The organism is Paenarthrobacter sp. Y-19, from assembly GCF_029223985.1.
Classification (GTDB): domain Bacteria; phylum Actinomycetota; class Actinomycetes; order Actinomycetales; family Micrococcaceae; genus Arthrobacter; species Arthrobacter nicotinovorans.
In genome coordinates, this window is sequence record NZ_CP119414.1 from 740,958 (window position 1) to 798,628 (window position 57,671).

Consider the following 57,671-nt stretch of genomic DNA (forward strand, 5'->3'; position numbering starts at 1 on the left):
CATCCGGCATCCTGATCAGCCGCTTCGGCAAGTGGAAGAGGTTCCTGATTGCAGGCTCCGTTCTCCTTATCGGCGGGCTTGCCTTTGCAGGAACCATGGACCACACCACCGAACTCTGGATCGTGGCCATCTACACAGGCGTGTTCGGCCTGGGCCTGGGCATGCTGATGCAGAACCTGGTGCTGGCCGTACAGAACACCGTTCAGGCAAAGGACATCGGCACCGCAAGTGCATCGGTGGCGTTCTTCCGCTCGGTGGGTGGCGCGATCGGCGTCTCCGTTCTTGGCGCCATCATGTCCAACCATGTGAAGGACCTGGCGGTTGAAGGCATGGCCGCCGCCGGCATCCCCGTCCAGGGCGGCGCTTCAGGCGCCAGCATGGACCTGGCGGATATGCCCGCTCCCATCGCAGACATCATGCGTGCCGCCTACGGTGACGCGACAGCACAGATCTTCCTGATCTCCGCGATCATCAGCGTGGTGGCCCTCCTGGCAGTCCTCTTCATCAAGGAGCGCCCGTTGCGCCGCACCGTTGATGCCGCACCGGAAAAGGAACTCGTGGCCACGGCCTCGGGAGAGGCCGGCATGTCGCTGGACACTGCGTCCATGGACGCGGTGAAGACCGGCGACAGGGTGAAGACCGACGACGCCGCGAGCCCCGTGGGTGCCCGTCGTCCCCTTCCGGGGGCCGGGCGTGAGGTACGGCCGGAGGATTCCGGTTCCGACCTCGACCTCGAGTTCGCCCGCATCCTGACCCAGGAGCGGCCCTCAGCGACGGCCGACGTCAAGGAAGTACAGGAGCAACTGACACGCACGCAGTACGTCCTGGCCGAACAGCAGTTGCAGCTTAGCCGTGCCAACGTGGAACTGCAGGCCCGCTTGCGGGATCAGCAGACCATCGCGGAACAGCAGACCCGCACCGCTGAGGAACTTGCCGCGATCCGTAAGGAACTCAAGCGCGAACGCAGGCAGCAGGAACGTATGGCGTTGCTTCTGCTCCAGGGTGTTGAAGCGCGCCAGGAACACGGCAAGCACGCAGGCTGAAAGGCACTGACCCCACCCGGTTCGGGATTCCGGGCCCGCAAGGGCGGCTGCAGCGAAACATGAGCAGCTGACAGGTCCAGGGAACGGGGCCCGGGACAGGTCCAGCGAACAGGGCCGAACAGGGCAGGACTGAAAGCGCCGGCTGGGATTCCAGCCGGCGCTTTGCTACGTTCCGGCAACCTTCTGCCGCTGGGGGAGCATGCACGACACGGCAGATACTCCGCTGGGATGATCTTTTCCCGAAGTTGTTTCGTCGGGGCAACGGATTTCGTAGAGTGGGGAGGCTAATACTGTCGGCCTCTGCTGCCAAACTTCTTTTCATCACATTCACGCACTCTTTCTAAGGACCCGTGGGCATGCTTGTCACCCTTATACGGCGCTACTCAAAGCCGTATTTGCCGCAGATTGTGGCCGTGCTGTTTTTTCAGCTGGCGTCCACCATCGCCACGCTCTACCTCCCCAGCCTGAACGCCAAAATCATCGATGAGGGAGTTTCCCGCGGCGACACTGATTTCATCTGGCAGACCGGTGCGCTCATGCTCGCTGTCGCCCTGGGACAGGTGCTTTCCGCCATCATCGCCGTGTACTTCGGCGCCCGCGTGGCCATGGCCATCGGCCGCGACCTGCGCCGCAGCGTGTTCCGCCAGGTCAGCAGCTTTTCCGCCCAGGACGTCAACCGCTTTGGCGCCCCTACCTTGATCACCCGCGGCACCAACGATGTCCAGCAGGTCCAGATGCTCGTGCTGATGGGCCTGAACTTCATGGTCTCCACGCCCATCATGTGCGTTGGCGGCATCATCATGGCCCTCCGCGAGGACCTCAGCCTTTCCTGGCTCGTCTGGGTTTCGGTCCCTGTCCTGGTGGCAGTGGTTGGCTATCTCGTTGTCCGGCTCATGCCGCTTTTCCGTTCCATGCAGACCAAGATCGATGCCATCAACGGCGTTCTGCGCGAGCAGATCATCGGCATCCGGGTTGTCCGCGCCTTCGTTCGCGAACCCCACGAGGCCAAGCGTTTCGGCGATGCCAACCAGGACCTAACGGCCGTGTCCGTGAAGATCGGCAACCTCTTTGTCCTGATGTTCCCGGCGATCGGCATGATCCTGCACCTGTCCACTGCCGCCGTGCTTTGGTTCGGCGGGCAGCGGGTCGATTCCGGTGACATGCAGGTGGGTGCCCTCACGGCCTTCCTGCAGTACCTGCTCCAGATCCTCATGGCCGTCATGATGGGAACCTTCATGGCCATGATGATTCCGCGCGCCTCCGTCTGTGCAGACCGCATTGGCGAGGTCCTGGACGTTGAGCCGTCCATCCACAACCCCTCCTCGCCGGTAGTGCCGGCCGAAAAGAAGGGACGCGTCGAATTCCGGGACGTCACCTTCAAGTACCCGGGTGCTGAAGCACCTGTCTTGAGCAACATCTCCTTCACGGCGGAGCCGGGCAAGACCCTCGCCATCATCGGATCCACCGGTGCGGGCAAGACCACCCTGGTCTCCCTGCTGCCGCGCCTTTATGACGTCGCCTCCGGTGAGGTTCTGCTCGACGGCGTTCCTGTCACCGAGATGGATGCCTCTGAAATCACCAGTCGTGTATCGGCGGTACCCCAGAAGCCGTACCTGTTTTCCGGAACCATCGAGCACAACCTGCGCTTTGGCAAGCCCGATGCCACGGATGAGGAACTGTGGGACGCGCTGGAAACCGCGCAGGCCAAGGGTTTCGTGGAGGAGAAGTCCTCCGGCCTCAACCGGCGCATCGCCCAGGGCGGTACCAACGTCTCCGGTGGACAGCGCCAGCGGCTTTCCATCGCCCGGGCTTTGGTGACCAAGCCGAACGTGTACTTGTTTGACGATTCCTTCTCGGCACTGGACGTGGCTACCGACGCCCGGCTCCGGAAGGCCCTGAAGGGGAAGACCAAGGATGCCACGGTCATCATCGTGGCCCAGCGTGTCTCCACCATTGCCGATGCTGACGAAATCCTTGTCCTGGACAACGGCCGCATCGTTGACCGGGGAACGCATGACGAACTGCTGGAGACGTCACCGACGTACCAGGAAATCGTCGAATCCCAGCTGAGTGTGGAGGAAGTGGCATGAGCGAGCAGAACCAGCAGAAGAAGCGTGGCTGGGCTGCCAAGGCCGAAGCCGCGAAGGATGCCAAGGCAACCACTGCGGCAGAGGTTGCAACGGAAGCACTGGACGACGACGACTTCGTTGAGGAGGAGTACGTCCCCTCGGAGGCCGATGGCGGCATGTTCGGTGATGTGCCCGCAAAGAAGGCCAAGGAATTTTGGCCTTCCGCCAAGCGGCTCATGGGCTTGCTGAAGCCCGAACGCATCGGTGTGTTCATCGTGATCGGCCTCGTGATCGTTTCCGTGGTCCTCAACGTGATCGCACCCAAGGTTCTGGGCAGTGCCATGGATGTCATCTTCGGCGGTGTGATGGGCAAGCAGATTCCGCCCGGAGTATCGCAGGAACAGTTCGTTGAGCTCATGCGGCAGCAGGGCCAGGGGAACTTTGCCGACATGGTCTCCAAGATGGAACTCACCAACGGGATCGACTTCTCCAAGCTGACGTTCCTGATCTCGATAGTGCTGCTCATGTACTTCGTGGCCAACATCTTCCTGTGGGCGCAGGGCTGGTTGCTCAACAGGATCGTCATGCGGGTCATCAAGAAACTGCGCAACGATGTCCAGGCCAAGCTCAACCGCCTGCCGCTGAACTACTTCGACACCCGCCAGCGCGGCGACATCCTGTCCCGCGTGACCAACGACGTCGACAACGTCCAGCAAGGCCTCCAGCAGGCGTTCTCCCAATTGGTCAGCTCCGTCCTCACGGTCCTGGGCATTACGGTCATGATGTTCATCGTGTCCTGGGAGCTGGCGCTTATCGCGTTGATCGCACTGCCGCTTTCCGGTGTTGTTGCCGGGGTCATCGGTGCCCGCAGCCAGAAGCTCTTCGCTGCGCAGTGGAAGAACACCGGCGCGTTGAACGGGCAGATCGAAGAGTCGTTCTCCGGCCATGACCTGGTCAAGGTATTCGGCCGTGACGCTGACATGCTGACGCGCTTCGACGAGAAGAACGAGGAACTCTACAAGGCATCTTTCGGTGCACAGTTCGTCTCAGGCGTGATCTTCCCGGCCATGAACTTCGTCTCTTACCTGTCCTATGTCGGGATCGCCGTGGTGGGTGGCCTGCGGGTTGCTTCGGGTTCCATGAGCCTGGGCGATGCCACTGCCTTCATCCAGTACTCACGCGAGTTCACGCAGCCGCTGGGCCAGATTGCCGGCATGGCCAACATGCTGCAGTCCGGCGTCGCCTCCGCGGAGCGTGTCTTCGAATTCCTGGACGCTGATGAAGAGGTCGAAGAGAACGGTACGCGCCACCTTCCGGCAAAGACTGACGGCCATGTTGAGTTCGAGCATGTCTCGTTCAGCTACGTGGAGGACAAGCCACTCATTGAGGATCTTTCCTTCAGTGCCGAGCCGGGCCACACTGTGGCCATCGTTGGGCCCACAGGAGCCGGCAAGACCACCCTGGTGAACTTGGTGATGCGTTTCTACGAGCTCAATTCCGGCCGCATCACCCTGGACGGAGTGGACATCAAGGACCTCACTCGTTCCGAGCTCAGGTCAAAGGTGGGCATGGTGCTGCAGGACGCCTGGCTCTTTGGCGGGACCATCTACGACAACATCAAGTACGGCAAGCTGGATGCCACGGAAGAGCAGATCATGGAAGCGGCGAAGGCCACGTACGTGGACCGCTTTGTCCGTGCCCTGCCGGATGGCTACCAGACGATCATCGATGAAGAAGGCAACAATGTCAGCGCCGGTGAGAAGCAGCTCATCACCATCGCCCGCGCATTCGTGTCCGATCCTTCCTTGCTGATCCTGGACGAAGCCACCAGCTCGGTGGACACCCGTACGGAACTGCTGCTGCAGAAGGCCATGGCAGCGCTCCGGACGGACCGGACCAGCTTCGTCATCGCCCACCGCCTGTCCACCATCCGCGACGCCGATACCATCCTGGTGATGGAAAACGGCCAGATCGTGGAGCAGGGTAACCACACCCAGCTCCTCGCCCTCGAAGGCGCCTATTACCGCTTGTACATGTCCCAGTTCGCTGGCGGGGAAGAGACTGCGGTGGATGATTCGACGGCGGTGCACAGCTGAGTACGCAGCAACCGGAGGAGTCCGTGGAACCCCGGCGCATCGAGGTCCTGGTGCCCATGCGCTGGGGTGACATGGACGCTTACGGACATATCAACAATGTCCAGATTGTGCGCATCCTCGAGGAAGCCCGCATCGCAGCCTTCGGGCCGCCCAGCGGTGCGGGGCTTCCCGGCGTCGAACCACCGGCAGCCCTCTTCAACGACGTCGAGGAGGGCGTCATGACCCTGGTGGTGGAGCACAGGGTCCGCTACGTCCGGACCCTGGACTATCGCAACATCCCGGCGGTCGTGGAGATCTGGGTGGGCGCCATCAAAGGGGCCAGCTTCGATCTTCACTATGTCGTCAAGGATCCCGTGACCCGGGAAGACTGCGTGAAGGCTACCACCCACCTGGCCTTTGTCGCCGAGGCGACGGGGAGGGTCCTGAGGCTCACGCCAGACCAAAAGGAAAAGCTCGAACGCTATAAGGCGTAGCCAGGACTTTGCCCGATTGCCCGTAGAGTTTCACCATGAAACTTGAAATCGCTGTGGTCAGCGCCGCCGGTGCAGGTGTGGCTGCCGCTGAGGGTGCCCATCGCATTGAGCTGTGCAGCAGCCTGGAACTGGGCGGCGTCACACCCAGCCAGGGGTTGCTGGAAGCCAGCATGGAACACGTCGACGGCCGTTTGGAAATCCATCCACTGATCCGCTCCCGGCCCGGTGATTTCCTGTACTCGGCCTCCGACGTGGACACCATGGTGCATGAAATCAGGCATCTGCTGCGCCAAGGAGCAAACGGGGTTGTCATCGGGGCACTCGAACCCAACGGGACAGTCGACGTGCACACCATCCGGCGCTTGCTGGAATCTGCAAGGGACACCAAGCCGGAGGCACAGCTGACCTTCCACCGGGCCATCGACCAATCGAAGGATCCGTTGGCTGCCCTGGACCAGCTCATGGAGCTGGGGTTCACCAGGGTCCTCACCTCGGGGCATGCAGCGACGGCGGGAGAAGGCCTCGGCACGCTCGCCACCATGGTGGAACGCGCCGGAGGTGCCATCGAGATCATGGCCGGCGGGGGGCTGGCCCTGGCAGACATCCCGGCGATGCACGCTGCAGGTTTGAGCGCGGTCCACCTGTCCGCCAAGAAAACCGTCTCCACGCTCGGCCGAGGAACGATTTCCCTGGGTACCCAGGACGGCAGCGATCCCACGGCCTACACGGTCACGGACCGCGAAACCGTCCGTGCCGCCAAAGCGAAAATCAACGCCTTGAATCTGGCTAGGCTGAATTAGTCCTGCCGTCCAGCCTCTGGCAGGGCAAATCCCAGTGAGTACGCATCGCAATGACCCTTTACGATTCCGCGGAACGACCGGATGATGTAAGGATTCACCAACTCGGTGAAGAAGCCCCGAAGCTACTTCCAGGAGTCCCAGCGATGCCGCTGCCCTCGCCGGTTTCACCGGCCGTCAATTCCCGTCCCCCCAGCAGTCGAAGCAACAGCGCAACCTCCGGCCATCCTGAGGTGGCATGCGGCATCGGAACGTGGGACAAACTGCTGTACGGCAACCACCGCTTCGTGGTGGAAGTTGCCCCAACGGCCCAGGTTGTCCCAACGGCCCCGGCTTACAAGCCTGTCCTGCCGTGGCGGCGCCAAGATGAGGACCCCGCGACAGTGGATGTCATCGTCGTCTCCGGGAAGACGGGCGCCAGGGTCCGCAATGTGGTCATAGAGGAGTGCACCAGGGAATCAGGAACCCTCCTTTTGGAAGCCATCGAGGGCCCGGGCACCTACTACGTTTACTACCTGCCCTACGCGATGCTGGGCAAACCCCACTATCCCCAGGCCCAGTACCTCCCGCGTCGTCCGACGGCAGAGCCGGGGTGGGCTGCCGCCGTCGGGTATTCGGCCTGGCGGGAACCGGCGCAGGCTGGGCTGCCCAACGCGACGGTCGTCCGTTACGAGGCCGCAAGTGAGCGGGACTCGTTCGCGCCGATGAACTTCACGGCCCGGGCGGACGAACTGGAAGAGTTCCATTCGTGCCACAAGGGCGAGGCCTTCCTGGTGTTTCCCGAGGACCGCCTGAATCCCGTCTCCATGAGCACTGACCTGCCTGCGCACTGGGTAGCCAACGGGCCGTCAGACACCTTTCGGGCGGGCGCCGTTGCGGGCGAGGACTATGTGGTGCAGCTGGGGTTGTACGCGCTGAAGGACCTTGCTGGCGTCTCCGTGGACGTCGTGTCATCAGCCGGGGGCCACTGCATCAACTCCGACGGCGTAGACCGGCTGGGCAGGCCATGGCACAAGGAGCTGGCCGTCCCGGCGGGCACGGTGCGGGCCCTGTTCGTGGTCCTTCCCGTGCCCCGTGGCGCCGCCGGAAGCACGCATTCCGCCATGGTCACCATCCATGCGGAAGGTGAGGCTGGGCAGGAAATCGAGGTCACGCTGGACGTGGCGACGGAAACGGACCCGAGCATCCTGGAAGGTGGTTTCGGTGATCCACGTTTCCTTCGGCGCTTGGCCTGGCTGGATTCTGCCGTGGCCCAGGACGTCGAGCTTGTGGCTCCTTTCACTGCCATCACCGTGGACGAGCGGGAACGAACCTTGGGGATCCTTGGCCGGAGCCTGCGGTTGTCGGCATCGGGGTTGCCTGCTCAGGTGACGTCCAGCTTCACGGGCGACGTGACGTCGACGGATGGTCCCGCCGTCGGGCTTTTCGACGTTCCGATGGCTGTGCACATCGAGGGGACCAGCTGGGAGTTTTCGCCACTGACGTTCAACGTGGAAGGGCCTGCACGGGTCTCGTGGGGCTGCAACTGGACGGGCAGCCAGGAAGGCGTTGCGGTGTTGTCGCTGGAGCTGAACGCCACCCTCGACGCCGATGGAACAGTTGAGTACTCGCTGCGGCTCGCGCCGCGGAAGACTCTGGACGTGAACGACGTCGGGCTGCAGCTTTCGTTCGACGAGGACGCCGTGCCGCTTGCCATGGGTTTGGGCGTCCCGGGCGGGCGGCGCCCGGAGACCCTGGATTGGACGTGGGACGTGGCCGCCAGGAACCAGGATGCACTGTGGCTGGGAGGGGTGAACGCCGGGCTTCAGTTGTCGTTGCGGGATGAGAAGTACCAGCGTCCCCTGAACACCAATTTCTACAGGGAAAAGCCGTTGCTTGAACCGGCGTCGTGGGCCAACCGCCAGGAGGGCGGGGTGAGGGGTGGCGTCCGGCTTCGGACTGCCAACGGCAAAGTGTCGGTCCGCGCGTTCAGCGGTGCCCGCACGCTGACGCCGAACGAGCCGCTCCACTTCGATTTCCGGCTTCTGCTCACACCCTTCAAGCCGATCCAACCCGGCAGGCATCTGGGCAAGCGCTACTTCCACGCCCCTGAAGACCCATCGGAGATCAGGGCGGCCGGAGCCACTGTGGTCAATATCCACCATGCGACAGCGCCTGCACCGTATATCAATGATCCGTTGCTCACGAAGGAAACGCTTCGGCAATACGTGGCGCAGTGCCATCGGGAGGGCCTGACAGCCAAGATCTACAACACTGTCCGTGAGCTCACGTTCCACAGCCCGGAGCTGTTGCCGCTGCTGCATTTGGACCACGAGATCTTCAGCGACGGTCCGGGCGCCGGCCATAGCTGGTTGCAGGAGCATGCCGGCAGTGGCTACGTCTCGGCCTGGTTTGCCCCGAACGTGGAGGACATCGCGGTGGTGACCACGGGCGGGTCGCGGTGGGAGAACTTCTACGTGCGCAGCCTGCAGGAACTGGCTGCCGGTGACGACGGAATCGACGGCATTTACCTCGATGACCTGGCCTTTGACCGGCACGCCATGGTGCGCGTCCGCAAGGTCTTGGAAAGGGCCTGCAGGGACAGGGGAGTGGAGGGCCCGGAGATTGACCTCCACTCTGCCAACCAGTTCACCGCCAACGACGGCTACGCCTCATCAGCCAATTTGTACATGGAGCAATTGCCGTATGTGGACAGGCTGTGGCTGGGGGAGTATTTCGACTACAACGGCACAGACCCCGACTATTGGCTGGTGGAATTGTCCGGCATTCCTTTTGGCCTCATGGGCGAGATGCTCGAAGGCGGCGGCAATCCGTGGCGCGGAATGGTGTTCGGCATGACGGGCCGGGCACCCGCGGTGGACAACCGTCCGCTGTGGGAGTTCTGGACGGCGAACAACCTGGAACGTGCCCGGATGCACGGGTTCTGGGACCCCCACACGCCAGTGCGGACCAGCCACCCGGATGTCCTGGCAACCACGTGGTTGACGGACAACGGGATGGTGGTGGCGCTGGCCTCGTGGGCCGGGGAAACTGAGGACGTGACGTTGATCTTCGGCGACGCGGCCCTCACCGACGAAACCTCCACAGCCCCCGCCGCCAGTATCAAGGCGCCCGCGATCCGCGGCTTCCAGCCCGCCATGGACTACGCGCCCGGCGAGGCCATCACCCTTGAGCCGCAGCGCGGCCTCCTTCTCACGATCGGATACTGACGTGCCAGACACCGCAACTTCCAGCATCACCGTCACCACCATCTCCCTGACCATGGCTGAGCTCGGCCCGCTCAACCCGCTACCGGTGGTTGCCGCCGAACTGGACCAGCCCTACACGGTAGGCGAAGGCGTGCCGGAGGAACTGCAGGCATCGGCCCGCTACGGCGTGGTGCCCAACATCTACCCGTATCTCATGCAGGACGGCTACAGCCGGGAGGCGGCACCCAGGGAGTTTCCCGCCGTCGTGCTTGAAAACAGCAAGCTCAAGGTGACAGTCCTCCCGTCCCTGGGCGGCCGCATCTGGGAACTGTTCGACAAAGCAACAGGCAAGCAGCTCCTCCACACCCATGACGCCCCCCAGCTGGCCAACATCGCGTTGCGCAAGGCCTGGTTCGCGGGCGGGCTTGAGTGGAACATCGGGACCCGCGGTCATTCGCCCACCAGCTGCGATCCGTTGCACACGGCGATCGTCCACACCCCGGACGGCAAACACATCCTGCGGATGTGGGAGTACGAACGGCTCCGGGAAGTGGTGTTCCAGGTAGACATCTGGTTGCCCGCAGAATCGCCCGTGGTGCTGGCAGCGGTTCGGATCCGGAACCCGAACGACCACGACGTCCCCATGTACTGGTGGAGCAATGCCGCGATCCCGGAGACTGACCGCACCCGTGTCATCGCGCCCGCCCACGAGGCCTACGGCAGCGACTACACCACGGACATCACCCGCGTCAGGCCCACCACCCACGAAGGCTATGACGGCACGTGGCCGGTCAACAGCCCGCACGCGGCGGACTTCTTCTTCGACATCGACCCTTCCGAGCGGCGCTGGGTTGTGGCAGCGGACGACGACGGCGACGGGCTGGCGATGCTGTCAACGGGCCTCCTGCGGGGAAAGAAGCTCTTCGTATGGGGCCAGGGACAGGGCGGCAAACGCTGGCAGGAATGGCTGAGCCCGGGAGCCGGCCCGTACGCGGAGATCCAGGCCGGCCTGGCACAGACGCAGTTCGAACATCTGGTCATGCCCGCCGGTGCAGAGTGGGCGTGGGTGGAGGCGTACGGCAACGGACACCTGAACACGGATACGGCCCACAGCACTGACTGGGATGCCGCGGTAGCCCACGCCGGTGAGCGTTTGGAAGAGCTCCTGCCACACGAATCCCTTGAAGCCATGCTGCCCGAGGCCATCACCAATGCCGACGTCCCGCCGTCGAAAATGCTCCTGCACGGCAGCGGCTGGGGCGTGGTGGAGAGGGCCCGGCGGCTGAAGGCCGGTCTGTCGTGGATTGACGAAAGCGGTACGCCGTTCGTGGACGAGGGCGTTTCCGCGGAACAGGAGCCATGGCTTGGGCTGCTCAAGGGAAAGGCGTTCGACGGCGCGACCAGTTTCGTCGCGGGGGTGGACTGGGAACAGCTGCTGGCCGATCAGGACGGTCCTGCGGCTACGTTCCACCTGGCCACCATGCGCCATGCCCGGCAGGACCTGGACGGCGCCAAGGATCTTTACCGCGAGGTAATCTCCGACGACGGGGTAGCACCGGGTATCAAGGCGCTCACGCACCGTGGACTGGGGCTGGCCTTGCTCGCAAACGGCCAGGACGCCGAAGGGCTGGCTGAACTCCGCAAGGGCGTCGGGGCAGACTCTTCCAACAGAGCCCTGCTCACGGAGGCCGTGACGCTCAGCATCCGCCACGGGGACCCCGCCATGGCCCTGGAACTGGCGGAGTCGGTACCCCACGATGGTGCCGCCGTCGGGCGTTTGCGTTTCCTTAAGGCGCTGGCGCTGGCACGAACGGGAAACGCCAATGAAGCGGCCTCGATTCTGCGCGAAGGCGTGGAGGTTCCGGACCTCCGCGAGGGCGAGGACGCGATTGCCGCGCTGTGGCAAGAGGTGTGTCCTGACGAACCGGTGCCGTCCGCTTACCAGTTCGGAATGCATTGAGGGGTGCCCCGGTGTGGCCTCCCGCACATCCGGGGCAACCTCTGAAAGCGTGTTCTGGACGACTCAAGCGACGATGAACGGAGCACGGACGTGATACCCGAAATTGCAGGACTCCCGCCCTTGGAGTGGACCTCGACGGTCGGCCAAGCCAGCTACGACGACGCAGAGGGAGCGCTGGTGCTCACCGCCGCACCCGGCGTCGACTGGACCAACGACTCCCTTGGCGGAGAGCCGCAACACGGAGCCACAGCGCTGGGCTTCAGGGCCCCAGCGGCTTTCTCGCTCTCCGCCAGGGTTTTGGTCGCGTCGCCCAGGACAACGTTCGACGCCGGGGTGCTGAGTCTGTGGGCGGACAGCGAACACTGGGCCAAGCTCTGCTTCGAGTTCTCTCCGCAAGGCGAGGCCATGGTGGTCAGCGTGGTGACCAACAGCTATTCGGACGACTCCAACGGGCCGGTGGTCACCGCGCCCTGGGTATATCTGCGGGTCAGCCGGGTAGGGCCGGCATGGGCGTTCCATTCCTCTGCGGACGGGCGGGAATGGTCATTCGTCAGGCTTTTCCGGTTGGACACGGAAAAACCGGTCCACGTGGGTTTCATGTCCCAGGCGCCACTCGGACCCAGCTGCGAGGCGCGCTTTGACGCCATCGAGTTGACGGAGGAACCACCCGCCGACCTCCGGGACGGCAGCTAGCAGCAGGTGGGGCCAATAGCACGTGAAGCTTGTGGATATCCAGATGCTTGGTTAAACCAAACAAGGTAAGTTGGCAGGGTGATTCCCTCCCTGAAACCTGCCATTGACCGCGCCCCCGGAGTCTCCAAGGAGATCGAGGACGCAGCCTGGTATGTGCTCGGTCCGGCGCTTCACGGGAAACCCTCGGCGCTGGATGGCCGGACGCTCACCTGGACTGCGGATGCTGCCGCCGAGCTCCTCGAGAGGCTCGAGCGCGGGGTGGAAGACTCCAAGGCGCCCATGATGACCAACCTTCGGAACAATCTGGAGGGCGCTTCCCGGGAAGCCAAGCTGCTGGCCGTCGAATTGCTCTTCCTGCAGTCGCTGCCGCTGGCGCACGAGGTCAAGTCCCTGAGGGTCAAGCGCGCCCGGGTAGCCGAGGCTGCGTCGTGGGTTGAGCCGCCCATCGAACTTCCGGAAGAACTGTACGAGGGCATGACGGACCACGGGGTGATCCGCGACCGTACCGCCGAATTCAACTGGACCATCTGGGACCACCTGAAGTGGCTGTGCCGTTTCGTTGCCCACGTGGACAGCCAAAGCACGGCAACCATTAACAGGGCCCTCGCGGACCCTTTGATGTTCCACGAACTGGCAGCAGCAACGCCCGATGACCAGCCTGCCCTGCGCCGGAGCATCGAGTACTTGGTGTGGCCAAGTTATTTCGAGCCCGTGGTGGCTGACGTTGAACGCCAGGAAATCCGGGACGCCTTCGCCTCGCTGGTGGGCGGTGCCAAGGGTGACACGGATGAGGACATCACAGCGGACATCCACCGCATCCGGCTGCACCTGGACGAGCAGGCCGGGCAGCGCATCGATTGGTACGCACGGCAACTGGTGAGCCAATGGCGCAAAGTGGGAGACCCGGGACGCCGGTCCTGGCTCCTGCGGACCCACCATGACAACGCGGAGTTGCTCGCCTCCTGGGTCGCCGAAGAGAAGGCAACCCTGGACGTGCAGCACCTCCGCACCCTGACCGCGGGCGTCACAGCCGGTGTCGTCCAGCACGCCGTGGACGAGGATTACAAACACTTGGGCTACGTGGAACGCGAAGACACCAAGACGGCTGTTTTCGCTTTCCTCACCGTCATGAAGCCCGGCGATCTCACGCTGTACCAGCATGCCGGCCGTGTGCGCGTCGGCGTGGTCCTTGGCGAGCCGGAGCACGACGAGGACAACCGCCGCATCCGCCGCAAAGTCCGGTGGTTCGACGACAGCTATGCCATCCCCGAACTTCCCCGCCACGCCCAGCGGCAGCTGTCCACCCCCGGCATCCTCGTCGATGTCACCAGGGTCATCCAGGCGCTGCAGGAACTGCTCCCCGTGGAAGCCGAAACCGACGGCGAGGACGAAGCGCCGCCCACTGTCGCCGTCGAGGTTGTGCAGCAGGGCTTCCGGCCTTTGACCGAAGAGTTCGCAGCGTCCCTGCACATGGACCTTGAGCCGCTGCAGGAGATCGCGGAACTGCTCGAAGAGAACCGCCAGCTGGTCCTCTACGGCCCTCCGGGGACCGGCAAGACCTACCTCGCCAAGCACCTGGCCGCTGAGCTCGCCGGTGACCACACCGATGAACGGGTGAAACTGGTCCAGTTCCACCCGTCGTACGCCTACGAGGACTTTTTTGAAGGGTACCGGCCGGACAAGACCGACGACGGGCAGGTGTCCTTCAAGCTGGTCGCCGGACCGTTGCGGCGACTCGCCGAGGAAGCGGCAAAGCCGGAAAACGCCCACAAGCCGTACTTCCTGATCATCGACGAGATGAACCGCGCCAACCTGGCCAAGGTCTTCGGTGAGCTGTACTTCCTGCTGGAGTACCGGGACGACCGCATCTACTTGCAGTACAGCCCCAACGAGCCCTTCAGCCTGCCGGACAACCTCTACATCATTGGCACCATGAACACCGCGGACCGCTCCATCGCCATGATGGATGCGGCCATCCGCCGCCGCTTCGCGTTCATCGAACTGCACCCCAAGGTGGAACCGGTCCGTGGTTCGCTGCGCCGCTTCCTGGAGGCCCGCGGGCTGGACACCCTCAACGCGGACCTGCTGGATGCCCTTAATGATTCGATCGACGATTGGGACCGGGACCTCATGATCGGACCCTCGTATTTCATGAAGAACGCCGCCCAGAACCCCACAGGGTTGCGCCGGATCTGGAAGTACGAGCTCATGCCGTTGCTGGAGGAGCACTACCACGGGCAGCTGAACCGGGCCCAGTTGGAAGAGCGCTTCGGCCTGGACCAGTTGCTGGGACGTCTTGGGGACCGCTAACGCCATCCCCCCAAGGCCGGCGAGGGCACCGTCCAGTGCCCGGGGCGCCAACAAGGGGCCCCGGCACATCGTCATGGACGAGCTCTCGGGTGGGGTGGTGGAAAAACTCGATCCCGAATCCGCGGCTTTCATCAACACCAGCGGGCTGGCCAAGGCATCCCCCATGGGCATGGGCCTTTACCGCATTGAGCCCGCGGGCAAGGTGGGCTCCGTTCGGGCGGCCACAGTGCAACTGGAAGTCCGGCCCAAGGACCGTTTGGGCCTCAGCCGCTTGCTGTTTCTGCTCAGCTACGCCGGGGACCAAGGTTTTCGCGACCATTCCGTGGAAGCCGTTGAGCACCCGGACCTGTGGAGTGCGCTGGCGGAGTCCCTGGCGCAGCTGGCCGATAAAGCGCTCAGCCGTGGGGTTCTGCAGGGCTACCTCACCGTCGAAGAGTCGTTGCGCACCGTCAAGGGCCGTATCCGGATCTCGGACCAGATCTCACGGCGTCCGGGAATGATGGTGCCGCTGGAGGTCTCCTATGACGAGTTCACCGAGGACATCGCCGAGAACAGGATCCTCCGGGCCGCACTGGAACGCATGGGCCAGGTTCCCGGGGTCCGTCCCGACGTCCTGAGCCGCTTGCGGCAGCTTAAGGGAAAGCTCGACGCCGTGACCCGCCTTCAGCCCGGCGCGCCGCTGCCGCCGTGGCGGGCCAGCCGGATGAACCTGAGATTCCACGCGGTGCTGCGGCTGGCCGAGGTCATCCTGCGCAATGCCTCAGCGGAGGCAGGCCACGGTAAACAGCGGACGGCGTCCTTCGTGGTGGACATGGGGCAGGTGTTCGAGGAATTCGTGGGGACCGCCCTCAGAAGCGCCATGGCAGCCCACCCGGGAGAGATGCGCCTGCAATACGGCGCGCTCCTGAACGAGGCCGTCCGGGATTCAGACCGTCTGACCGTCCGTCCGGATGCCGTGCACTTCCTGGGTGGCCGGCCCGTGGTGGTGTACGACTCCAAGTACAAGGCAGCTTCCGACGCCGGGGCTTCACTCAGCGCGGACCACTACCAGTTGCTGGCCTACTGCACCGCCCTGCGGGTCCCCACGGCCTGGCTGGTTTATGCCGGGGCGGGGGAAGTGAAGCTGCGGCGGATCCTGAACACGGACATCGACATCGTGGAGTACCCGCTGGACCTGTCCCGGCCGCCGTCGGAAATCCTTGCTGCAGTGGCAGACCTCGCTGAACAGTCGTGGGGCGAAGTAGTACGCCAGGCTGTGGCGGGACGATCGGCGTCGGACTAGCCTGTGAAGTAGACCTTTCGCCCTGAGGAGGCACCATGGCCGGCAAGAAAACGTGGCGTGATATGAGCAAAGGGCAGCGCATCTCTGTGCTGGTCAGTGGTGCCGTGAACCTGGCGTTGCTGGTGGCAGCGCAGCGAAGCATCGCCAAAACCCCGGACTCGAACATCAGGGGGAAGAAAGTGATGTGGCGTGCGCTTTCGTTCATCAATTTCTTCGGGCCGGTCAGTTATTTCCTGTTCGGCAGGCGACGCGAATCCGGCTTGGTGGGCGGCACCCCGGCAAAGCGCTGAGAGCTAGGCGGGCATCTTCACTGTGAAGGTGGTTCCGCGCCCGGGCTCGCTCTCCAAGGTGATGGTTCCGCCATGCGCTTCAACAATGGCCTTGCTGATGGGCAATCCCAGCCCAACCCCGGGGATGGCGCTCTTGCGGACCCCGCCGGCGCGGAAGAATTTGGTGAAGGCCTCGGCCTGTTCTTCCTCGTTCATGCCCATGCCCGTATCGGTGACACGGCAGAAGACAAAGTCCTCATCTTCCCAGGCCGCAACTTCCACATCGCCGCCGTCGGGGGAGTACTTGATGGCATTCGACACCAGGTTGTCCAGGACCTGGGCCAGGCGTGACGAGTCCACGCGTGCTTCCAGGGCATCGGGCAGGTCCATCGAGAGCCGGATGCCGGCCTTGGCTGCGCGGGGCTCGGCGGAGGTGACGCTTCCCCGCACCAATTCCGCAACGTCTGCCGTGTGTCGTTGAATGACGATCTGTCCGGATCGCACCGCCAACAGGTCCGAAACCAAGGTCAGCAGCCGCTCCGCGTTCCGTCTGACGACGTCGAGTTGTTTGCGGGAATGAGCATCCAAAGCAGGGTCGTCCAGGATCAGCTCAACGTAGCCCAGGATCGACGTCAACGGGGTGCGGAATTCGTGGGAGACGTTGGCCACGAAGTCATCCCTGGCTGCCAGCGCATTCACCAGATCCGTGACGTCGCTGAAGACCACCACAGAGCCCGCGAACTTCCCGGCGTCGTCCAGCATGGGACGGGCGCTGGTGGTGAAGGCCCGCTGTTCCTCCCCTGTACCCAGCCAGACCAGCTGGTCCGTGAAGCGTTCGCCCAGGACGGCGCGCCGCACCGGCCGGCGGTCGGGCGGCAGGGGAGTGCTCCTGTCAATGTCGAACACCAGCAGCTGGGATTCGTTGGGGTCGTCGTTGTCCGGCGGTGTGGCCAATGCGTGGGTCTGGCGCTGGCGCCTGTTCATGAGGATGTCGTGCCCGTCGCCGTCAACAGCCACCACGCCCAGCGGCAGGGCTTCCATGACGGTGTTCAGCAGCCGTTCCTGTTTGGTGCTGATACCCAGCGCTTCTTTCAGGGCCTCGTCCTTTTGCTCCAGGACGCGCTGCTGGCGCACCATGCTCAGGGTGAGCACACTCACCGAGACGCCAATGCCGAGGATAAGGATGGGGAACAGCAGGGGTTTGGTGAGGGCCTGTTCGCTGACCTGGTTATGAAGGAAGACCGGTACCCAGACAATTCCGAGCGGGCCCAGGAAGGACATGACGATGGCCAGCCGGGGGTAGAGGCCGGAAGCGCACAACCAGATGACAGGCAACACCACCAGGACACTGAGGCCGGTGAGCGCCTCCTGTCCGCCTTCCCTGCCGAAGGCTATGGAAACCATGTCCAGGATGGGGATGATGAGGAAACTGGCGAATGGCAGGCGGTGCCAAGGAACCACAATGCACAGTGCCAACAGGAATGCCTGGCTCAGCAGGAAGATGAGGAACAACGGGTTTTCGAGTGTGGCGGGGAAAAACAGCCACACCAGAATTGCCGAAAGACAGACACACACCGATAACGGCAATTGACTGAGGACAACCCGCATCCGCAGGGTATGTTCATGGAACGAGCGCTGAAAAATCAACAATTTCTTCTTATCGCCAATATCCCAAGCTGAGGGTTGGGTCATGGCACAACCACCACGGGTGCGGAAGAAATTCGGTTCATGAGATCAGCCTAACCATAACGGATATACTTCTGAGGTTATCGAAGGGGCTGAGGGGCAGCGATGAGTGAAGTACGTGTGGGGCTGGTCATTGAAGACGACCAGGATATTCGCGAGTTGGTGCGGGTAGTTCTTTCCCAAGCAGGATTTGATGTTCACACGGCGTCGACGGGTTCTGCCGGTGTGACGTCGGCACGCGAACTCAACCCGGACGTCATCACCCTGGATCTCGGCCTTCCTGACATCGACGGTTTCGAGGTCGCACGGCAGATCCGTAAGTCCTCCGACGCCTACATCATCATGCTCACGGCCCGCGCCGAGGAACTCGATACTCTCATGGGCCTGGAGGCCGGTGGCGACGACTACCTCACCAAGCCTTTCCGGCCGCGCGAATTGCGTGCCCGGGTGGAGGCCATGATGCGCAGGCCGCGTGCGTCGTCGGACACCAAGAGCGCGCCGGAAGAAGCGGATCCGGAGATGATCCACAACGGGCTGGCCGTTTCGGCCGGTTCCCGCACGGCAATCCTCAACGGCACCGAGTTGAAGCTCACCCGCACAGAGTTCGATCTGTTGCTGGCGCTCCTGGAAACCGGCCGGATTGTGCGGACCAAAGCCGACCTCGCCCGTCGCCTTCGCAACGAACCCTACGACGTCGGCAGTTACGTCAGCGACGCGGACGAACGTGCCGTTGAGGTGCACATGGGCAACCTGCGCAAGAAGCTGGGCGACAGCATCCAGGGCCCGCGGTGGCTCGAGACGGTCCGCGGCGTCGGGTACCGGCTAGCCCCGGCCGTCAACAACAACTAAGCAACCCGCAAGGGCTCGGCCGCGACCACAGGATGGTCGCGGGCCGGATCCTCGAAGAACTCGGCGTTCGCCCGGACGTAGTCTGCCCACTCATCCGGGACGTCGTCCGCGTAGTAGATCGCTTCCACCGGGCATACCGGATCACAGGCCCCGCAGTCCACGCACTCCGAGGGGTGGATATACAGTGAACGGTCGCCTTCGTAAATGCAGTCGACCGGACACTCGTCGATGCAGGCTTTGTCCTTCACATCCACGCACGGCTGGGCGATCACGTAGCTCATGGCGGGCTACACCCCTGTGTAAACGGTCTTGCCCCAAGTGAAGAAGTCCAGCGCGGATCGGCCTTGTTCGCGGAACGTGTTGGTGGAGGAATCTTTGACTCCGCCGAAGGGAACGTTCAGGTCCAGACCCGCTGTTGGACGGTTCACTTTCACTACTCCGGCCTGTGCCCGTGCAGCAAAGTCGCTGGCCAACGCCAGCGAGTCCGTGCAGATTCCTGCCGTGAGGCCGTACCGGGAATCGTTGATGGCGGCCAGTCCCGCTTCGTAGTCGGCAACCTCGAGCACGGCCACTACCGGACCGAAAATCTCCTCCGTGACTGCGGCGTCGTCGAACGGCAGGTCCGTGAGGATGGCCGGTGCGAGGAACAGCGGACCGGTGGGGTCACCGTCGTACTCTCCGTGCAGGAGCGTCGCACCGCGTTCGACGGCGGTCCGCACCGCGTCCTGGTCCTGCTCGAACTGCTGCCTGCTCACCACGGCGCCCATCCGGGCTTCGCCCGAATCACCACTGCCAAGGCCGTCTCCGGGGTTATAGGTGGCCGCTTCCGCTACGAGGGCTTCCAGGAAGGCAGGGCGGATGGCGGGTGTCACGTAGACGCGCGACGTTGCCGTGCACGCCTGGCCCGTCAGCCCGAATGCCCCGGCGGCCACCACCTGCGCGGCTTTGCGGGCATCGGCGTCGTCGAGGACCAGCACCCCGTTCTTGCCGCCCATTTCCAACTGGACGCGGGCCCGGCGTGCGTTGAGGATTTCCTGCAACCCGAGGCCTACCTTGGTTGAGCCGGTGAAGGACAGTCCGGCGATCCGTGGATCCCGGGCCAGGGCGTCGCCCACGATGCGGCCCTTGCCGTGGACCACATTGAAGACTCCTGCCGGGAGTCCCGCATCCTGGAGGGCGCGGGCAAGGTGCGTGGCCGAGAGTGGAGTGAGCTCGGCGGGTTTGATCACCACGGTGTTGCCGCTGATGAGGGCCGGTGCGGTCTTCCAGGCGGGGATGGCGATAGGGAAGTTCCAAGGCGTAATGAGCCCGACAACGCCCAATGCTTCGCGGCGGGTGGTAATGGTGGTGTCAGGAAGCCCACTGGGCAGGACTTCACCCGTGGCGGCCCAGCCCAGGGAACCGAAGAAGCGGAGCACGTCGGAAGCCCGTTTCACTTCGCCCTTGGCTTCGGCCAGGGTCTTGCCCTCTTCACGGACCAAATCCTCGGCAATGGCGGCCTGGCGGTCGAGGAGGAGGTTTCCGGCTGCGATCAGTATGGCACCACGAGCCGGTGCGGGCAGGGCGGCCCACGCAGGCTGCGCGGCAGCAGCGGCCGTGATGGCGGCGTCCACGTCCTGGGCGGAGCCGCTGGGGGAGAGCGCGGCGAGCTCATCCGGACGGGCCGGGTTCATCCGCCTGGTTCCGGCCTCGCCGAGCCATTGGCCGTTGATGAGGTGCTGGGCGGTGAGGTGTGGTCCGGGGGTGCCGCCGGTTGTGAGGCTGGTATCAAAAGTCGTGGAGGTCATGTCGGTCCTTAGGTAGATGGGTTACAGGCTGCGGATCAGGCCGCCGTCGCACCTGAGCGCGACTCCGGTGATGTACGACGCCGGTGCGCTGCACAGGAAGGCCGCGGCGGCACCGAACTCGGCAGGTTCTCCATACCGTCGGGCGGGTATGGTCTTGCGGGATTCGAGCTGGATGTCCTCCAACGTGGTACCCCGGCGTTTAGCGGCGGCCTGGTCCAATTGGGCAACGCGGTCCGTGGCGATCCTGCCGGGAAGGAGCAGGTTCACCGTGACATCGTCCAAGGCGACTTCGGCCGCGAGGGTCTTGAGGTAGCCGGCAAGCGCGGCACGACCGGTGTTGGAGACCGCCAGGTTGGGGAGCGGGGCAGTGACCCCGCTGGAACCGATGGCCAGGATGCGTCCCCAGCGGCGTTCACGCATTCCCGGCAAGACCCTGGAGACCAGGGCGTGATGGGGTTTGACCAGGAGGTCGAAAGCCGCTGCCATGTCCGCCGAACTCAGGGTCGCGGCGGCGCCGGGCTTGGGCCCGGGACCGTTGAGGACCAGGATGTCGATCGGGCCGAGGTCTGCCACGGTCTGGTCCACGGCGGATTCGATGCCTTCCTCAGTGCCTAGGTCAGCTTCGATCGCGACCGCGTCGAAGCCGGTGCTGCCAAGCGTTCCCGTGCCGTAGGCGGCCTGCAGTTCGGCAACGATTTCCTTGGCCCGCTCACGCCGCCTGCCCACCACTGCCACCCGGACGCCTTCGGCGGCCAGTGCCCGTGCAGCGGCCAACCCAAGCCCGCCTGTCGAGGCCGCTACGAGCGCTGTCTTTCCTGCGATGCCCAGATCCATCAGATGCTCCCTGCTGTGGTGTGTGCTGCCAGTGCGGCAGCGGCTTCTGCCAGGTGCACGTTCATGGCCTCGCGCAGCACGTCCGGGAATCCGGCCGCCGGTGCACGGACGCCGGAGTCCTTGATAAGGCCGCGCTCGCGAAGGCATTCCTTGCGGATGGCGAGGGCAACCTTCGCTTGTTGCTCAAAGTTGATAAGCGGCAGATACGGCTGCAGTTCGCGTTCGGCGGCTGCATATCCTGCGTCCTGCCAGGCCCGCACGCAGGAAATGAGGGCTTCCGGATAGGAGAAACCGGTCATGGCACCGGCTGCGCCTGCCAGGAGTTCATCCAGGAGGCCCTGGCCGCCCAGGCCGCCGAAGATGGAAACCCCGACGGCGGTCCGCAGCTCCGCGATGGCCACGCTGGTGGGCGGGGCTTCGGCTTTGACTGCGATGACCGAGGCGCAGGCGTTGACCGCAGTGATCAATGCCGGTGTCGGGATGCTGACACCGCTGGCCAGGGGATAGTCCTGCAGGACAACCTTCGCCCCTGTTGCCCGGTGGATGGAATCAAGGTGGGCGATGACTGCTTCGGCGCGGGGCGAGTTCGCTTGCACCATGACCGCGGCAAGGCGCGGGCCGGCGATCTGCTGTGCGGCCAGGACCTCTTCGATGGCCGGCCGGGTGGCCAGAGCGGTGATGCCCACCACCAGCGGAAGGGTGGTGCTGTCGATAACCGTTTCCAGGACATCGCGGCGTTCCTGCGGTGTCAGGGAGGCCGCTTCGCCGAAGACGCCCAGGACGGTGAGGCCGGTTGTCCCTATGGCCTCGTAGTGCTCCACGAGTCCGGCGAGGCTGTCCAGGTCCACGTCCAGGGTGCTGCCTTGGAACGGCGTGGCGACAACGCCCCATACGCCGGGCGGGAGGGATTCACGGTTTTTGGGCGCAGAAGAGAGAGGCATGTGGTTCCTTTCAGTGCAAATGCGGTGCTGTGGTGCCGGAAGTGGCTGGTGGTGGGCGCTTACTCAGCGGCCGGGCCACACAGGCGGACGCTTCTCCTGGAAGGCCCGTACGCCTTCTGCGGAGTCCTCGCTGTCCAGCGCGGCCATTAGGGCGGGAAGACGCATGCCCCGGGCTTCCTTGGCCGTGAGGTGGCCGGTCCGGCTGACCATTTGTTTGACGGCTTTGACCGAAGTGGGCGCGCAGGCAAGGATCTGGTCCACCCAGCGCTGGACTGCGGCGTCGAGTTCCTCGGCGGGTACCACCTCGTTGACGAGCCCCATGGAACGCATTTCGGCAGCATCGGCCTTGCGTCCGGTCAGCAGCATTCCCATGGCCTGCGTGTAGGGGACACGTCGCACCAATTGATGGATACCGCCGTCGAGCGCCAAGCGCCCGACCCGGGGTTCGGTCAAACCGAACTTCGCGGTATCGGCCGCCACCACGATGTCTGCGCCGAGCACGATTTCCATGCCGCCGCCCAAGGCATACCCGTTGACCCGGGCGATGACGGGGATATCCAGGCTGGTGCGGAGGCTGAGGCCGCCGAAGCCGTTGGGGTCCAGTCCTGCCCAGTATTCCAGCCCGGTCTTGTCCACTGCCTCTGCCGACATGTCGGCGCCGACGCAGAACGCGCGAGGCCCGGCGCCGGTGACCACCACGGCCCGCACGGATGGATCTGCCTCCAGCCGGGCCCAGATTTCGTTGAGCCGTGCGTGCGTGGCGCCGTCCACGGCGTTGAGCACGCCCTGCCGGTCGATGACCACGGTGGCGACTCCACCGGTGATCGTCAGCGTGACCTCGTCCACGGTTTCTTCAACCACGACGCTCATCGCAGGACTCCCAACTGCTGCAGGCGTTCGATGGTTTCCTCATCGAAGCCGTTTTCCAGCAGGACCTCGACGTTGTGCTCGCCCAGCCGGGGTGCTGTCCTGCGGATGGTGGGAGGGGTGGCGGAGAGCCGGATGGGAGCATTCAGCATTTTCACGGTGCCCACCGTCGGGTGTTCAGCTTCGACGATCATCCCGTTGGCTTCGGTCTGTGCGTCGGCGAGCGCTTGCTCCAAGGTGTGCACGGGGGCGTTCAGCAGGCCCTGTTCCTCAAGCTTCGCGGTCCAGTATTCAGTGGTGTTCGTGGCGAAGTGCTCCCGGAAGATTGCCTGGAGGGCGGGTTTGTTCTTGAACTGTTGTTCCAAGGTGGCGAACCCGGGCCGTTCGGTGAGGTCCTCGTCGAGGTCCAGCGCATCGGAGATCCGGGCCAACGGGTCCGGGGTGAAGCCACCCACCATGCACACGGCGCCGTTGGTGGTTTCGAAGACTCCGCTCAAAGGCATGGCACCCCAGTTGACCTCGTAGCCGCGGTTGAGCTGCATGCACGCTTCCTGCATTTGGAGGTGCAGCATGGAGTCGTACATGGTCACTTCCACCTTTTGGCCGGTGCCCGAGGTCTCCCGGGTACGCAGCGCCAGCAGGATGCCCTGCATGAGGTGCATGCCGGTGATGTAGTCGCACAGGGTGGTGGGGTAGATGGCCGGCTTGGCGTCTTCGGACTCGCGGCGCCACATCACGCCGGAATAGGCCTGGGCGATCGCATCCTGGCCGCCCTTGTGCGAGTAGGGTCCAACGGGGCCGAAGCCGGTACCGGAGGCCCAGATGATGCCCGGATTCTTATCCTTGAGTTCCTCGTAGCCGAAGCCCATGCGTTCCATGACGCCTGAGCGGAAGTTGCTGACCACGACGTCTGCGTCGACCATGAGCCGGTGCAGTACCTCGCGTCCCTCATCAGTGCGTGTGTCTACGGAGACGCTGCGCTTGTTCCGGTTGATGGACAGGAAGATCGGGTTGTCCTGCCCGTCCTGGTCCGGGAAGGAGTTACGGGAAATGTCGCCGGCGCCGGGCCGTTCCACTTTGATGATGTCGGCACCGTAGTCGCCCAGCAGCTGGGTGCAGGACGGGCCCATGAACACTTGGGTGAAGTCCACGATCTTGATGCCGTCCAGGGGGAGCCGCATGGGTGCCCGTGACTCTGCGGCGTGTGCCGCCGTCGTGTGTTCTGCTTGTTCCAGGGTCACGGTGCTCATGCCGGCACCGCTGCTTCGGAGTCGACGGTGGCGTTCGACGACGGGACGTCGCCCGGGTCTGCACCGTGGCGGCGCATGCCCTGCTGGATGTCCGCTGCCGCGACATCGCGGACCAGGACGTTGTTCTCGACGGCGAGAGCCGCCGCGACGCCAACGGCTTGGCCCATGGCCATGCAGGGCGGGATCTCGCGGGACATCTTCTGGGCCTCGGGCGTTGCGGAGTAGTGCCGTCCGGCCACCAGGAGCTGGTCCACTTCCTTGGGCAGCAGAGAACGGTAGGGGTAGTAGTAGTCCCGGCCGCGTGCCACGGTGTCTGCGAAGTGGCGGCGCTGGGTGACGTCGTCCTTGGTCATGACGTATTCGCCTTGCAGGAGCCGGGTCTGGCGGACGCCCATCTGGGAGGCGACGTCCAGCATGTAGCAGTTTTCGAAGCCCGGGAGGTTGGCGCGGACGTAATCCACGGCCTCGGAGATCCGGTCACGGGCAGCGAACTCTGCTGCGGTCATGTCGGCGGGGTCGACACCGTCGAAACCGGTCATGTGCGGGGCGTTGCACCAGACGACGCCGTCGATGGGGGTCTTGAGCCACCACAGTTCCCAGGCGCCGCCGAGGAGGCGCTTGATCTTGCGGTTGATGGCGCGGGCTTCCTTCGGATTGGCCTGCTCGAAGGCTTCGGCCGCGTTGGTGTCGACGTTCCCGAGGCGGAAGACCAAGGTGGTGAGGTAGTTGTCCTTGGCGAAGCTGGCACCGGCACGGGATGCGACGTCGATGTCACCGGTGGTGTCAATGACGACGTCGGCCATGAAGGCCTGCGGGCCAAGTTTCGTTTCGCAGATGACGCCCTTGATCACGCCGTTGTCCACGATGGGACGGGAGAACCAGGAGTGCAGGCGGAGGTCCACTCCGGCTTCGCGGACGAGGTCGTTGGATACCCGCTTCCAGCCGTCGGGGTCGAAGGCGGCGGCGTAGCAAATGGGCTTGGGGTTGGTGTGGGAGTGGAAGTCGAAGGTGCCGAAGCGCCCCCACTTGTTCCAGAGTTCCTCGGAGGTCTTGCGGTCATCGGCCGGCGGGACGATGGCCAGGCCCAGCTTCTGCAGGCGTTCGACGTACTCGGAGACGATACCGGTGACGGTGATTTCCTGGCCGTTGATCATGTCGTCGAGGACAAGGACCATGCCGCCGGAGGCGAGGCCACCCAGGGATGAGTAGCGTTCGAGCAGGGTGACCTTCGCGCCGGAGCGCGCTGCGGTGACGGCGGCGGCCACACCGGCGGGCCCGCCACCTACGACGAGGACATCGGAGCGGGAGATGACCGGGGCGGTGAGGTCCGCCGTCGAAGTGCTGAGTTCGAGGGACGTGTGGTGTTCGAGCGGGTTCATGGTGAAGTCCTTACTTGCCGACGAAGATGCCGTTGCTGCGGCGGGCGGCGATGTAGAAAACGATGCTGAGGATGGACAAGACGGCCACGTAGACCGGGAAGATCCAGCTGAGGTTCAGTGATTGGAACCAGACCAGGAGGTAGGAGGCGGTTCCGCCGAAGAGGGCCACACCGATGCCGTAGCCGAGGGCTACGCCGGTGCCGCGGATGTTCTTGGGCATCAGGGAGGAGCTGACCACGTTGTAGAGGGTCATGTTGAGCACCAGAACGATCGAGCCGCCCAGGAGGACTGCCGCGAAGCCTCCGATGCCCGGCTGTACGTAGAGCAGCATCAGGAAGACCGCGGGGATGGCAAGGATGCGGGTGACCAGGAACCAGGTGGACATCGCTTTGCCGTCGGCGAGTTTTCCGATGACCCAGCTGCCAATGACCAGGATGACGCCCAGGATGGTGGTCAGGGCGAATACAGCGGTGGGATCTTCCTTGAATCCGCTGCGGGCGGCGCTGGGGAGGCCTACGTTCCAGGCGTAGTTGTAGGCCTGTGCCGCGCCCACCACGAAGATGATGGCCAGGACGGACAACCAGTGCTTGCCGACGCCCTTCCAGACTGCGCGGGGGGTGTTGGTTGCCATTTCCTCCTGCTTGAGGGTTTCCGGGAGGGAACGGCGAAGGTAGAGGACCACGAAGCCGAAGAGGGCGCCGATGATGAACGGGACCCGCCAACCCCACTCGCCCATGGCGGTCCCGCCGATGACCAGGCTGCAGAGGAAGCTGACCAGGGAGGCCATGAGGATGCCGATGTTCACATAGAAGGACATGATGCCTGCGACGTACCCTTCGCGGCCTTCCGGTGCCAGTTCCACGGCGTGGGACGTGGAGAGCGGAGCTTCGATGCCGGTCGAGATTCCCTGCAGGACGCGGCACACCAGGAGGATGATGCCGGCGGCAGGGCCGATGGTTGCGTAGCTCGGGGTGATAGCGATGATTAGGGTGGTGCCTGCCATCAGCATGATGGACAGGAGCATGACGCGTCGTCGGCCGATCCGGTCCGCCAGCGTGCCCAGGAGGATGCCGCCCAAGGGGCGGAAAGCGAACCCGACGGCGAACACGGCCAAGGCGTTCAGCGTTGCCGAGAGGGGATCGGTGTTGGGGAAGAAGTTGGGGCCGATGAAGGCTGACAGGAGGCCGAAGACCATCCAGTCGTACCATTCAAGGGCGTTGCCCAGGCCAAGTCCGAGGAGGCCCTTACGGACTTCCGGGGTGAACCTGGCGTTCTTCACGGCAGTGGATTCATGGGTTTTGGGTGAGGGGACTACGTTGTCCGTTTGGATGTCGAGCATGGAAGTGTCCTTACGCTGACGCCCGGGAGGGCGTGGGAGGGTATGACGCAGGAACGCCCGTTGGAGGCGTTTGATGCGAAAGTGGCAAGGAGTGTCAGCGGCCACGTGTTCGTGCCCGGACGGTTAAGGGAAAACGCCGGCGCCGTTGTACGGCGGCAGGGTTACCACGCGTGTGGTGCGTTGACCCAGATGGCTACGCATACCTCTTCGTAGCTGTTCTTGTACCAGTGGGGGATCTCTGAGGAGTAGGTGATGGAGTCGCCCTCTTCGAGGCTGTAGCAGACGCCGTTCAAATAGACGTCTTTACGGCCGGAGATGATGTAGCAGAACTCTTCACCGCTGTGGGTAAAAGGGGTGTCGCTGGTGTCGTGCCCTGGGGGCGTGCTGATCCACTGTGCTTCGATGCTTCCATCGCGGTTCGGGGTGAGCAGTTCATGTACTGCTTCACCGACGGATTCGCGCGTGACGTTCTTCAGGTTGCGTCGATCGGACCTGCGGACCACGGGGGACTTTGATTCGTCCTGGCCTATGAAGAATCTCCCTACGGGGATGTCCAGGCCGTGGGCCAGCTGGGCCAACGTGGTGAAGGAAGGGTTGGCCATGCCGCGTTCGATCTGGCTGACGATTGCCTGGCTGAGGCCTGTAATGTCCGAGAGTTGGGCGAGGGTCATGCCCTTTGCCTTGCGCATGGTGCGCACCTTGTTTCCTACAGTCGCCAGCAGTTCGCTGGTGGCTGGTGGGGCAGGAGTCTCGGTGGTCATTGCCGCATCCTTCGTTGGTGAGCTAACTCACACAACTATAGTGAAGATTTTTAGCGAGTCAATGGTTTTCTTCATTAAGGTGAAGAATTTTACGGAATCGGGGTTTCCAGCTCCCGGATGGTCCCGAAGACGAAGTTCTCGATCGCACGGACTTGATCCGTCAGTTCGTGCAGGTGATCGGCAGTGGGCAGCAACCGGATGCTCATCTCCAGTTCCGTCGCCAGGCGCTCCATGCAGATCGCCCCCACCATATGGCTGGACGTCTTCAAGCTCAGGACCGCGTCCATGGCGTCTTCGATGTCGAGATTGTCCAGGGCGCGGTGCAGCCGGGAAACCCGCCAGGGCAGCAGGGCCACGTAATTGCGAACGAATGCGTGGATGATGGTGGGGTCGCCGCCGAGCTCGGCTTGGAGTCCAGTGAGAACGGTGTGATCCACCAAGGCGTCTGTGCACTCGTCATACTCAGACACCAAACCCCTCCCGCCTCCGAACAATCGATTCACGCTTCAACAGTAGAACCCGTGGAACAGCGGAAGTGCCATAAAAGCAAAGCTTGATCCAATCTTGAGCGGACTCAGAGGGAGTCTTGATTCCCGGGCCGCAGAGTAGGGCGAACAGAAGAAATCCCTGATCCGGGGGACCTTCCAGCGTCTACCAAGGAGAGGGGAAAAGCGTGGACAGCAGTGCTCGCCCATCGCCTGGGCTGATGGTCACTATTGCCTTTTGCCTGGCGATCCTCCTCGGCATCGGCGGGACCGCGGCCTATGCTCTCTGGGAGCAGGGATCACACAGTGTTGGCTCCGATCACCCCGTCGAATCTGCCCCCTCAACGTCCTCCAGGCCGTAGCCGGCGCGCCTGCCCAGGAAATCCGTCAAGCGGTTTTCGAGAACCGGAAGATCCTTCAGCTCGCATTCCCAGACCGTCAGCACCTGCCAGCCGGACGCACCGAGTTGCTCCCGCTGCCGGGCATCCCGCTCCCGGGTCCGGGAACGCTTGGCCGCCCAGAAGTCCGCATTCGCGGCAGGAGCATGCAGGCCGGCCTTGCAGTCGTGGAAATGCCAGAAGCAGCCGTTGACGAAGATGACCTTGCGGCGGCCGGCGAACACCAGATCGGGCCGGCCGGGGAGCTTTGATCCGCCGGATTGGCCGTGCAGGCGATACCTGTAGCCCTTGGCATGCAGGAGCCTGCGGACCAGCAACTCCGGTTTGGTGTCCTTTCCCCGGATTTTGGACATGTTGCGGCTGCGCTGCTCCGGTGTCAACAGGTCCCGGCTTACGCCCATAAGACCACTCTACCCAGGGAGTTTTTGTACAGATAATGGCCTTATGGAGCGCTTTTAGGAGCATTATCTGTACAAAAACTCGTGAGGGGGTGGCGTGAACACTCGGCCGTCCACCCCAACGGCGTGACCTGGACCTTCATGCGCCTCCGACACGCCGGGCAATAGCGCGGCGGCTCCATCACCAACTGCTGTCGGCAGCTTTGATGAGCGTCCGACGTCGGGCCCTCACCTCCGCAGTGCCCGCAGTAGGCGGGCGGCACCGCGGCCCTCACAGCGACTTCTGGAGCTCCTTGATGGGCATGTTCAGCTCCACCAGGAGATTGAGGTCGGCGTTGGCAGGACGGCCCAAGGTGGTGAGGTAGTTGCCGACAATGACGGCGTTGATCCCGCCGAGGAGACCCTCCCGGGTGCCGAGGTCGCCGAGTGTCAGTTCGCGTCCTCCCGCGTAGCGGAGCACGGTGCGTGGCATGGCGAGGCGGAAGGCGGCGATGGCGCGGAGGGCGTCCTTGCCGTCCATGATCCCTTGGTTCTCCAAAGGCGTTCCGGGGCGGGGATTGAGGAAGTTCAGGGGGACTTCGTGCGGTTCAAGGGCGGCGAGCTGGGTGGCCAGTTCGGCGCGTTGCTCCACGGATTCGCCCATGCCGATCAGGGCGCCGCAGCAGAGTTCCATGCCGGCAGCCTTGACCATGGCGCAGGTTTCGAGGCGTTCTTCGTAGCTGTGCGTGGTGACGACCTCGGGAAAGTAGCTGCGGGCCGTTTCGAGGTTGTGGTTGTACCGGTGCACGCCCCACCCGGCCAGCTGGTCCACCTGGCGCTGGGTGAGCATGCCCAGGGAGCACGCGATGTTGATGTCCACTTCTTCGTTGATGCGGTCGATCGCGAACTTGATCTGGTTCATGAGCTTGATGTCGGGGCCACGTACGGCGGCGACGATGCAGAACTCCGTGGCACCTGTCGCGGCGGTTTCCTTGGCTGCCTTGACGAGTTCCGGGATGTCCAGCCAGACCCCGCGGACGGGGGAGTCGAACAGTCCTGACTGGCTGCAGAAATGGCAGTCTTCAGGGCAGCCTCCGGTCTTGATGGAGATGATGCCTTCCACCTCCACGTCCTCGCCGCAGTGTTTCAGCCGAACTTCGTGCGCGAGTTGAAGTGCCGCCGGGATGGCCTCATCAGGCAGCCGCAGAATCTCGACAAGCTGGTCTTCGTTCAGGCCCTCGCCGCGTTCCAGGACCTGCCGACGGGCGGTGTCAAGAATGGCGTGGACGGTCTTTTCCTGGGGTGCGTGGGTCATGTCCTCGACGGTATCCGTGCAGGTGGAAGGGCATTTTGTGGGGTGCGCACAAAGGGTGATCCGGGATTTTGGTGATGGAAGCTTTGGTAGCCCTGATGCAGAAGTTACAACTGCGAAACACGCCCGTGACTGAATTGACGCGCTGCGTGACTAGCGTCGTGGACGAGCCCAGGACCCACGAAGAAAGCGAGCCCGCATGAGCGACGACACGACGAGTACCGCAACGCTGGAGCCGACGACGGCGGCAGGCCCCGCCGTCGTCAACGGCACCTCAACCGTTCCAGCGTCAGGCAACGCCGACGCAATGAGCGCAGCGAAAGAAAGCCTGGAGGACTACACGCTCCGGTTCGCACCGCGTTCCTACCGGAAGTGGAGCGCCGGCGTGGTGGCAACCAGCGCCCTGGGTGGAATTGCGTACCTGGCCGACTTCTCCATTGGAGCGAACATCGGGATTGCCTATGGAACGGTGAATGCCATCTTCGGCATCATCGTGGCCGCCGTGATCATCTTCGCCACAGGTTTTCCGCTTGCCTACTACGCGGCCCGTTACAACATCGATCTTGACCTCATCACCCGTGGCTCTGGTTTTGGTTACTACGGCTCGGTGGTCACCAACATCATCTTTGCCACCTTCACGTTTATTTTCTTCGCCTTGGAAGGCTCCATCATGGCCCAGGGCCTCCAGCTGGGCCTGGGCATTCCGCAGTGGATCGGCTATGCCGTGTCCACCATCATCATCATTCCGCTGGTGATCTACGGGATGAAGACCCTGGCCACGCTGCAGGTATGGACCACGCCCCTATGGCTCCTTCTGATGGTGGTTCCGGTGGGCTACCTTCTTCTTTCGCACCCTGAGAGCATCGACGCCTTCTTCGCGTTCACCGGTGCTTCGGGCGACGGCGGACCCAACCTGGCGTCGGTGATGCTGGCCGCAGGCGTCTGTCTGTCCCTGATGGCCCAGATCGCCGAGCAGATCGACTACCTGCGCTTCATGCCGCCCAAGACCGCCGAAAACAAGGGCGCCTGGTGGCGTGCAGTGATCCTCGCCGGGCCGGGCTGGGTGATCTTCGGCGCCATCAAGCAGATCATCGGCCTGTTCATCGCCATCTACCTCATCGCCAAGCTCGACCCCGCAGCCGCAGTCCACGCCAATGAGCCGGTCCACCAGTTCCTGGGCGTCTACGAAGAGATGATGCCGGCCTGGCTCGCCATGACCCTGGCCGTGGTGCTGGTGGTCATTTCGCAGATCAAGATCAACGTGACCAACGCCTACTCCGGATCACTTGCCTGGACCAACTCCTTTACCCGCATCACCAAGACCTACCCGGGTCGCATGGTGTTCGTGGTGGTGAATCTGGTGATCGCATTGATCCTCATGGAGTCGAACATGTTCGAGTTCCTCAACACCATTCTGGGCTTCTACGCCAACTGCGCCATGGCGTGGGTGGTCACGGTAGCCTCGGACATCGCCATCAACAAGTACCTGCTGAAGATCTCGCCCAAGGTTCCGGAATTCCGGCGCGGCATGCTGTACGCCGTGAACCCGGTGGGCTTCGTGTCCATGCTGGTTTCCGCCGGAGTTTCCATCGCGGTGTTCTTCAGTGCTTTCGGCTCCGCCGTCCAGCCGTTCTCGCCGATCTTCGCTGTGGGCCTGGCGTTGGTGCTGCCGCCGGTGCTGGCTCTGGCGACCAAGGGCCGCTACTACTTGCGCCGCACCGACGACGGCATCGAGCTGCCGATGTTCGACGCCGACGGCAACCCAAGCGACGCCAAGCTCCTCTGCCACGTCACAGGCCTGGAGTTCGAACGCCCCGACATGCTCCGCTCCGGCCAGGACGGTCCCGACGGCGAACCGCAGTACATCTCGTCCCTCGCCTTGTCCACGGACAAGTCGGGCGGCCTGGTCCTTCCCGCTCAAAAGTAGCCGGACCCACCCAACGGGGAGCGGCCGACGCGGTTATCAGAACCCGGACGGCATTGATTGCTACTTGCTTGGCCGACGCAGAACGCCCCGGCTTCCTTTGGGGGAGCCGGGGCGTTCTGCTGTGTGTTCTGCGTTTGTTGGTCGAGCTGTGGGGCTTACTTGTCGAAGGCGTCCTTCGCGGCGTCCTTGACGTTCTCGCCTGCCTGCTTGGTCTTGGCTGCTGCCTGGTCGGCAACACCTTCGGCCTGCAGTTTCTCGTTGTTCGTGGCGTCACCCAAGGCTTCCTTGGCCTTGCCGGTGACTTCCTGTGCCTTGTTGCTGATCTTGTCTCCGAGTCCCATGGGATCTCCTTCGATGTAGTCCAACGCTGACAATTGCTAGGCTAACGAGCAATTCTGGGTACTTCCTGAACGTACTCCGCCAGCGGCCAGGATGCTTACACTGAAGCCATGGTTCAGGACACCCCGAATGGGGAATCGGGACAAGCGGACTTGGATGAGGACATCGCGATGGCCTTTGTGAACCAGGTAATCCGGCCTTCCGAGGATCCTCCCGAAGACGACGCCCAGGAATCCGAAGCTCCTGTTGGCGCAAACCCGGCCGCAGCCAGCGGGCCTCAGCTCCAGGACCCGGGGTGGGCTGAGGCCGGGATTGCCCGCCCGGACTACGGCGAGCGCAACTATGTTGGCCACCACCGGATGATGGGCATGCGCACGTTGATCACCGGCGGTGAACGCGGTATCGGCAGGGCCGTGGCGCTCGCCTACGCCCGTGAAGGCGCCGACGTCGCTTTTACGTATCTTCCGGAGGATGAGCAGGAGGCCGAGCAAACCGTCAAACTCATCGAAGACGCCGGAAGTCGGGCGCTCGCCCTTCCCGGTGACCTGCAGGACGAGGAGTTCTGCCAGGAAGCCGTAGCGCAGACCGTTGCCGAATTCGGCGGACTCAATGTCCTGGTGAACAATGCCGGCTATCAGCTCTTTACCAGCCATGGTCTTGAAGACCTGGGCAACGAACAGTTCGACCGGACCTTCAAAACCAACGTCTACGCCCTGTTCTGGCTCTGCAAGGCTGCACTGCCGCATCTGCAGCCCGGGGCTGCCATCATCAACACTTCCTCATACCAGGCCTACCAACCCGGCCGGTGGCTGCTCGACTTTGCCGCCAGCAAAGCAGCCGTCAACAGCATGACTTTTTCCTTGGCCGAAGCCTTGGGACCCCGGGGGATCCGCGTCAACGCCGTTGCTCCCGGGGACATAGGAACAACGGCGCAACCGTCCGCCCCGCCCGCGCAGAACCCAGCCCACGAAGAACGGGGGGAGTCCCCTTTGGGCATTCCGCTGGGCCGGGCCGGACAGCCCGCCGAACTCGCGGCTGCCTATGTGTTGCTGGCCACCGAGGATTCCAGCTACATTTCGGGCTCGGTCATCGGTGTCACGGGCGGAAAGCATCTGGCGTAGGCGTCCGGGATACCCGTCCCACCGTCAGGGCTTCGCACCACCTTGATGCAGCCGTCCTGCTTCTTCTGGAACTTCTCGTAGAGCGCAGGCGCCTCATCCAGGCCACCGGTGTGCGTGACCAGGTTCATCACTCCCAGGGGATCGGCGTCGTCCTCTACCAACGGGAGCAGGTCGTCCATCCAGCTGCGTACATTGCATTGACCCATGCGGAGCTGGATCTGCTTATCGAACATGGTCATGAGGGGCATGGGGTCGGCTTGGCCGCCGTAGACGCCGCTCAAGGAAATGGTGCCACCGCGGCGGACCATATCCACGGCCGTGTGGAGCGCGGCAAGCCGGTCCACACTCATGGTCTCCATGGCGACCTGTGCGGGCTTGTCCGGAAGGAGGGATACCGCCCGGTGAAGGAAGGAAGCCACCGGGGAGCCATGCGCTTCCATGCCCACGGCGTCAACCACGGCGTCGGGCCCCCGGCCAAGCGTTTCCTCGCGGACTTTTCCGGAAACGTCCGAACTGTAGTCCAGCGTTTCCACACCACGCGACTCTGCCATGGCACGCCGTTCCGGAACGGGATCGACGCCAATGACCCGGAAGCCCTTGTGCAGGCCGATTCTGGTGACAAACTGGCCTACCGGTCCCAGGCCCAGGACCGCCAGGGTTCCACCTTCGGGAACATTGGCGTACTCCACTGCCTGCCACGCGGTGGGCAGAATATCGGAGAGGAAAAGATAGCGCTCGTCCGGCGCGTCCGAGTCCACTTTCACGGGGCCGTAGTCCGCGAAGGGCACCCGCAGGTACTGGGCCTGTCCGCCCGGAACGGAGCCGTACAGCTCGGAATAGCCAAACAGAGCCGCTCCAGAACCCTTTGCTTTGACCTGAGTGGTTTCGCACTGGGACTGCAGGCCCAGGTTGCACATGTAGCAGTGCCCGCACGAAATGTTGAAGGGGACAACCACGCGGTCGCCCTTCTTGAGGCGATGGACCCCGGATCCCACTTCTTCCACGATGCCCATGGGCTCGTGGCCAATGACGTCGCCTTTATGCATGTACGGTCCCAGGACTTCATACAGGTGAAGGTCCGAGCCGCAGATGGCTGTGGAGGTGATGCGGACAATCGCGTCCGTGGGCTCCTGGATGGAGGGGTCCGGAACGTCTTCGACGCTGAGTGAGCGCCGGCCTTGCCATGTCACTGCTTTCACTTTTGGATCTCCCTGCTGTGCTGCTGGGGGTGGGTCCCGCTCTTCTGGAGACCTTCCCAGCGAAACAGAGATCATGCCGAGGCACAAGGTCGCCCGCTCTCGACACGCTTCCCCGGCGAAGCCTACATTGAGGCCATGAGCGAGGAAGCAAACAAGGCTGGAGAGACGCCAGCGGAACAGTCCGGGCAAGCGGCGCCTGCCGCCGTCGAACATGACAAAGGCACCGCCGGATCGGGCGACTTCACAACTGAACTGGACCCTACTTTTGTCCCGGATGACTCCGGGGAGACGCCGGACGCGAAGCGCGCCAGGGAAGATCCGGAGGAGACCGGCAGCTGAAACTAGTAAGTAACCTGATAACTAGCTACCATAAAGGAGAGGCGGACCCGGAAACGTTTAGGAATAACCCGATCTGGGTACGACTCGGATATTAAGCACAGCGAGGGCCGCGAGCGGCGCCCACAGAAGCCCGCTCACCAGGGAGGTAATCCTTATGGATACAGGACAACTGGTACTGATCATCGTGCTGGCCGTGGTGGTCATCGCCGCTGTGATCTTCGCGGTCGTCGTCGGACGCCGCAAGAAGGCCGAAGCCAACCATCGCAGGGCCGAGGAATTGCGCGAAAAGGCGCAGGAAGAAGCCATTGGCGCCCATCAAGCCAAAGCGGATGCTGCCCAAGCCGAGGCCAATGCTTTGCAAGCTGAAGCCGAAGCGAACCGGCTCCGTATGGACGCCGAAAAGCACGCGGAAAAGGCCGACGAAGCGCACGGACGCGTCGAGGAACACCTTCGGCATGCCGAAAAGCTTGATCCGAATGCCGCATCGGCCCGGCCCGCCGATGCCAGCCGCGCAAACGACCGCGGCACCGCCGGCGCGGACCGTGCCGAGGACGTGAACGGTTCCCACGACGGGAACCGTGCCGACGCATCTGACCGCTCCAATCTGGCTGAGGGTGAGCGGCTCACACGCGACCGGAGCAGGCGCGACGGCTCGACGCGTGAGGATGAAAGGAACCTGTAGTTTCAACGACGAAGCGGAGGTAGGAAAGTGAGCATTGTGGTGAGACGGACAGGTCAGGCGATCCGCGGTACGGAGTCGAAGGCGAACCGACATGCGGTCGACGTCGTCCTTGGCCACCTTGGTGAGATCGGCCCGGCCGTGGCGGCATTGCGCCGGGAGTCGTCCAGGCTCGCCGAGTGGGGCGAAGAGCTGGCCCGTGTCCGCCTGCGGGGAGGCAGTGTGTTCGCTGCCGGAAGCGACGGCTCAGCCCACGAAGCCGACCGGTTTACCTCCGAGCTGACCGCCCATGGCGCTGCGCATCCTCACGACGGCAGCCCCGGCTCGTTCACGGCCATCGTCGCCAGCAAGGAAACCGGGGAAACCATCAGTGACCAAATTCCCTCAGTGGTCAGGCAGGGAGACATCGTGGTGCTCCTGGCTGCCAAGGGGATTACGGACGATCTCCGCAACGCCGCGACCGCTGCCAAAGCCGCCGGCGCCAAGGTGTGGGCTCTGACAGGCAGGGACTCCAAGGACCTGGCCCAATCCGTCAGCGAAGCGATCAACATCAACACGGACCCCCCACATGCCGAGGAAGCGCACCTGGTGGCCGTCCTTGCCCTCTGTGAGTGCTTCGACGAGTCCATGCGGGAGCTGACCAAGTAACAGCGGCGGCGTGTGTCACCCCGGGCTGGGCGCGTGGCCGTGACACTCTATCCCTGTGAAAAGTACTGTTATTGGCTATTTTGCGGTGCTGGCGCTCTCAGGGCTGGTGTCCCTTAGTGTCCTTGGTGCATCCATGCTGCAGCGCAACGACAACCGGGGCATCCCTGTTCTTGCCTTGGTGGTCGGTGGCCTGTTGCTGACCTTCGTTCAGGGGGTGATGCTTGGGCGGAAAAGCAAGGCCGGGAGCGCTGTTGGGTCTCCCGGGGCCATCGCGCGGGAGTCGACGACGACCACCGTCGTTGCCTCCGAGGATTTTGCACACTCACCGTCCGCCGTGTGGGCCGTCATTCGCCCTGCTGAGTCGTCCCTCTCCTTGGAGGACGGCGTGTACCACGCCCTGTCCGTGCCGGCTATTCCGGATGGGCCGGGCGAACTTCAGTGTTTCTTCCACCGCAACGGCTACATCGGCGTACTGGAAGTCGTCGAAGAGGTTCCGGAGCAGCTGGCCGTCACCCGCCCGCGGGTGCCGGTCGGCCCTGACATGCTGACGAGGTACAGGCTGGAGGGCACTGGAGGCGGATCCCGGCTGACCATTGAGAGCGACCTTGAAGTCTCTGGTGACTTCTCCTTGGAAGGAGAAGAATACCGCCGCTACTGGGGCTCCTACCTCCGCAGAGTGAATGCGTTGCTGGATCAGCAAGCGGGGGGACCTGGCGAAGCAGGAGCGGCCACGAGGATGTGATCTGCCACTCAGTCGGAATAGTTGCAGACGCCATGCAGTTGTGCGCAGTGAACCTGTTTCATTCTGAAAGGAACTGCGCATGCTGTTTTCCCCCTTGGCCCTCGGCGAGCTTGAACTTTCCAACCGACTGGTAATGGCCCCGCTGACGCGACTCCGCGCCGGCGAACAGGGTGTGCCCGGTTCCTTGATCGCCGAGCACTACCGTCAACGCGCCTCCTTGGGCTTGATCGTGAGCGAAGGAACCTACCCGACGCCGGCAGGCCAGTCTTACCCGGGGCAGCCTGGCCTCGTGACCGAGGACCAGATTGCCGGATGGAAAAAGGTGACTGATGCCGTTCACGCAGAGGGTGGCCGGATGTTCGCCCAGATCATGCACGGCGGCCGGGTTTCGCATGCCGACATCACTGGTGGCCACGAGATCGTGGCTCCCAGCGCGGTAGCCATTGACGGTGAGGTACGGACCCCGCAGGGCAAGCAGGCCTACCCCGTGCCGCGTGAACTCCGCACTGACGAGCTCCCGGGAGTGATCCAGGAGATCGTCACCGCGTCCAAGAATGCCATTGCGGCCGGCTTCGACGGCGTTGAGCTCCACTCCGCCAACGGTTACCTCCTGCACGAGTTCCTTGCCCCGAATTCCAACGTCCGTACCGACAGCTACGGTGGTTCTCCCGAGAACCGCGCACGCTTCGTGATCGAGACCGTCAACGCTGTGGTGGAAGCCTTGGGTGCCAACCGCGTTGGCATCCGGATCTCCCCGGAGCACAACGTGCAGGGGATCGCCGAGACGGATGCCACCGATGTCCGGGCCACCTACGAAGTGCTGGTGGACACCATCGCCCCGCTCAACCTTGCGTACCTGAGCATCCTGCACCACGAGCCCAAGGGTGCGCTGGTCCAGGATCTTCGCGAGCGTTTCAACGGCACTTTCCTGGTCAACACCGGCTTTAGCGAGATCACTACCCGCGATGAAGCGTTCGCCATCATCGAAGAAGGCCTCGCCGACGCCGTAGTGGTTGGCCGTCCCGCCATCGCGAATCCGGACCTTGCCCGCCGCTGGCGTGAAAGCCTGCCGCTGAACGAACCGGACGCTTCGACGTTCTACGCGGACGGCGCCGAGGGTTACACGGACTACCCGTTCTACGCGAACTAACCCACAGCACGCCACGACGCCGGCACTCACCACTCGTTTCCAGTGGTGCGTGCCGGCGTCGTGCCTTAAGTACCGGTCACCTGTAACTACCGGCATCGAGCGCAATGTGACGACGTCTCCCTATCGGCCATGGGTCCGCGTTCCTATAGGATTTGTGGCATGTCTCAACCTTCGCCGGCAGTCGCCCGCCCCGGCTTTCCTGTCAGTCGCCAAGTCCTGGCCGACCACGTGTATGAAGCCTTGCTCGAATGGCTCATGGACGGCCGGTTGGAGCCCGGAGCTGCCGTCAGCATCGACGGAATGGCGCGGGAACTGGACGTTTCGCCGACGCCGGTGCGTGAGGCGCTGGCCCGCTTGGAGCATACGGGGATGGTGCGTCGTGTCGCGCTGAAGGGTTACCGGGTGGCGCCGGTCTTCACCCGCGAAGACTTCGCCGAATTGATGGAAGCCCGGCTCTCAATTGAGCCCGTCAACGCCCGCCTGGCGTGTGCCCGCATGACCCCGGAGGGCTTGGAAGCACTGAAGCAGGCTGTGGAGGACTTGAAGACAGCTCCCAGGGGCGGGACGTTCGCTGAATACCGCAACTATCTCGAAGCGGACGAGCGATTCCACCAGCTCATTGCGGCCCAGGCCAGCAACCAGTTCCTCTTGGCGGCCTATAACACCCTGGGCGGACAGATTCAGCGCTTCAGGCTGTTCGGGGGAGTGGGCATCACTGATGCTGAGCAGGCAATCTCCGAGCACCAGGCCGTGCTGGATGCGATGATGAGCGGCGACCCGGAGAAAGCCGCGCGGAAAATGACCGAGCACGTGGAAAAGGTGCGCGGCCGGGCGATCGCGGACGCGCCGGCAGACTAACCGGCCGACGCCGGCAGACTAACCGGCCCGCGTCTGGTTCGGGCATGGACTTGCCCGCTGACCGCACGCGCATGCCCGCAGAGCCCCGTGCGCCCCGTCATCAGCTCCTGTGACCCCCTTCACAGACATATGTATGACATATAGGATCTAGGAAGTTTCCGAAAAGGCTTGACAGTTCCTCTCTGTTCGTAAATCCTATAGGAAACAGGATTCCACGAAGGAGTGATCATCATGGCGTATACCGCCGAGAATTGGCCCATTACAGCGGCCCTCCTGCAGTTCCCGGGCACCGACAGCACGGGCCGGGACATCAACGACGCCGATGCTTCCGTTTGGGCCGAAGTCCTTCAGGAAGTGAAGGAAGCAGGGTTCGCGAACGCCGACCTGACCGACAGCTGGGTCCGTCCGGGAGACCTCAGCAAGGACCGCCTCGCCGAGTTCAAGCAGACCGCGGACCATGTGGGCATCGGGATGCCGGTGATCTCAGCAATTCGTCGCAGCGTCATCCACACCACGGACTGGGCCGACAACCTCGCCTACAGCCACCGCACCATCGACGCCGCCGCAGAGCTCGGTTGCGAAGTTGTCTCCATCGGACTCCACCAGGCCATCACTGCCGAGCAGCAGAAACAACTCTGGTTCTGGACCGTGGAGGGCTACAAGGATCCGGTCGGGGACAAGGAAGCATGGGGCAACGCGGTCTCCCGTATCCGGGAACTCGGAAAGCACGCAGCAGAGGCCGGCATCCTGCTCTCCTTGGAAATGTATGAGGACACCTACCTGGGCACCTCCGACTCTTCCGTTCAGCTGGTCCAGGACATCGGCCTGGACAACGTTGGCCTGAACCCGGACCTTGGCAACCTGATCCGCCTCCACAGGCCCATTGAGGACTGGCGGGAAATGGTGGCCAAGACCCTCCCCTACTCCAACTACTGGCACATGAAGAACTACATCCGCGACGAAGACGTAGCCCGCGACAGCTACATCACCATGCCTGCCCCGATGGAAAGCGGACTCATCAACTACCGCGAGGCCTTCAAAGTGGCGCTTTCGGTGGGCTTCCAGGGCATCCTCTGCACTGAGCACTACGGCGGAGACGGCCTCAGCGTGACCGCGAGCAACCAGGACTACCTCCGCCGGCACGTCCTCCCGAAGTCCGATGGCTATGCGCTGGGAACGAGCCAGGTCGCCCAGGGACGGCAGCAACCCGTGGCAGCGTTGGCAGGAGCCGCGAAATGACACAGATCTTTGACAACCCGGCAGACTTCGCCGACGAAGCCCTCGACGGTTTCGTCGCTGCCAACCGCGGCTACGTAGCCAGGGTGGACGGCGGAGTGGTGCGCTCCACCGAAGTACCCGCCGGCCAGGTGGCGCTGGTGGTTGGTGGCGGTTCCGGGCATTACCCGGCCTTCGCAGGACTCGTCGGACCCGGCCTTGCGGCTGGTTCGGCGTGCGGCAACATGTTCGCCTCCCCGGCGGCCGGCCAAGTCTACCGCGTGGCCAAGGCTGCAAATGCGGGCGGGGGAGTCCTCCTCAGCTACGGAAACTACGCCGGCGACGTCCTCCACTTCGGCCAGGCCCAGCTGCGGCTTAACGCCGAGGGCATCGAAACCCGCACGGTCACCGTCACCGACGACATCGCCAGTGCGCCTATTGAGCAGATCGAAAAGCGCCGCGGCATTGCAGGGGACCTCACGGTCTTCAAAATTGCCGGCGCCGCCGCAGAAGCAGGACTGAACCTCGACGACGTCGAGCGTTTGGCCATCAAGACCAACTACCGCACACGTTCCCTCGGTGTGGCGTTCGACGGTTGCACGCTCCCGGGAGCCACGGATCCGCTGTTCCATGTCCCTGCCGGCCAGATGTCCCTCGGCCTGGGGATCCACGGCGAACCCGGCATCTCCGAGCACCCCATGCCCACGGCCTCCGAGCTCGCCGATCTCCTGGTGTCCAAGCTGCTGGCCGACAAGCCGGAGGACGCGGGGGACCGCGTCGTAGCGATCGTCAACGGACTGGGCACCGTCAAATACGACGAACTTTTCCTGCTGTTCGGGAAGATCGAAAAACTGCTCAGTGCCGCAGGACTGACGGTCGTTGAACCTGAATGCGGCGAGCTGGTGACCAGCCTGGACATGTCCGGACTCTCGCTGACGCTGCTGTGGCTGGACGAAGAACTCGAACAGTATTGGGCAGCACCCGCCGACACTCCCGCCTTCCGAAAGGGCAGCATGGCACCGCGCGCAGCCCGCGCGGCCGCGGCCATCGACGACGCCGAAACCGCCGACGTCGAACAGCCCACCCCGGCTGCCGCCGAACTCGGGCGGCAGGCCATTGCGGTCCTCGCCCAGGTGCGGGACGTCGTCGTCGAGCATGAAGAGGAGCTCGGCAAGCTGGACGCAGTCGCCGGCGACGGCGACCACGGTATCGGCATGCGCCGCGGCGTGGATGCCGCCGTGCAGGCCGGAGAAGCTGCGAGCGGTTCTTCCGTTGCGCGGATTCTTGCCAGCGCCGGTGAGGCGTGGAGTGAGCGGGCCGGTGGCACTTCGGGGGCGCTGTGGGGTTCGGCAGTCATCGCAGCCGGGTTGTCGCTCGGAAACCGGGAGTCCTACAGTTCCAAGGATGCCGCTGCTGCGGTGGAAGCCTTCACCAGCGCCATCACCGAACTCGGCAAGGCCGACCCCGGTGACAAGACCATGGTGGATGCCCTCCTGCCGTTCCGGGACGCCTTCCTTGCAGAGCTCGACGGCGGAGCTCCCGTTGACCGCGCACTGGCAGTCGCCGCTGCAGCGGCCGAGTCCGCTGCCGCCAATACCGCTGACCTCCGGCCGCTCAAGGGCCGCGCACGTCCCCTCGCCGAGAAGAGCATCGGCCACCCTGATCCCGGTGCAGTGTCCTTCGGCCTGATCGCCGCAAGGATCTCCCACCACATCGATTCACAACTGGCCGTCGCGGCTCCCTCCACAGCGGCCGGAAACGGAGCTTCAGAATGAGCAACACACCAGGCTGGCGCATCATCGTCGGCAACGATGAAGCCGGAGTGGAATACAAGAACGCCCTCCTGGCCCTGTTGGAAGCTGACCCGCGTGTTGCGTCAGTGACCGACGTCGGCGTGGGTCCCAACGATTCCACGGCCTACCCGCACGTGGCCGTCGACGCTGCCCGCAAGGTGGCAGAAGGCGAAGCGGACCGGGCACTGCTGATCTGCGGAACGGGACTGGGTGTGGCCATCGCGGCCAACAAGGTGCCCGGCATCCGCGCAGTCACCGCGCACGACAGCTACTCCGTGGAACGTTCGGTCCTGAGCAACAACGCACAGATCCTCACCCTCGGCCAACGGGTGATTGGCCTTGAACTGGCCAAGAAACTGGTCGGAGAGTGGCTCAGCCACCGTTTTGACGAAAACTCATCCTCCGCCGCCAAGGTGGACGCCATTTGCTCGTACGAGCCCGACTACACAAAGGCAGTCTGATCATGACCGTTTCCGAAGGCACTCAAACCACTGAAGCCGCTGTGAACAACGCAGCCCGGAAGATCGCCGTCGTTGGCTCCGGCTACATGGGCGGCGGAATCGCGCAGGTCCTGGCACTCGGTGGAGCACGCGTTGCGCTGGCTGACGTGTCCGCCGAAGTTGCGCAGAAGAACTACGACCGCCTCCTGGTGGAGTCCGAGCAGTTCATCGCGGACGGCCTTTTCCCTGAAGGCTCCACGGAGATCCTCAAGCAGAACTTGTGGGCTGCCAAGGACATCGAGGAGGCTGTTGCCGACGCCGACTTCATCGAAGAATGCGTCCCCGAGGTGCTGGAGATCAAGCACCAGACGCTCGCACGGATCAGCGCCGCGGCCCGTCCGGATGCGGTGATCGGCTCCAACACCTCCACGATTTCCATTGCGGCGCTGGCCGAGGCCGTGACCAACCCGGAGCGTTTCCTGGGCGTCCACTTCTCCAACCCGTCACCGTTCATTCCCGGCGTGGAGGTTATTCCCCACGCAGGTACTTCCGCGGCAACGGTGTCCGCTTCGCGTGACCTCGTCCACGCGGCCGGCAAGCAGACCGCCGTCGTGAAGGACGTCACTGGCTTTGTCCTCAACCGCCTGCAGTACGCGCTGTTCCACGAGGCGGCACAGCTGGTGGAGCAGGGCATCGCAACAGCCGACGACGTCGACACGCTGGTGCGTACGACGTTCGGCTTCCGTTTGCCCTTCTTCGGTCCGTTCGCCATTGCGGACATGGCCGGCTTGGATGTCTACAACTTCTGCTACAAGTCGCTGCAGACCGGATTCCCGGAGCGCTTCGCGACGCCGAAGATCCTCTCCGACTTGGTGGAGGCCGGCAAGCTCGGCACCAAGACCGGTGCGGGCTTCCTCAATGTTCCGGCAGAACGCACCCCGGAACTGATCGCCTACCGCAACAAGGCCTACGTCGCCATGCAGAAGCTCATTGAAGAGCTTGGCCCGGCCCCGATCAACTAATCCAGGAGAAACCACATGACTTTCCCCGCAGAACGCACCGCAATCGTCACGGGTGCTGTTTCCGAGCGCGGCATCGGCCGCGCCACCGTCAACTACCTCGCCGCGCAGGGCTGGAACATCGGCATCATCGACCTCGATGACGCTGCCTGCAAGGCTGCCGCCAAGGAGATCGCCGCCGAATACGGTGTCCAGGCCCACGGCGTAGGCGCCAACGTTGCCAGCGAATCCGAAGTACGTGCAGCCATTGACGAGCTTGAGGCTGAACTGCCCCAGATCGTGGCACTGGCCAACGTTGCCGGCGTCAGCTCGCCCATCGGCTACCTCGAACTCGAGCCGGCCGAGTGGGACCGCGTGCTGAACATCAACCTCAACGGCGTCCACTACGCCACCCGCCGCGTTGCCGAGTCCATGGTGAAGAACCGCATCGGACGAATCGTCAACATTTCATCGGTTTCAGCCCAGCGTGGCGGCGGCACGTTCTCCAAGACCCCGTACTCCGTGGCCAAGGCGGGCGTTATCGGACTGACCCGTGCTACCGCACGCGAGCTGGGGGAATACGACATCACCGTGAACGCCATCTCACCCGGGCCCATCGACACCGACATCATGGGTGGCACGTTGAGCCAGGAGCGCAAAGATGAACTCACCAAGGACCTCGTGGTGAACCGCGTGGGCTCCACCCGTGACATCGCCGCCGCCATCGCCTTCCTCATCAGCGAGGACTCCGGATACATCTCCGGCCAGACGCTGAATGTGGATGGCGGACTGTACATGCACTAGGCCTTCGCCGATGAAGACCTGGACCCGAGAAAGAAAGATCTACCTTGCCGTGGGCGTCGTCGTCTGCGTCGTGGGCCTGGTGCTCATTTTCTTCCCGCGCTGATAGCGCACTGAGGTTATCTCCCCCCCAATTGACTACTCAAAGAGGAGTTTCGATGTCTGTTGCCTCGAGTTCCACCAAGGAATTGCTGGATTCGCCGGTCCTGAAATCGGCCATATCCAAGGCTTCATTCCGGCTGATGCCCATGTTGGTCATCCTGTACGTAGTAGCTTTCCTTGACCGCACCAACGTGGGCTTCGCCGAAGCGGCACTCGGTGTGGACAAGGGCATCACCGCCGGGGCCTACGCCCTGGGTGCCGGTATTTTCTTCATCGGCTACGCCCTGTTTGAAATCCCCAGCAACCTGCTGCTGACCAAGTTCGGCGCGAAAATGTGGCTTGCACGCATTGCGGTCACGTGGGGCATAGTGTCCGCTTGCTTCGCGTTCGTGCAGGGTGAAACCTCGTTCATCATCCTCCGGTTCCTGCTGGGCGTGACTGAAGCCGGGCTGTTCCCCGGCGTCATCATGTTCCTCGCCGCATGGTTCCCCAACAAGGTCCGTGTGAAGATGTTCGCCATCTTCTACCTTGCCCAGCCGTTCTCGCAGATGATCGGCGCCCCGCTCTCGGGCTGGCTCATCAACATTGGTGACCAGGTTCCGGGGGTTGCCGGGTGGCAGGTGATGTTCTTCGTCGAAGGCATGCTCGCTGTCCTGGCAGGTATTGCTGCCTTCTTCTTCCTCATCAACAGCCCCCAGGATGCCAAGTTCCTGAGCAAGGAAGAAAAGGTGGCCCTGACCGATGTCATGGCGCTGGAAGACACCGTGAAGGAAGAATCCGGCCCCCGCGGTGTCATGGCTTCGATGAAGAATGGCAAGGTCTGGTACTTCACCGTCATCTACTTCTGCCTGCAGATCGCGGTGTACGGTGTCACGTTCTACCTTCCCCAACAGGTGTCCCAGCTGACAGGACAAAAGGTTGGGCTCGCCGTCGGACTGCTGACCGCCATCCCATGGTTCTTTGGCATCTTTGCCTGCTTCTTCATCGGGAAGGCAGCCAACACGGTCCTCCGCCGGCGCCGCTGGGGCACGGCTTTGTTCGTCTCCACAGGTCTGTGCATCTTCGGTTCCGCCTGGGCCGGCGCCAACCACCAGCCGGTCCTCGGCATCATCTTTATCACCCTGGCGGTGTGCAGCTTCCTGGCGATCGGTCCGATCGCATGGTCATACCCGACGGCGTTCCTCACCGGAACGGCTGCAGCTGCAGGCATCGGCCTCATCAACTCCCTGGGTAACCTGGGCGGTTTCGTCGCACCGATCCTGCGCACCTCAGTCAACCAGATGACGGCCTCGGACACGGGGACCATGGGTGTTTACGCCCTTGGGGTCCTGCCCTTCCTGGCCGCGGTGATGATGTTCGGCACCCGTGTCTTCTCCAACAAGGCCGACGAGCTGCTGGACAAGTAGTAATGATGAGAAAAGCCGTGACCTCTCCGGACACCCTGTACATCGGAGTCAGTACCAAGATGTACATGGGGTACGCCCGCAGCCTCGCGTGGCTGGAGCAGTTGGTGGCAGAAGTGGACGCCCGTCCGGCCCTCGCGGCCGGGCGGGTCGTCCCGTTTGTCATCCCCTCGTTCCCGGTCCTCCCTGCAGCGGCTGCGCTGGTGGCTGACTCGCCGCTGGTCCTCGGCGCGCAGAACTGTGGTTGGTCCGACGGGCCCTGGACTGGTGAGGTAGCGCCGTCGATGCTCGCTGAGCTTGGTGTTGGCCTGGTGGAAATCGGGCACGCCGAACGCCGCCGGCACTTTGCCGAAGACGATGCCATGGTGGCACTGAAGGTGGGCGCCGCCGTCGGGTCCGGCCTTATTCCGCTCTTGTGCGTTGGCGAGACCGAGGCCTGCGCGCCGGAGGCCGCAGCAGAGATTGTCTTCCACCAGATCAAGGCGGCCGTGTCCGGCGACTGGGCCGTGGCTGCCCGGCTCGTGATTGCGTATGAGCCGGTGTGGGCCATTGGCGCTCCCGAACCGGCCTCGGCCGAATACGTTTCCCAGGTGGTCGGCGCCTTGCGGGAGGCTTTGGCGCAGCATGCTTTGGCGGGCCTTCCCGTGATCTACGGGGGCTCGGCGAAACCCGGCCTCCTGCCCCGACTTACGGGTGTTTCCGGCCTCTTCCTTGGCCGCTTCGCGCACGACGCAGCGAACTTTGGCCGTGTCCTGGATGAGGCCCTGAGTTTTTGTACAGCAGACGCCCTTAAGTCGCCCTCTAAAGGGCAGTAAGTGTACAAAAACTCCGCTGGCAGAGGGCCACGAAGCCGCCCAGGTTTTCCAGTCCTTCCGGATGTGTCGGCAGGTAGTTGGTCAGTTCGGGAGAACGCACGACGACGGCCCGCCACTGTCCGCGGGAGACCGCCACGTTGATCCGGTTGCGTGAGAGCAGGAACTCCATGCCGCGAGGGACTTCTCCGGCGGCGGATGCAGCCATGGACACGATGACCACGGGAGCTTCCTGGCCTTGGAACTTGTCCACTGTCCCTACCCGGACCTTGTTCAGGCCGGCAGCGTGGAGTTCATGCTTGATGAGCTGTACCTGCGCGTTGTAGGGCGCGACCACCAGGATGTCGCTCTCGTCCAGGGCACGGCCCTCCAAAGCACGGCCCTCCGGGGATGGGCCCTTCGGGGATTGGGAGGGGTCGTGCCATGTCAGGCCGAGGTGGGCCTGCACTTGCCGGAGGACTTCCGCCGCTTCCTCGGCTGAGGATGTCGAGTTCCCGGTGTGGTGGACGTAGACGGTCGAAATTCCCGGGCCGGCACCTTCCAGCCAGCGCTCTGAGGCTGCGGGTGCCGCTTCCAGCCGGGAGTCGTACGAGAGCTCGGACACGGCACTGCACAGATCCGGATGCATGCGCCATGACAGCGCCAGGAAGTAGCCAAGCTCAGCCGGCAGTGTGTTGTATCCGTCGGATAACCAGCCCAGTGCTGACTCGTCAACGGGCTCAGGGTGCGTCCCCTGTGTGACCTGCGGGAGCTGCTGGGGATCACCCAGCAGGAGGAGCCGCTTGGTTGCCCGGCTGACGGCCATGGTATTGGCCAGGGAGAACTGGCCTGCTTCGTCGATGACCAGCAGGTCCAGGGCTCCCGCAGGGACCTCCTTGCCCACCATGGCCCAGGCTGTGCCGCCGATCAGAGCACCGCCGGGCATGGACAACGCCTCCGCCACGTCGGCCTTCCCGCACCCGTTCCACGGCACGGGGTCGTTGTGTTTGACCTCTTTGGCCACCCGCATCGGGTCCACCCCGGCCTTCTCGACGGCGGCACACAGCATGTGTTCGACGACGGCGTGTGATTGTGCCACGACGCCGACCTTCCAGCCCTCGGCCACGAGCCGGGCCAAGACGTGCGCGCCAACGTAGGTTTTTCCACTCCCCGGAGGGCCCTGGACAGCCAGGTAGGAATGGTCAAGGTCCTTCACTGCGGCGGTAATTGCGTCAATGTATCCGTCGGGCCCGGACCCAACAGCGGGCAGTGCGTCGAGGCTGCGCAGCCTGGGTGGTTGTCGGCGGACCAGATCCAGCGCCGCGTCCTTGGGCCATGCGGGCAACCCGTCCCGGAGCTTGGTGGCCAAAGCTGCCAGCGCTGCCCTCTGACCGTTCGTCGGAATGGGGCTGTCAGGGGTCAAAGCCATGGGCAGTTGCGTGAACTCCGTGGAGTCCTTGCGGAGGCTTTCGGCGATGATGACTGACTCGAAGTCCCCGTCTTCGCCCACTTCGGTGACCTTCGTGTTGCTCCAGCCGGCGCGGCCAAGAACTGATGATTCCTTCGCTGACAGGGCCTCCGGCAGCGGGGGGCCGTACATCCTGAAGTAGCTCTTGCCCGGATCCAACCCCGCACCGTCACCGGAACGTCCAAGCAGTTTGACGATCCGGACCGGGTTGCTGCGGGGCGTTGGCCTGGCCCAGTCCTGCAGCAACTCGGCATGGTCCACGATGAACAAGTCACGGGCGTCGTCCCATTGGGAGATGGGTTTCTCAAGACGATCGAAGTGGCCCCACCAATGCTGCTTGTCCTCACGCCGGTGGTAGCCGACACCCGCTGCGACAATGCGGATGGCCAGGGCATCCGGAGTGGCTCGTTCGGCCTCCGGGAGCCCGGCGAGGTAGTCGAACAGTGCCGTCTCTTCGGGCGCGGCCTCGTACTTGTTCGCGTCCCGGTCTTTCGGGTTCCCTGGCTGCGTGTCACCGGTCTCGTCGCGGAACGATCCGGGAATGATGGAGCGTTCCGCCGCCCGCGCAAGCAACCAGTTGCGCAGTTCCAGCGTGGAGAGGCAGTCGTACTCGTTGTAGTCCCGGATACCTTCCAGGATCTCAGCGGCTACGGCAGCCTGTCCGGTGTCCCGGGCCGTACAGAAATCCGCATAGGCCACCACGGACGCGCCAGCGTCGGTCACGTCACCGGAGCGGAGGTGCTGGCCCATGTACAAGGGCTCAAGTTTCTTGATGCTGTAGGAGTTCGAGGAAATCCGGATACTGTGCCGGACGGTGTCGTAAAGGTCCACGAGGACGCCTTCGCGCAGGAGGTCGTCGACGGCGGTTTCACCCACCACATGTGTCAAGGAAAGATTACGCAGTGCAGTTTTTTCATAAGCAGCGTAGTGGTAGATATGCATGCCCGGATATTGTGCGCGGCGCTTGGCGACGTATTCCAGGAAGTCCACGAACGCCTGGCCTTCCTCCGTCCGGGAGTGCGCCCAGAAGGGACGGAACACCGGAGATGCGCCGGGCTCAACAGGGTTCTCCACGACACCGAACAGGTATTCCAGGCCCCATTTTCCGGTAGCTGGATCCTGCCACAGGGGGTCGCCTTCGAAATCGAAGAAGATGTCCCCGGGGTCCGGCGTCGGGAGGCGTCCCAGCGTGTTGTCAGCCAGCACGTTGTAACTGATTGCTTTGGCTTTTCCGGACGCGTCCGTGTACTCCACAGTGCCGTCCGGGGTCCCGGTTCCCGTTTGGAGCCTCGCCTGTTCCCGGAACCGCAGCAGCGTGGGATCGCCCGTGGCCGGCAGGGCGGCCAGCTGGTCGATGGTGGTGACGCCGTCCTCGATCAACTTCTTGCGTCTGCTGATACGCATGCCCGCGACCATGAGCAGATCCCGGTGCAGCTGGACCTGCTCCGCGCAGTAGTCGCAGCGGCCACACGCAGAGTACCGGGGGTCGCCCCAGGCAACCGGTTCGCTGCCTGAACGGTGCGCAGCGGTCATTCCGAGGAACCGTTCGAGGCGTTCCTTGAACATGGGCAAAATTTGGGAAAGCGGATGATCGCTCTGGACCCGGTTGCCCAGCACCAGGGTGACCTGGGGGTCCGGTGTGATGCCGGCCTGAATGAGTTGGTCCCCATAGGCGGCCAGCTGCAGGAGGGCTGTGACTTTGGCGTGGCGCGCCAGCTTGGTGTCGAACACTGCATACTGACCGCCTGGCCGCTTGACCAGGAAGTCGGATCGACCGTGGAACGTGCCATCAAAGAAGGCGGCCTGGAAAACGACATCCGCACCGGCACGCAAGGCATCGAGGGATTCCGCATGCTTGGCCCTCAGCGTGCCGCGGTCCATCGCAGTGGCGGGAACGACGTCGTAAACCCCGGTTCGCGAGGCCGGGTCCCACTGGCCGAACCGGTCCACGAATTCCTCCAGAACCCGGTGTTCGTGGACGTCGCCGAGTGCCGCAGTGCGTTCCAGCATGGCATCGGCCGGGAAATCCGGCTTCGGAGTGCGGCCCAGTTTTTCGTCGAGCTTGCGGAGCAATTGGTACTCGCAGGTAGCCGCGATCACCAGATCGCTGGCCGAGAAGACCAGATCCTGCGGGGCGCCTGCCGGCTCCGGATCGAGAAAGAACACCGCGGGCCACCTGCCTTCCTTGGTGTGAATACCCTTGCAAGCCAAGCTATCAGCGGGCCCCGACAATATGGCCCGGCAATGTAGCCTCCCTCCGATTTAGACTGCACCCATGACCGAAACAATGCCCACAGCAGATCCCGCGTTCGAAGCCGCCTACCAAGCCGCGCAGAAGAGCCTCAACGAGGGCGGAATCCCCATCGGAGCCGCCTTGGCGAGGGCCGGAGAAGTCATAGCAAGCGGGCATAACGAGCGCGTCCAGCACGGCGACCCCATTGCGCATGGGGAAATGTCGGCACTGCGTGCGGCCGGCCGGCAAAAGAGTTACCGCGACACCACCCTGTACACCACCCTTGCCCCGTGCGCGATGTGCACCGGGACCATCATCCAGTTCAAGATTCCGCGCGTGGTGGTGGGGGAGGCCGAGACGTTTCCGGGCGAATTCGAACTCCTGCGCTCACGCGGCGTGGAGGTCATTGTGCTGGATGACCAACGCTGCGTGGACATGATGCGCACCTTCCAGGATGAGCATCCGGAACTCTGGGCCGAGGACATCGCGGAGGACTGAAATCCTTCTGGTCACGGCTACTTGGCGGGCGTAGTCTGGCATCATCGGCGTTGGAGCCGAAGGGCCCCGCGTCGATAATCCCAATCGATGAAGGAGGACCCATGAGTGCCGTGCGTGAATTCATGACGACGAATGCCCAGTGCATCGCCGAGGACAAGACTCTCCAGGAAGCCGCCGTGCTGATGAGGGACCTGGACTGCGGTTCGCTTCCCATCTGCGGCAATGACGGCAAGCTCACCGGCTTCATCACGGACCGCGACATCGTGGTCAAGTGTTTGGCCGAGGGCAAGGACGCCCGGCAAGTCCTAGCCAGCGAGCTCGCCGGCGGCAAGCCCTACTGGGTGGACGCCGATGCCAGCGTTGACGACGCCGTGGCCATGATGGAGGAGCACCAGGTGCGCCGCCTGCCCGTCATCAGCGACCACAAACTGGTGGGCATCATCAGCCAGGGTGACATTGCCCGCAACCACTACGCCGAGCAGCGCCTCGGCGAAATGGTGGAGCACATCTCCGCCAAGGAGCACATGGCGCACTAAACCACGCCGGAGGGCAAGGCCAGCTGCCGCGAGGCACTCCCGCCACGGGAACGCCTCGCGGCCCGTTCCCACAGGCAAGCCCTCGTGAGGCAAACTGTCATGGTGACTTCAAATCTCCAACACCAGTCAGCCGACTCCGCCATCCACGCACAAATCGCAGAAGAACTCGGCGTCAAAGCCTGGCAAGTCAAGGCCGCGGTGGAACTGCTCGACGCCGGATCCACCGTCCCCTTCATCGCCCGCTACCGCAAGGAAGTCACCGGGACGCTCGATGACACCCAGCTGCGTGACCTAGAAGAGCGCCTCAGATACCTTCGTGAGCTGGAAGAACGCCGCAAGGCCGTCCTCGAGGCGATTGCCTCGCAAGGCAAGCTGACCCCGGAACTGGAGGCCGCCGTCGTCGGGGCCGATACCAAAGCCCGGCTCGAAGACATCTACCTTCCCTTCAAATCCAAGCGGCGCACCAAAGCGCAGATCGCCCGCGAAGCCGGTCTTGAGCCGTTGGCTGACGTCCTTCTCGCCAACCCGCAGCTGGACCCCGCCGCCGAAGCCGCCAAGTACTTGAACAGCGAGCACTTCATCGAGGACGCCGCCACGGCGCTCGCCGGTGCCCGTGCCATTTTGGTGGAGCGCGTCGGGCAGGACCCGGACCTCGCCGAGGACCTCCGGGAACGCCTGTGGAAGCAAGGCCGCATGGTGTCCCGCGTCAAGAAGGGCATGGAGGCCGAGGGCCAGAAGTTCAAGGACTATTTCGAGTTCACGCAGGTGCCGTCCGGGATGCCGTCGCACCGCGTGCTTGCCCTGCTGCGAGGCGAGAAGGACGGCGTCCTTGAGCTGGATCTCGCCGAAGCAGACCCGGCCGACGACGACGCCCTGGCCGCCGCCCGCGGCAAGTACGAGAACGCTGTGGCCAAGTGCCTCGGCGTCGCCAACCAGGGCCGTCCCGCCGATGCTTGGCTGATGCAGACGGCTCAGCTCGCCTGGCGTGGCAGGATCCTGGACCGCCTCACCACGGATCTTCGCGGCCGCATGTTCGCTGACGCAGAGGACGAGGCTGTGCGCGTCTTCGCGGCCAACCTTCGCGACGTCCTGCTCGCCGCCCCGGCAGGCAACCGGGCCACCCTGGGACTGGACCCGGGTCTGCGGACGGGTGTGAAAGTGGCTGTGGTGGACGGCACCGGCAAGGTGGTCACAACGGACACGATCTACCCCCACGCTCCCGCCAGGAAATGGGACGAAGCTTTGGCAACGCTGGGCCGGCTCGCCAAGCAGCACAACGTGGAACTCGTGGCGATCGGCAACGGAACGGCATCCCGTGAGACGGATAAGCTTGCCACCGAGCTGATCAAGTCCCTTGAAGCTGCCGGCTCCAAGGGGATCCAGAAGCTTGTTGTCTCCGAGGCCGGAGCTTCTGTCTATTCAGCATCTGCCTTAGCGGCTTCGGAACTTCCCGGGATGGACGTTTCGCTGCGTGGCGCCGTATCCATCGCACGGCGCCTCCAGGACCCCTTGGCGGAACTGGTGAAGATCGAGCCAAAGTCCATCGGCGTGGGCCAGTACCAGCACGATGTCACTGCCGCGAAGCTGGACCGGTCCTTGGATGCGGTGGTGGAGGACTGCGTGAACGCCGTGGGCGTGGATGTGAACACCGCCTCGCCTGCGTTGCTGAGCCGCGTGGCCGGCGTCGGGCCGCTGCTGAGCGAAAACATCGTGGCCTACCGGAACGAGAACGGTCCGTTCGCCAAGCGCAGCGACCTCAAGAAGGTTCCCCGATTGGGGGCCAAGGCGTTCGAACAGTGCGCCGGCTTCCTCCGCATCACCGGGGGAGCGGAGCCTCTGGATGCCTCCAGCGTGCACCCCGAAGCGTATTCCGTGGCCCGCAAGATCCTGGTGGCAGCGGGCGGGGGTCCCGCCACGGCGCTGGATCCGCAGGAGTTCGTTGACGGTACCTTCGGCCTGCCGACGGTCAAGGACATCATGTCCGAACTTGAGAAGCCCGGCCGCGACCCTCGTCCGGCGTTCAAGGCGGCGTCGTTCTCCGAGGGCATCGAGAAGATCTCCGACCTCAAGCCGGGCATGATCCTGGAAGGTACGGTCACCAACGTTGCCGCGTTCGGCGCTTTTGTGGATGTCGGGGTGCACCAGGACGGTCTGGTGCACGTCTCGGCCCTGTCCAACAAGTTCGTCTCTGATCCGCGCGAAATCGTGAAGTCCGGCCAAGTGGTCCGCGTCAAGGTGCTGGAGGCCGACCCGGAGCGCAAGCGCATTTCCCTGACGCTCAGGCTCGACGACGAACCCGGCTCTGCGGGTGGCCGCACCTCGGGTGGGCGTGCAGCAGGAGGGCGCGACTCGGGCGGTCAGCCGGGCCAGCGGGGCGGCGGCCAGTCGGGTCAGCGCGGCGGTCAGCCGGGCCAGCGGCAAGGCCAGGGCAGCCCGCAACAACGCAACCCGCGTCAGGGCAAACCCCAGCAGACCCAAGCAGCTCCGGCCAACACCGCCATGGCTGAGGCCTTGCGCCGGGCGGGGCTTGGCAAGTAGGCCTGCCGCCTACGGATCCCCGCGGGCTGCCCTCGTTTGCGTACCCTCCCGTGCTGCTACGGGCTGCAAGGCCCACTGCAGCGGGCCAACAACGGCGGGACCGGGCGAGGGCTACAAGCCCGCTGTCCTGGCTTCCCACTCCATGGCGTCGGCCGGTTGCAGGGCCATGGGCAGCCAGCGGCCGATGCGCTCAAACGCTTCCCTGCGGATGGGTTCCGGGGAGAGGAAGATGTCGTGGAAGGCGTTCGACAGCCGGCTCACTGTGACTGTGTCCGCCAGGGACAGGGCACGGTGGGCCACGGCGTCCACGTTCAGTGCCACGTCCGCAGTGAGCGCATCGGCGGACCACTTCGGTTGCAGGTAGCTCTTGTCGGAGAGCAACACGAGCACGGGTGTGTCGATGCCCAGACCTGCGGCGACTGTTGCCTGGCCGCGGAACACAGCGTCCAGGAATGCCGGCGTGATGGGGAATCCCCGGTCGGGGCGCCAGTCGAGGTTGTAGTCCCATTCGCCGTCGAGGGCTGCTGAGACTGCACGGGTGTAAATTCCCGGATCCACGGGCGGCAGCGGCGCCAGCGGGTGGAGCCGGGCATGCAGACCCACAAGCGGCGCAATTGCGCGGCGGCCAAGTTCGGTGGCCTGGAACTCCAGCCACGGGCTGTTGAGGACCAGTGCCGAGGCCATACCGGGATGGCGGTGCGCCCAGAGGCTTAGTGTCAGCCCGCCGGTGGAGTGTCCCAGCAGGATGAGTGGACGGTCTTCACCCGGCACACCTGAACGCCCCATGGCGTCCAAGGCGGCCGCGATGTCGGCGTCGTAATCCGTGAGGTTGGTGACGAACCCCGGTACCAGTCCGGGCCGCAGGCTGCGGCCGTAGTTATGCAGGTCCAGGGCGTAGAAGCGCGCCCCGGCCCGGTGCCAGAATTCGGCAAGGTGGCGTTGGAAGAAGTAGTCGGACCAGCCATGAACGTAGAGGACGTCTGCGTCGAGGCCAACGCCCTCCGGAGTATCGAGCCATTGCGGACCGGATCCGACGTAACACACCAAGGTGGCGACAGCGTCGCCGTCGAGCTTCAGCGTTTGCTGTTCAAAGCCTTCGCCAAGAATGTCCGGTCCCCACGGCTGCGTCATGCATCCGATCGTAGCGGCTCGGTGGCGTCCGGGCTTTTTTCCTTCTGCCACGGCCAGCGGCCGGTTATTTCCAGCTCGAGCGAAAAGCTGAGGAAGGTCCGGATGAGCACGATGATCGCCAGGACGCCGACACTCTCGAAAGTTGGCGTCACCGCGACGGTACGGATGATGTCCGCCGCCACCAAGAGCTCAAGGCCCAACAGGATGGAGCGGCCCAGCAACTGCCGGTAGGCCCGGTACGGGGTGAATGGCGCCAAGCCCCTGGCCCGTTCCGGCTGGTAGCCGCGCAGGGCCATGGGGATGGAAACCAAAGCTCCAACCACCATGACGGCCACCCCCGCAGCATCCATGTACCTGCCAACGGCCTCGATGATGTGCTGGAAATCCATGGCCCTCCCTGCGTTGGTGGAAACGTGCTTCTACTGCGCGGGTGCGGGGACCGGGAAGAACCCCCGGGGATCCTGCAACAGCGCCGGGTAGTCGAAGTCGGAGCGTTTGATCACGTTGGTGACCTCGAAGTTGCGTGCGAAGCGGCCGTTCACGGTGATGGGGCGCCCATGGATAAGGCCGACGGCGAAGGTCTGGCCGCCGTCGAACGGGACGGCCAGTTCGGTCTTGCCGGGCAGGGTGTTGAAGGCCTGCTCCTGGGCCTGGCGCTTGCGCGTGGGCTTCTTCTCAAGCTGCTTCACCGGGCGCTTTTTGGGGCCCTTCACTTGCCGCCGCGACTTTTCCTCGGCATAGACGAACTGGTACTCGTCTGGGTCCGCCGGCGCCGCGGAACGGGCCTTGCCATGCGGAGGCATGCTGACGGTGGTGAGCTCTTCGGGACGAAGGTCCTCAACGTTGGAGCGCAGGATCCACAGGCTGTCCTCTTCGGGATCTTCCGGGTGGAACTCATGCTTGGGCTCCGGCCACACGTATTCCAGCTTTTCCTCGGTACCCGGGAAGATCTGTGTGTAGTGCTTGGGGTCCTTGCTGATCAGTTTTGAACGGTGGCTGAGGTGCAGGTCCTCGTGTCCCAGCCACGGCGGCATGATGATCCTGGACGCGTAGTCCGGGTGGGCGGCCTGCGGTGCGAACTCCGCGATGTTGGTGCGGGTGTTGTCCGGGTGGCCGCGTTCCATCCATTCGTCGGCCATGGCCAGGCCATACATGGTGAGCGCCGGGACGTGGCCCATCCACATGCGGACCGCCGGGTGGGACTGCCAACCGTACTCCGGGATCACCAACGCGCGGAGGACCTGGAGTGCTTCGACGCGCTGTTTGCCGAGCCTTGACGTGTCGAGTGCCGCAGCGCTCTGACGGAAATCGGCGAAAGGGAGGAAAGTCTGCATCCTTTCAGTTTGAGGGTGCCGGGCGTGAGAACCAAGTTGAGTGCTCCGGGACACGTGCCCGTGTTCGGGCCTAGAGTTGCAGGGTGGAAACTATTGGCGAGAAAACAACCACCCCGGCACCTCCGGTTGCCGAACTGCACCTGCACATCGAAGGGACCCTCCAGCCAGAGCTGATCTTTGCCCTGGCCGAACGCAATGGCATTGAACTGCCCTATGAAGACATCGAAGAACTCCGCGGGAAGTATGAATTCTCCGACCTGCAGTCCTTCCTGGACCTCTATTACGCCAACATGGCCGTCCTGCAGACCGAACAGGATTTCACGGACATGACCCGCGCCTACCTGGAGCGCGCCGCCGCCGGAGGAGTACGGCACGCGGAAATCATGATGGACCCCCAGGCCCACATCTCACGCGGTGTGGCCTTGGAGACCTGCGTCAACGGCGTGGCCAAGGCCCTGGCAACATCGGAAGAGGACTTTGGTGTCTCCACCCTCCTCATTGCCGCCTTCCTGCGGGATATGTCCGAGGAATCCGCGCTGGAAGTGCTGGACCAGCTCCTTGCCATGCATGCTCCCATTGCGGGCATCGGCCTGGACTCGGCCGAGGTGGGCAATCCGCCGTCGAAATTTGAACGCCTGTACCAGCGCGCAGGCGAGGCCGGACTGCGAAGGATCGCCCACGCCGGCGAGGAAGGCCCCGCCTCCTACATCACGGAGGCGCTGGACGTGTTGCATGTTGAGCGGATCGATCACGGCATCCGGTGCATGGAAGACACCGACGTGGTGCAGCGGTTGGTGGCCGAGCAGGTGCCCCTGACGGTCTGCCCCCTGTCCAATGTCCGGCTTCGCGCCGTGGACAAGCTGGAGGACCACCCGCTTCCCGAAATGCTGGCGATCGGCCTGAACGTCTGCGTCAACTCGGACGACCCCGCCTACTTTGGCGG

General features: G+C 63.8%; 50 protein-coding genes (2 of these 50 cut by a window edge). 31 read left to right on the forward strand and 19 right to left on the reverse strand.

Features of this window, described 5'->3' with window-relative positions:
• From PYR64_RS03500 to PYR64_RS03550, 11 genes are all read left to right on the forward strand, one after another.
• On the forward strand, positions 1 to 1,043 hold the 3' portion of the coding sequence (locus PYR64_RS03500) for an MDR family MFS transporter (RefSeq protein WP_189076012.1). 1,018 nt of this gene lie to the left of the window's left edge; only the last 1,043 of its 2,061 coding nucleotides appear in the window; its start codon lies off the left edge, out of view; the stop codon is at positions 1,041 to 1,043.
• 356 nt (positions 1,044 to 1,399) lie between these two features.
• Complete coding sequence (locus PYR64_RS03505) at positions 1,400 to 3,133, forward strand: ABC transporter ATP-binding protein (protein WP_064722054.1); 1,734 nt, start codon at positions 1,400 to 1,402, stop codon at positions 3,131 to 3,133.
• Entirely contained in the window at positions 3,130 to 5,208 is a 2,079-nt protein-coding gene (locus tag PYR64_RS03510; protein ID WP_275778379.1) for an ABC transporter ATP-binding protein, read from the forward strand. Before PYR64_RS03505 ends, PYR64_RS03510 begins: the two co-directional genes overlap by 4 nt.
• Positions 5,209 to 5,264: 56 nt before the next feature.
• Positions 5,265 to 5,681, forward strand: coding sequence for a thioesterase family protein (locus PYR64_RS03515; RefSeq protein WP_275779884.1), 417 nt, complete (start codon positions 5,265 to 5,267; stop codon positions 5,679 to 5,681).
• 35 nt (positions 5,682 to 5,716) lie between these two features.
• The gene (locus PYR64_RS03520; RefSeq protein ID WP_275778381.1) at positions 5,717 to 6,481 is read left to right on the forward strand and encodes a copper homeostasis protein CutC; all 765 of its coding nucleotides are present in this window, start codon (positions 5,717 to 5,719) and stop codon (positions 6,479 to 6,481) included.
• Between the two features lie 143 nt (positions 6,482 to 6,624).
• A complete protein-coding gene (locus PYR64_RS03525) occupies positions 6,625 to 9,687 on the forward strand; it encodes a glycoside hydrolase domain-containing protein (RefSeq protein ID WP_275778383.1) in 3,063 nt (1,020 codons plus the stop codon).
• A gap of 1 nt (position 9,688) precedes the next feature.
• Complete coding sequence (locus tag PYR64_RS03530) at positions 9,689 to 11,626, forward strand: DUF5107 domain-containing protein (RefSeq protein ID WP_275778385.1); 1,938 nt, start codon at positions 9,689 to 9,691, stop codon at positions 11,624 to 11,626.
• A gap of 90 nt (positions 11,627 to 11,716) precedes the next feature.
• A complete protein-coding gene (locus PYR64_RS03535) occupies positions 11,717 to 12,319 on the forward strand; it encodes a DUF1349 domain-containing protein (protein ID WP_079581190.1) in 603 nt (200 codons plus the stop codon).
• A 78-nt stretch (positions 12,320 to 12,397) separates the two neighbouring features.
• On the forward strand, positions 12,398 to 14,629 hold the full coding sequence (locus PYR64_RS03540) for an AAA family ATPase (RefSeq protein ID WP_018777094.1): 2,232 nt from the start codon (positions 12,398 to 12,400) through the stop codon (positions 14,627 to 14,629).
• Between the two features lie 73 nt (positions 14,630 to 14,702).
• Positions 14,703 to 15,911: a restriction endonuclease gene (locus PYR64_RS03545; protein WP_275778387.1), complete on the forward strand. Its 1,209-nt coding sequence runs from the start codon at positions 14,703 to 14,705 to the stop codon at positions 15,909 to 15,911.
• A 35-nt stretch (positions 15,912 to 15,946) separates the two neighbouring features.
• The gene (locus tag PYR64_RS03550; protein WP_018777096.1) at positions 15,947 to 16,201 is read left to right on the forward strand and encodes a PLDc N-terminal domain-containing protein; all 255 of its coding nucleotides are present in this window, start codon (positions 15,947 to 15,949) and stop codon (positions 16,199 to 16,201) included.
• A 3-nt stretch (positions 16,202 to 16,204) separates the two neighbouring features.
• On the opposite strand, the gene PYR64_RS03555 is transcribed toward PYR64_RS03550, so the two are convergent.
• Positions 16,205 to 17,872 (reverse strand): ATP-binding protein, encoded by a 1,668-nt coding sequence (locus tag PYR64_RS03555; RefSeq protein WP_064722051.1) that lies wholly within the window; start codon positions 17,870 to 17,872, stop codon positions 16,205 to 16,207.
• Positions 17,873 to 17,971: 99 nt separating this feature from the next.
• On the opposite strand from PYR64_RS03555, the gene PYR64_RS03560 reads away from it, so the two are divergent.
• Entirely contained in the window at positions 17,972 to 18,715 is a 744-nt protein-coding gene (locus PYR64_RS03560; RefSeq protein WP_018777098.1) for a response regulator transcription factor, read from the forward strand.
• On the opposite strand, the gene fdxA is transcribed toward PYR64_RS03560, so the two are convergent.
• From fdxA to bioB, 12 genes are all read right to left on the reverse strand, one after another.
• The gene (fdxA, locus tag PYR64_RS03565) at positions 18,712 to 18,996 is read right to left on the reverse strand and encodes a ferredoxin (protein WP_018777099.1); all 285 of its coding nucleotides are present in this window, start codon (positions 18,994 to 18,996) and stop codon (positions 18,712 to 18,714) included. The genes PYR64_RS03560 and fdxA overlap by 4 nt on opposite strands.
• 6 nt (positions 18,997 to 19,002) lie before the next feature.
• Positions 19,003 to 20,502: an aldehyde dehydrogenase family protein gene (locus tag PYR64_RS03570; protein ID WP_275778388.1), complete on the reverse strand. Its 1,500-nt coding sequence runs from the start codon at positions 20,500 to 20,502 to the stop codon at positions 19,003 to 19,005.
• A gap of 21 nt (positions 20,503 to 20,523) precedes the next feature.
• Positions 20,524 to 21,336: an SDR family oxidoreductase gene (locus PYR64_RS03575; protein WP_275778390.1), complete on the reverse strand. Its 813-nt coding sequence runs from the start codon at positions 21,334 to 21,336 to the stop codon at positions 20,524 to 20,526.
• Positions 21,336 to 22,277 (reverse strand): dihydrodipicolinate synthase family protein, encoded by a 942-nt coding sequence (locus tag PYR64_RS03580; RefSeq protein ID WP_275778392.1) that lies wholly within the window; start codon positions 22,275 to 22,277, stop codon positions 21,336 to 21,338. Before PYR64_RS03580 ends, PYR64_RS03575 begins: the two co-directional genes overlap by 1 nt.
• A gap of 63 nt (positions 22,278 to 22,340) precedes the next feature.
• On the reverse strand, positions 22,341 to 23,147 hold the full coding sequence (locus tag PYR64_RS03585) for an enoyl-CoA hydratase-related protein (protein ID WP_275778394.1): 807 nt from the start codon (positions 23,145 to 23,147) through the stop codon (positions 22,341 to 22,343).
• Entirely contained in the window at positions 23,144 to 24,394 is a 1,251-nt protein-coding gene (locus PYR64_RS03590) for a CoA transferase (RefSeq protein ID WP_275778396.1), read from the reverse strand. Before PYR64_RS03590 ends, PYR64_RS03585 begins: the two co-directional genes overlap by 4 nt.
• Entirely contained in the window at positions 24,391 to 25,773 is a 1,383-nt protein-coding gene (locus PYR64_RS03595; RefSeq protein ID WP_275778398.1) for an FAD-dependent oxidoreductase, read from the reverse strand. Before PYR64_RS03595 ends, PYR64_RS03590 begins: the two co-directional genes overlap by 4 nt.
• Before the next feature lie 10 nt (positions 25,774 to 25,783).
• Positions 25,784 to 27,112 carry an MFS transporter gene (locus PYR64_RS03600; RefSeq protein WP_018777106.1) on the reverse strand — a complete coding sequence of 443 codons (1,329 nt, stop codon included), beginning with the start codon at positions 27,110 to 27,112 and terminating at the stop codon, positions 25,784 to 25,786.
• A 161-nt stretch (positions 27,113 to 27,273) separates the two neighbouring features.
• Positions 27,274 to 27,873: an XRE family transcriptional regulator gene (locus PYR64_RS03605; protein ID WP_018777107.1), complete on the reverse strand. Its 600-nt coding sequence runs from the start codon at positions 27,871 to 27,873 to the stop codon at positions 27,274 to 27,276.
• Positions 27,874 to 27,962: 89 nt separating this feature from the next.
• Positions 27,963 to 28,343 carry an Hpt domain-containing protein gene (locus PYR64_RS03610; RefSeq protein ID WP_018777108.1) on the reverse strand — a complete coding sequence of 127 codons (381 nt, stop codon included), beginning with the start codon at positions 28,341 to 28,343 and terminating at the stop codon, positions 27,963 to 27,965.
• 334 nt (positions 28,344 to 28,677) lie between these two features.
• A complete protein-coding gene (locus PYR64_RS03615) occupies positions 28,678 to 29,157 on the reverse strand; it encodes a very short patch repair endonuclease (RefSeq protein WP_275778402.1) in 480 nt (159 codons plus the stop codon).
• A gap of 268 nt (positions 29,158 to 29,425) precedes the next feature.
• Entirely contained in the window at positions 29,426 to 30,448 is a 1,023-nt protein-coding gene (gene bioB, locus PYR64_RS03620) for a biotin synthase BioB (RefSeq protein ID WP_275778404.1), read from the reverse strand.
• Between the two features lie 196 nt (positions 30,449 to 30,644).
• Between bioB and PYR64_RS03625 the strand changes: the two genes are divergently transcribed.
• On the forward strand, positions 30,645 to 32,372 hold the full coding sequence (locus PYR64_RS03625) for a hypothetical protein (protein WP_275778406.1): 1,728 nt from the start codon (positions 30,645 to 30,647) through the stop codon (positions 32,370 to 32,372).
• 155 nt (positions 32,373 to 32,527) lie between these two features.
• On the opposite strand, the gene PYR64_RS03630 is transcribed toward PYR64_RS03625, so the two are convergent.
• Positions 32,528 to 32,713 (reverse strand): CsbD family protein, encoded by a 186-nt coding sequence (locus PYR64_RS03630; protein ID WP_018777112.1) that lies wholly within the window; start codon positions 32,711 to 32,713, stop codon positions 32,528 to 32,530.
• A 108-nt stretch (positions 32,714 to 32,821) separates the two neighbouring features.
• Between PYR64_RS03630 and PYR64_RS03635 the strand changes: the two genes are divergently transcribed.
• On the forward strand, positions 32,822 to 33,832 hold the full coding sequence (locus tag PYR64_RS03635; protein WP_275778409.1) for an SDR family oxidoreductase: 1,011 nt from the start codon (positions 32,822 to 32,824) through the stop codon (positions 33,830 to 33,832).
• Here PYR64_RS03635 and PYR64_RS03640 read toward each other — a convergent pair.
• Positions 33,781 to 35,031 carry a zinc-dependent alcohol dehydrogenase gene (locus PYR64_RS03640; RefSeq protein WP_275778411.1) on the reverse strand — a complete coding sequence of 417 codons (1,251 nt, stop codon included), beginning with the start codon at positions 35,029 to 35,031 and terminating at the stop codon, positions 33,781 to 33,783. The two genes, PYR64_RS03635 and PYR64_RS03640, sit on opposite strands and share 52 nt — an antisense overlap.
• 135 nt (positions 35,032 to 35,166) lie before the next feature.
• On the opposite strand from PYR64_RS03640, the gene PYR64_RS03645 reads away from it, so the two are divergent.
• From PYR64_RS03645 to PYR64_RS03705, 13 genes are all read left to right on the forward strand, one after another.
• The gene (locus PYR64_RS03645; RefSeq protein WP_018777115.1) at positions 35,167 to 35,370 is read left to right on the forward strand and encodes a hypothetical protein; all 204 of its coding nucleotides are present in this window, start codon (positions 35,167 to 35,169) and stop codon (positions 35,368 to 35,370) included.
• A 154-nt stretch (positions 35,371 to 35,524) separates the two neighbouring features.
• The gene (locus tag PYR64_RS03650; protein WP_275778413.1) at positions 35,525 to 36,052 is read left to right on the forward strand and encodes a hypothetical protein; all 528 of its coding nucleotides are present in this window, start codon (positions 35,525 to 35,527) and stop codon (positions 36,050 to 36,052) included.
• Positions 36,053 to 36,079: 27 nt separating this feature from the next.
• Complete coding sequence (locus tag PYR64_RS03655) at positions 36,080 to 36,697, forward strand: SIS domain-containing protein (protein WP_227453693.1); 618 nt, start codon at positions 36,080 to 36,082, stop codon at positions 36,695 to 36,697.
• A 55-nt stretch (positions 36,698 to 36,752) separates the two neighbouring features.
• Positions 36,753 to 37,439 (forward strand): hypothetical protein, encoded by a 687-nt coding sequence (locus PYR64_RS03660; RefSeq protein ID WP_275778416.1) that lies wholly within the window; start codon positions 36,753 to 36,755, stop codon positions 37,437 to 37,439.
• Positions 37,440 to 37,518: 79 nt separating this feature from the next.
• Entirely contained in the window at positions 37,519 to 38,589 is a 1,071-nt protein-coding gene (locus PYR64_RS03665) for an alkene reductase (RefSeq protein WP_064722043.1), read from the forward strand.
• Positions 38,590 to 38,748: 159 nt separating this feature from the next.
• On the forward strand, positions 38,749 to 39,447 hold the full coding sequence (locus tag PYR64_RS03670) for a GntR family transcriptional regulator (protein WP_039240132.1): 699 nt from the start codon (positions 38,749 to 38,751) through the stop codon (positions 39,445 to 39,447).
• Positions 39,448 to 39,678: 231 nt separating this feature from the next.
• Positions 39,679 to 40,686 carry a sugar phosphate isomerase/epimerase family protein gene (locus PYR64_RS03675; RefSeq protein ID WP_275778419.1) on the forward strand — a complete coding sequence of 336 codons (1,008 nt, stop codon included), beginning with the start codon at positions 39,679 to 39,681 and terminating at the stop codon, positions 40,684 to 40,686.
• Positions 40,683 to 42,437, forward strand: a complete 1,755-nt coding sequence (gene dhaL, locus PYR64_RS03680) for a dihydroxyacetone kinase subunit DhaL (RefSeq protein WP_275778421.1) — start codon at positions 40,683 to 40,685, stop codon at positions 42,435 to 42,437. The genes PYR64_RS03675 and dhaL overlap by 4 nt, the downstream gene beginning before the upstream one ends.
• A complete protein-coding gene (locus PYR64_RS03685; protein ID WP_079581175.1) occupies positions 42,434 to 42,916 on the forward strand; it encodes a ribose-5-phosphate isomerase in 483 nt (160 codons plus the stop codon). The genes dhaL and PYR64_RS03685 overlap by 4 nt, the downstream gene beginning before the upstream one ends.
• A 2-nt stretch (positions 42,917 to 42,918) precedes the next feature.
• Positions 42,919 to 43,917 carry a 3-hydroxyacyl-CoA dehydrogenase family protein gene (locus tag PYR64_RS03690; RefSeq protein WP_018777124.1) on the forward strand — a complete coding sequence of 333 codons (999 nt, stop codon included), beginning with the start codon at positions 42,919 to 42,921 and terminating at the stop codon, positions 43,915 to 43,917.
• A gap of 15 nt (positions 43,918 to 43,932) precedes the next feature.
• Positions 43,933 to 44,697 (forward strand): SDR family oxidoreductase, encoded by a 765-nt coding sequence (locus PYR64_RS03695; protein ID WP_018777125.1) that lies wholly within the window; start codon positions 43,933 to 43,935, stop codon positions 44,695 to 44,697.
• 155 nt (positions 44,698 to 44,852) lie between these two features.
• Positions 44,853 to 46,202: an MFS transporter gene (locus PYR64_RS03700; protein ID WP_018777127.1), complete on the forward strand. Its 1,350-nt coding sequence runs from the start codon at positions 44,853 to 44,855 to the stop codon at positions 46,200 to 46,202.
• Between the two features lie 2 nt (positions 46,203 to 46,204).
• On the forward strand, positions 46,205 to 47,014 hold the full coding sequence (locus PYR64_RS03705; protein ID WP_275778425.1) for a triose-phosphate isomerase family protein: 810 nt from the start codon (positions 46,205 to 46,207) through the stop codon (positions 47,012 to 47,014).
• Here PYR64_RS03705 and PYR64_RS03710 read toward each other — a convergent pair.
• The gene (locus tag PYR64_RS03710) at positions 47,001 to 50,624 is read right to left on the reverse strand and encodes a bifunctional RecB family nuclease/DEAD/DEAH box helicase (RefSeq protein ID WP_275778427.1); all 3,624 of its coding nucleotides are present in this window, start codon (positions 50,622 to 50,624) and stop codon (positions 47,001 to 47,003) included. The two genes, PYR64_RS03705 and PYR64_RS03710, sit on opposite strands and share 14 nt — an antisense overlap.
• A gap of 109 nt (positions 50,625 to 50,733) precedes the next feature.
• On the opposite strand from PYR64_RS03710, the gene PYR64_RS03715 reads away from it, so the two are divergent.
• The 3 genes from PYR64_RS03715 to PYR64_RS03725 all read left to right on the forward strand — a co-directional run bounded on the left by PYR64_RS03715 (position 50,734) and on the right by PYR64_RS03725 (position 54,263).
• Positions 50,734 to 51,189, forward strand: coding sequence for a nucleoside deaminase (locus tag PYR64_RS03715; protein WP_026267077.1), 456 nt, complete (start codon positions 50,734 to 50,736; stop codon positions 51,187 to 51,189).
• 101 nt (positions 51,190 to 51,290) lie between these two features.
• The gene (locus tag PYR64_RS03720) at positions 51,291 to 51,725 is read left to right on the forward strand and encodes a CBS domain-containing protein (RefSeq protein WP_018777131.1); all 435 of its coding nucleotides are present in this window, start codon (positions 51,291 to 51,293) and stop codon (positions 51,723 to 51,725) included.
• 99 nt (positions 51,726 to 51,824) lie between these two features.
• Entirely contained in the window at positions 51,825 to 54,263 is a 2,439-nt protein-coding gene (locus PYR64_RS03725) for a Tex family protein (RefSeq protein ID WP_275778429.1), read from the forward strand.
• Between the two features lie 111 nt (positions 54,264 to 54,374).
• On the opposite strand, the gene PYR64_RS03730 is transcribed toward PYR64_RS03725, so the two are convergent.
• Genes PYR64_RS03730 through PYR64_RS03740 form a run of 3 tightly spaced genes read right to left on the reverse strand, consistent with a single transcriptional unit; the run spans position 54,375 to position 56,728 of the window.
• Positions 54,375 to 55,394: an alpha/beta hydrolase gene (locus PYR64_RS03730; RefSeq protein WP_275778431.1), complete on the reverse strand. Its 1,020-nt coding sequence runs from the start codon at positions 55,392 to 55,394 to the stop codon at positions 54,375 to 54,377.
• Positions 55,391 to 55,783: a DUF1622 domain-containing protein gene (locus PYR64_RS03735; protein WP_018777134.1), complete on the reverse strand. Its 393-nt coding sequence runs from the start codon at positions 55,781 to 55,783 to the stop codon at positions 55,391 to 55,393. Before PYR64_RS03735 ends, PYR64_RS03730 begins: the two co-directional genes overlap by 4 nt.
• Positions 55,784 to 55,813: 30 nt before the next feature.
• A complete protein-coding gene (locus tag PYR64_RS03740; protein WP_275778434.1) occupies positions 55,814 to 56,728 on the reverse strand; it encodes an MSMEG_6728 family protein in 915 nt (304 codons plus the stop codon).
• A gap of 83 nt (positions 56,729 to 56,811) precedes the next feature.
• On the opposite strand from PYR64_RS03740, the gene PYR64_RS03745 reads away from it, so the two are divergent.
• Positions 56,812 to 57,671, forward strand: the 5' portion of a protein-coding gene (locus tag PYR64_RS03745) for an adenosine deaminase (RefSeq protein ID WP_064722035.1). 172 nt of this gene lie beyond the right edge of the window; 860 of the gene's 1,032 nt are visible here — the first part of the coding sequence; the start codon lies at positions 56,812 to 56,814; its stop codon lies beyond the right edge, outside the window.

Excerpts from the sequence above, each read along its gene's own strand:
- PYR64_RS03590 (WP_275778396.1), bottom strand. The coding sequence starts at position 24,394 with ATGAGCACCGTGACCCTGGAACAAGCAGAACACACGACGGCGGCACAC.
- PYR64_RS03625 (WP_275778406.1), top strand. The coding sequence starts at position 30,645 with ATGAGCGACGACACGACGAGTACCGCAACGCTGGAGCCGACGACGGCG.
- PYR64_RS03650 (WP_275778413.1), top strand. The coding sequence starts at position 35,525 with ATGGATACAGGACAACTGGTACTGATCATCGTGCTGGCCGTGGTGGTC.
- PYR64_RS03545 (WP_275778387.1), top strand. The coding sequence starts at position 14,703 with ATGGACGAGCTCTCGGGTGGGGTGGTGGAAAAACTCGATCCCGAATCC.
- PYR64_RS03575 (WP_275778390.1), bottom strand. The coding sequence starts at position 21,336 with ATGGATCTGGGCATCGCAGGAAAGACAGCGCTCGTAGCGGCCTCGACA.
- PYR64_RS03740 (WP_275778434.1), bottom strand. The coding sequence starts at position 56,728 with ATGCAGACTTTCCTCCCTTTCGCCGATTTCCGTCAGAGCGCTGCGGCA.
- PYR64_RS03675 (WP_275778419.1), top strand. The coding sequence starts at position 39,679 with ATGGCGTATACCGCCGAGAATTGGCCCATTACAGCGGCCCTCCTGCAG.
- PYR64_RS03690 (WP_018777124.1), top strand. The coding sequence starts at position 42,919 with ATGACCGTTTCCGAAGGCACTCAAACCACTGAAGCCGCTGTGAACAAC.
- PYR64_RS03510 (WP_275778379.1), top strand. The coding sequence starts at position 3,130 with ATGAGCGAGCAGAACCAGCAGAAGAAGCGTGGCTGGGCTGCCAAGGCC.
- bioB (WP_275778404.1), bottom strand. The coding sequence starts at position 30,448 with ATGACCCACGCACCCCAGGAAAAGACCGTCCACGCCATTCTTGACACC.
- PYR64_RS03630 (WP_018777112.1), bottom strand. The coding sequence starts at position 32,713 with ATGGGACTCGGAGACAAGATCAGCAACAAGGCACAGGAAGTCACCGGC.
- PYR64_RS03595 (WP_275778398.1), bottom strand. The coding sequence starts at position 25,773 with ATGAACCCGCTCGAACACCACACGTCCCTCGAACTCAGCACTTCGACG.
- PYR64_RS03605 (WP_018777107.1), bottom strand. The coding sequence starts at position 27,873 with ATGACCACCGAGACTCCTGCCCCACCAGCCACCAGCGAACTGCTGGCG.
- PYR64_RS03555 (WP_064722051.1), bottom strand. The coding sequence starts at position 17,872 with ATGACCCAACCCTCAGCTTGGGATATTGGCGATAAGAAGAAATTGTTG.
- PYR64_RS03685 (WP_079581175.1), top strand. The coding sequence starts at position 42,434 with ATGAGCAACACACCAGGCTGGCGCATCATCGTCGGCAACGATGAAGCC.
- PYR64_RS03645 (WP_018777115.1), top strand. The coding sequence starts at position 35,167 with ATGAGCGAGGAAGCAAACAAGGCTGGAGAGACGCCAGCGGAACAGTCC.
- PYR64_RS03570 (WP_275778388.1), bottom strand. The coding sequence starts at position 20,502 with ATGACCTCCACGACTTTTGATACCAGCCTCACAACCGGCGGCACCCCC.
- fdxA (WP_018777099.1), bottom strand. The coding sequence starts at position 18,996 with ATGAGCTACGTGATCGCCCAGCCGTGCGTGGATGTGAAGGACAAAGCC.
- PYR64_RS03735 (WP_018777134.1), bottom strand. The coding sequence starts at position 55,783 with ATGGATTTCCAGCACATCATCGAGGCCGTTGGCAGGTACATGGATGCT.
- PYR64_RS03670 (WP_039240132.1), top strand. The coding sequence starts at position 38,749 with ATGTCTCAACCTTCGCCGGCAGTCGCCCGCCCCGGCTTTCCTGTCAGT.
- PYR64_RS03715 (WP_026267077.1), top strand. The coding sequence starts at position 50,734 with ATGACCGAAACAATGCCCACAGCAGATCCCGCGTTCGAAGCCGCCTAC.
- PYR64_RS03520 (WP_275778381.1), top strand. The coding sequence starts at position 5,717 with ATGAAACTTGAAATCGCTGTGGTCAGCGCCGCCGGTGCAGGTGTGGCT.
- PYR64_RS03720 (WP_018777131.1), top strand. The coding sequence starts at position 51,291 with ATGAGTGCCGTGCGTGAATTCATGACGACGAATGCCCAGTGCATCGCC.
- PYR64_RS03695 (WP_018777125.1), top strand. The coding sequence starts at position 43,933 with ATGACTTTCCCCGCAGAACGCACCGCAATCGTCACGGGTGCTGTTTCC.
- PYR64_RS03585 (WP_275778394.1), bottom strand. The coding sequence starts at position 23,147 with ATGAGCGTCGTGGTTGAAGAAACCGTGGACGAGGTCACGCTGACGATC.
- PYR64_RS03730 (WP_275778431.1), bottom strand. The coding sequence starts at position 55,394 with ATGACGCAGCCGTGGGGACCGGACATTCTTGGCGAAGGCTTTGAACAG.
- PYR64_RS03635 (WP_275778409.1), top strand. The coding sequence starts at position 32,822 with ATGGTTCAGGACACCCCGAATGGGGAATCGGGACAAGCGGACTTGGAT.
- PYR64_RS03725 (WP_275778429.1), top strand. The coding sequence starts at position 51,825 with ATGGTGACTTCAAATCTCCAACACCAGTCAGCCGACTCCGCCATCCAC.
- PYR64_RS03665 (WP_064722043.1), top strand. The coding sequence starts at position 37,519 with ATGCTGTTTTCCCCCTTGGCCCTCGGCGAGCTTGAACTTTCCAACCGA.
- PYR64_RS03580 (WP_275778392.1), bottom strand. The coding sequence starts at position 22,277 with ATGCCTCTCTCTTCTGCGCCCAAAAACCGTGAATCCCTCCCGCCCGGC.
- PYR64_RS03560 (WP_018777098.1), top strand. The coding sequence starts at position 17,972 with ATGAGTGAAGTACGTGTGGGGCTGGTCATTGAAGACGACCAGGATATT.
- PYR64_RS03525 (WP_275778383.1), top strand. The coding sequence starts at position 6,625 with ATGCCGCTGCCCTCGCCGGTTTCACCGGCCGTCAATTCCCGTCCCCCC.
- PYR64_RS03615 (WP_275778402.1), bottom strand. The coding sequence starts at position 29,157 with ATGGGCGTAAGCCGGGACCTGTTGACACCGGAGCAGCGCAGCCGCAAC.
- PYR64_RS03505 (WP_064722054.1), top strand. The coding sequence starts at position 1,400 with ATGCTTGTCACCCTTATACGGCGCTACTCAAAGCCGTATTTGCCGCAG.
- PYR64_RS03705 (WP_275778425.1), top strand. The coding sequence starts at position 46,205 with ATGATGAGAAAAGCCGTGACCTCTCCGGACACCCTGTACATCGGAGTC.
- PYR64_RS03700 (WP_018777127.1), top strand. The coding sequence starts at position 44,853 with ATGTCTGTTGCCTCGAGTTCCACCAAGGAATTGCTGGATTCGCCGGTC.
- dhaL (WP_275778421.1), top strand. The coding sequence starts at position 40,683 with ATGACACAGATCTTTGACAACCCGGCAGACTTCGCCGACGAAGCCCTC.
- PYR64_RS03600 (WP_018777106.1), bottom strand. The coding sequence starts at position 27,112 with ATGCTCGACATCCAAACGGACAACGTAGTCCCCTCACCCAAAACCCAT.
- PYR64_RS03515 (WP_275779884.1), top strand. The coding sequence starts at position 5,265 with ATGCGCTGGGGTGACATGGACGCTTACGGACATATCAACAATGTCCAG.
- PYR64_RS03550 (WP_018777096.1), top strand. The coding sequence starts at position 15,947 with ATGGCCGGCAAGAAAACGTGGCGTGATATGAGCAAAGGGCAGCGCATC.